37 protein-coding genes (2 of these 37 cut by a window edge) are annotated in these 57,671 nt (G+C 45.0%); 23 read left to right on the top strand and 14 right to left on the bottom strand.

Annotation, left to right across the window (positions count from 1 at the left end; genetic code table 11):
* On the bottom strand, positions 1-140 hold the 5' end (the start) of the coding sequence (locus OV592_RS17740; RefSeq protein WP_406609517.1) for a chloride channel protein. It extends 1,132 nt beyond the left edge of the window; only the first 140 of its 1,272 coding nucleotides appear in the window; the start codon lies at positions 138-140; its stop codon lies off the left edge, out of view.
* Positions 141-346: 206 nt separating this feature from the next.
* Between OV592_RS17740 and tkt the strand changes: the two genes are divergently transcribed.
* The 12 genes from tkt to OV592_RS17680 all read left to right on the top strand — a co-directional run bounded on the left by tkt (position 347) and on the right by OV592_RS17680 (position 21,474).
* A complete protein-coding gene (gene tkt, locus OV592_RS17735) occupies positions 347-2,341 on the top strand; it encodes a transketolase (protein ID WP_016400867.1) in 1,995 nt (664 codons plus the stop codon).
* Between the two features lie 85 nt (positions 2,342-2,426).
* Positions 2,427-3,452 (top strand): erythrose-4-phosphate dehydrogenase, encoded by a 1,026-nt coding sequence (gene epd, locus OV592_RS17730; protein ID WP_406609516.1) that lies wholly within the window; start codon positions 2,427-2,429, stop codon positions 3,450-3,452.
* A 55-nt stretch (positions 3,453-3,507) separates the two neighbouring features.
* On the top strand, positions 3,508-4,671 hold the full coding sequence (locus OV592_RS17725; protein ID WP_406609515.1) for a phosphoglycerate kinase: 1,164 nt from the start codon (positions 3,508-3,510) through the stop codon (positions 4,669-4,671).
* A gap of 98 nt (positions 4,672-4,769) precedes the next feature.
* Positions 4,770-5,846, top strand: a complete 1,077-nt coding sequence (gene fbaA / locus OV592_RS17720; RefSeq protein ID WP_016400870.1) for a class II fructose-bisphosphate aldolase — start codon at positions 4,770-4,772, stop codon at positions 5,844-5,846.
* 433 nt (positions 5,847-6,279) lie between these two features.
* Entirely contained in the window at positions 6,280-12,564 is a 6,285-nt protein-coding gene (locus OV592_RS17715) for a retention module-containing protein (RefSeq protein WP_406609514.1), read from the top strand.
* 82 nt (positions 12,565-12,646) lie between these two features.
* Positions 12,647-14,806 (top strand): type I secretion system permease/ATPase, encoded by a 2,160-nt coding sequence (locus OV592_RS17710; protein WP_406609513.1) that lies wholly within the window; start codon positions 12,647-12,649, stop codon positions 14,804-14,806.
* Positions 14,799-16,193 (top strand): HlyD family type I secretion periplasmic adaptor subunit, encoded by a 1,395-nt coding sequence (locus OV592_RS17705; protein WP_152780436.1) that lies wholly within the window; start codon positions 14,799-14,801, stop codon positions 16,191-16,193. Before OV592_RS17710 ends, OV592_RS17705 begins: the two co-directional genes overlap by 8 nt.
* Positions 16,194-16,241: 48 nt before the next feature.
* Positions 16,242-17,537, top strand: a complete 1,296-nt coding sequence (locus OV592_RS17700) for a TolC family outer membrane protein (protein ID WP_016403955.1) — start codon at positions 16,242-16,244, stop codon at positions 17,535-17,537.
* A complete protein-coding gene (locus OV592_RS17695) occupies positions 17,537-18,142 on the top strand; it encodes an OmpA family protein (RefSeq protein ID WP_016403954.1) in 606 nt (201 codons plus the stop codon). Before OV592_RS17700 ends, OV592_RS17695 begins: the two co-directional genes overlap by 1 nt.
* A 4-nt stretch (positions 18,143-18,146) precedes the next feature.
* A complete protein-coding gene (locus OV592_RS17690) occupies positions 18,147-18,818 on the top strand; it encodes a transglutaminase-like cysteine peptidase (protein WP_016403953.1) in 672 nt (223 codons plus the stop codon).
* A gap of 9 nt (positions 18,819-18,827) precedes the next feature.
* Complete coding sequence (locus OV592_RS17685; RefSeq protein WP_406609512.1) at positions 18,828-20,759, top strand: EAL domain-containing protein; 1,932 nt, start codon at positions 18,828-18,830, stop codon at positions 20,757-20,759.
* Positions 20,760-20,784: 25 nt separating this feature from the next.
* A complete protein-coding gene (locus OV592_RS17680; RefSeq protein ID WP_406609511.1) occupies positions 20,785-21,474 on the top strand; it encodes an SIMPL domain-containing protein in 690 nt (229 codons plus the stop codon).
* A 100-nt stretch (positions 21,475-21,574) separates the two neighbouring features.
* On the opposite strand, the gene OV592_RS17675 is transcribed toward OV592_RS17680, so the two are convergent.
* Genes OV592_RS17675 through OV592_RS17655 form a run of 5 tightly spaced genes read right to left on the bottom strand, consistent with a single transcriptional unit; the run spans position 21,575 to position 27,340 of the window.
* The gene (locus OV592_RS17675; protein WP_338622208.1) at positions 21,575-22,549 is read right to left on the bottom strand and encodes a substrate-binding domain-containing protein; all 975 of its coding nucleotides are present in this window, start codon (positions 22,547-22,549) and stop codon (positions 21,575-21,577) included.
* A gap of 36 nt (positions 22,550-22,585) precedes the next feature.
* Complete coding sequence (locus OV592_RS17670; protein WP_227981115.1) at positions 22,586-23,590, bottom strand: ABC transporter permease; 1,005 nt, start codon at positions 23,588-23,590, stop codon at positions 22,586-22,588.
* A complete protein-coding gene (locus OV592_RS17665) occupies positions 23,587-25,122 on the bottom strand; it encodes a sugar ABC transporter ATP-binding protein (protein ID WP_406609510.1) in 1,536 nt (511 codons plus the stop codon). The genes OV592_RS17670 and OV592_RS17665 overlap by 4 nt, the downstream gene beginning before the upstream one ends.
* Positions 25,109-26,278, bottom strand: coding sequence for a Gfo/Idh/MocA family protein (locus tag OV592_RS17660; protein WP_406609509.1), 1,170 nt, complete (start codon positions 26,276-26,278; stop codon positions 25,109-25,111). The genes OV592_RS17665 and OV592_RS17660 overlap by 14 nt, the downstream gene beginning before the upstream one ends.
* Positions 26,279-26,287: 9 nt before the next feature.
* The gene (locus tag OV592_RS17655; protein ID WP_406609508.1) at positions 26,288-27,340 is read right to left on the bottom strand and encodes a sugar phosphate isomerase/epimerase family protein; all 1,053 of its coding nucleotides are present in this window, start codon (positions 27,338-27,340) and stop codon (positions 26,288-26,290) included.
* A gap of 356 nt (positions 27,341-27,696) precedes the next feature.
* Here OV592_RS17655 and OV592_RS17650 point away from each other — a divergent pair, with 356 nt between their 5' ends.
* Positions 27,697-28,686 (top strand): LacI family DNA-binding transcriptional regulator, encoded by a 990-nt coding sequence (locus OV592_RS17650; protein WP_016403944.1) that lies wholly within the window; start codon positions 27,697-27,699, stop codon positions 28,684-28,686.
* A 91-nt stretch (positions 28,687-28,777) separates the two neighbouring features.
* On the opposite strand, the gene OV592_RS17645 is transcribed toward OV592_RS17650, so the two are convergent.
* Positions 28,778-30,139 carry an RICIN domain-containing protein gene (locus OV592_RS17645; RefSeq protein WP_406609507.1) on the bottom strand — a complete coding sequence of 454 codons (1,362 nt, stop codon included), beginning with the start codon at positions 30,137-30,139 and terminating at the stop codon, positions 28,778-28,780.
* A gap of 239 nt (positions 30,140-30,378) precedes the next feature.
* Complete coding sequence (gene aldA / locus OV592_RS17640; protein ID WP_152780398.1) at positions 30,379-31,827, bottom strand: aldehyde dehydrogenase; 1,449 nt, start codon at positions 31,825-31,827, stop codon at positions 30,379-30,381.
* 343 nt (positions 31,828-32,170) lie between these two features.
* On the opposite strand from aldA, the gene OV592_RS17635 reads away from it, so the two are divergent.
* Complete coding sequence (locus OV592_RS17635) at positions 32,171-32,950, top strand: FCD domain-containing protein (RefSeq protein WP_016403226.1); 780 nt, start codon at positions 32,171-32,173, stop codon at positions 32,948-32,950.
* A gap of 73 nt (positions 32,951-33,023) precedes the next feature.
* Here OV592_RS17635 and OV592_RS17630 read toward each other — a convergent pair whose 3' ends face one another.
* The 4 genes from OV592_RS17630 to OV592_RS17615 form a co-directional block, all read right to left on the bottom strand.
* On the bottom strand, positions 33,024-34,679 hold the full coding sequence (locus tag OV592_RS17630) for a sugar porter family MFS transporter (RefSeq protein WP_256471410.1): 1,656 nt from the start codon (positions 34,677-34,679) through the stop codon (positions 33,024-33,026).
* 217 nt (positions 34,680-34,896) lie between these two features.
* Positions 34,897-35,988, bottom strand: coding sequence for a mandelate racemase/muconate lactonizing enzyme family protein (locus OV592_RS17625; RefSeq protein ID WP_221074714.1), 1,092 nt, complete (start codon positions 35,986-35,988; stop codon positions 34,897-34,899).
* Between the two features lie 10 nt (positions 35,989-35,998).
* Complete coding sequence (locus OV592_RS17620; RefSeq protein ID WP_406609506.1) at positions 35,999-36,628, bottom strand: bifunctional 4-hydroxy-2-oxoglutarate aldolase/2-dehydro-3-deoxy-phosphogluconate aldolase; 630 nt, start codon at positions 36,626-36,628, stop codon at positions 35,999-36,001.
* 28 nt (positions 36,629-36,656) lie between these two features.
* Entirely contained in the window at positions 36,657-37,586 is a 930-nt protein-coding gene (locus OV592_RS17615) for a sugar kinase (RefSeq protein WP_406609505.1), read from the bottom strand.
* A gap of 341 nt (positions 37,587-37,927) precedes the next feature.
* On the opposite strand from OV592_RS17615, the gene OV592_RS17610 reads away from it, so the two are divergent.
* The 5 genes from OV592_RS17610 to OV592_RS17590 all read left to right on the top strand — a co-directional run bounded on the left by OV592_RS17610 (position 37,928) and on the right by OV592_RS17590 (position 45,767).
* Entirely contained in the window at positions 37,928-39,400 is a 1,473-nt protein-coding gene (locus OV592_RS17610) for a mannitol dehydrogenase family protein (RefSeq protein ID WP_016403221.1), read from the top strand.
* Between the two features lie 9 nt (positions 39,401-39,409).
* Positions 39,410-40,426, top strand: a complete 1,017-nt coding sequence (locus OV592_RS17605) for a zinc-binding alcohol dehydrogenase family protein (RefSeq protein ID WP_221074711.1) — start codon at positions 39,410-39,412, stop codon at positions 40,424-40,426.
* Between the two features lie 14 nt (positions 40,427-40,440).
* Positions 40,441-41,448 (top strand): Ldh family oxidoreductase, encoded by a 1,008-nt coding sequence (locus OV592_RS17600; RefSeq protein ID WP_016403219.1) that lies wholly within the window; start codon positions 40,441-40,443, stop codon positions 41,446-41,448.
* A gap of 312 nt (positions 41,449-41,760) precedes the next feature.
* A complete protein-coding gene (locus OV592_RS17595; protein WP_406609504.1) occupies positions 41,761-44,694 on the top strand; it encodes a beta-galactosidase in 2,934 nt (977 codons plus the stop codon).
* 95 nt (positions 44,695-44,789) lie between these two features.
* On the top strand, positions 44,790-45,767 hold the full coding sequence (locus OV592_RS17590; protein WP_406609503.1) for a LacI family DNA-binding transcriptional regulator: 978 nt from the start codon (positions 44,790-44,792) through the stop codon (positions 45,765-45,767).
* Between the two features lie 62 nt (positions 45,768-45,829).
* On the opposite strand, the gene OV592_RS17585 is transcribed toward OV592_RS17590, so the two are convergent.
* A complete protein-coding gene (locus tag OV592_RS17585) occupies positions 45,830-48,301 on the bottom strand; it encodes a sugar-binding domain-containing protein (protein ID WP_406609502.1) in 2,472 nt (823 codons plus the stop codon).
* 88 nt (positions 48,302-48,389) lie between these two features.
* Positions 48,390-49,472 carry a glycoside hydrolase family 117 protein gene (locus OV592_RS17580; protein ID WP_406609501.1) on the bottom strand — a complete coding sequence of 361 codons (1,083 nt, stop codon included), beginning with the start codon at positions 49,470-49,472 and terminating at the stop codon, positions 48,390-48,392.
* Between the two features lie 439 nt (positions 49,473-49,911).
* On the opposite strand from OV592_RS17580, the gene OV592_RS17575 reads away from it, so the two are divergent.
* The 4 genes from OV592_RS17575 to OV592_RS17560 all read left to right on the top strand — a co-directional run.
* A complete protein-coding gene (locus tag OV592_RS17575) occupies positions 49,912-51,180 on the top strand; it encodes an oligosaccharide MFS transporter (RefSeq protein ID WP_406609500.1) in 1,269 nt (422 codons plus the stop codon).
* Positions 51,181-51,223: 43 nt separating this feature from the next.
* Positions 51,224-52,633, top strand: a complete 1,410-nt coding sequence (locus OV592_RS17570; protein WP_406609499.1) for a carbohydrate porin — start codon at positions 51,224-51,226, stop codon at positions 52,631-52,633.
* Between the two features lie 80 nt (positions 52,634-52,713).
* Entirely contained in the window at positions 52,714-55,569 is a 2,856-nt protein-coding gene (locus OV592_RS17565) for a beta-galactosidase (RefSeq protein ID WP_406609498.1), read from the top strand.
* Between the two features lie 74 nt (positions 55,570-55,643).
* On the top strand, positions 55,644-57,671 hold the 5' portion of the coding sequence (locus OV592_RS17560) for a beta-agarase (protein WP_406609497.1). 960 nt of this gene lie beyond the right edge of the window; 2,028 of the gene's 2,988 nt are visible here — the first part of the coding sequence; its start codon is at positions 55,644-55,646; the stop codon falls past the right edge of the window.

The following is a 57,671-nucleotide window of genomic DNA, read 5'->3' as shown; positions in this document are numbered from 1 at the left end:
GCAGGTAAGGGCGAATCAAGAAACTGATTAGGATTTAGGTGGGCGAGATCACTAAACAATAATGCTAAGCCACTGGAGAACAAACCTATGAACAGGTAAACAAAAAAACTGCGGCTGCGAAAAGCAAAGTTGTTCGCCATTTTTTGTTTAACGTCCTTGTTTGGTTCTTATATCAAGACTTTATCACGAAGATTCAAACTGTAAATATGCGATTGCTTAAGCATTCAGCAGAAAAAATGCATAAAACTGGAGATTCTTTTTAGATAAATATTGAGTAACACCGTTGACTTTGTGACAATACGCGCCTCTCGATACCCAATAGCCCTAATATTTGCAGGAGAAATTCATGTCTTCTCGTCGTCAATACGCCAACGCTATTCGTGCTTTAAGCATGGATGCAGTTCAGCAAGCTAACTCTGGTCACCCTGGTGCACCAATGGGAATGGCAGACATTGCTGAAGTTCTATGGCGCGACTTTTTGAAACATAACCCAACTGACCCAAACTGGGCAGACCGTGACCGCTTTATTCTATCTAACGGCCATGGCTCAATGTTGCTGTATTCTCTACTGCACCTTTCTGGGTATCAGCTACCTATTGAAGAGCTTAAAAACTTCCGTCAGCTGCATTCTAAAACGCCTGGTCACCCAGAGTACGGATATGCACCTGGCGTAGAAACCACCACTGGCCCATTAGGCCAAGGTATTACCAACGCAGTTGGTATGGCGCTAGCCGAGAAAATCTTAGCGGCTCAATTTAACCGCGATGGCTTCCCAGTAGTTGATCACTACACTTACACTTTCCTTGGTGACGGTTGTTTGATGGAAGGTATCTCGCACGAAGCATGTTCTTTGGCGGGTACTCAAGGCTTAGGCAAACTTATCGCATTTTGGGATGACAACGGCATCTCGATTGATGGTGAAGTTGAAGGTTGGTTTACCGATGACACCGTTAAGCGTTTTGAATCCTACGGTTGGCACGTAATTGGTGGCGTAGATGGTCACGACAGTGAAGCTATTAGCGCTGCAATTAAAGCTGCTCAAGCTGAAACTACTCGCCCAACCATGATTTGTTGTAAAACTGTGATTGGTTTTGGTTCGCCAAACAAATCTGGTAGCCACGATTGTCACGGTGCTCCATTAGGCGCTGAAGAAATCGCAGCTGCCCGCGAATTCTTAAACTGGCCACACGCTGCTTTTGATATTCCACAAGATGTTTATCAAGCGTGGGATGCCAAACCTAATGGTGAGAAGGCGCAATCTGAATGGAATCAGTTATTTGCTGGTTATGAAGCTGCTCACCCAGCATTGGCTGCTGAATTTAAGCGTCGTGTTGATGGTCAACTACCTGCCGACTGGAAAGAATTTGCCGATAACTACATTAGCGAGTTGCAAGAAAGCCAAGCTAAAATTGCTACCCGCCAATCTTCACAAAAAACACTAGAAGCCTTTGGTCCTAAATTGCCAGAGCTACTAGGTGGTAGTGCTGACTTAGCGCCATCTAACCTTACTATGTGGTCTGGATCTGAAGCTGTTACTGCTGAAGATGCTTCAGGCAACTACATGCACTACGGTGTTCGTGAGTTTGGTATGTCGGCCATTATGAACGGCATTACTTTGCACGGCGGCCTAAAAGCTTACGGTGCAACTTTCTTAATGTTTATGGAATACGCGCGTAACGCTTTGCGTATGGCTGCATTAATGAAGCAACCTGCGATTTTTGTATACACGCACGATTCAATTGGTTTGGGCGAAGATGGCCCAACTCACCAAGCAGTAGAGCAAACTGCAAGCTTACGCTTAACGCCTAACATGAGCACCTGGCGCCCATGTGACTCGGTTGAGTCTGCAGTAGCTTGGCGTCATGCGGTAGAACGCAGCGACGGCCCAACCTCACTAATTTTCTCTCGCCAAGGTCTAGCGCCGCAAGCGCGTGATGCTCAGCAGTTAGCTGACGTAGCACGTGGTGGTTACGTGCTTAAAGACAGTGCAGGTACACCAGAGTTAATCTTAATTGCGACCGGTTCTGAAGTAGAACTAGCGGTTGCGGCTTACGAAGAGCTGACTGCTGCTGGTAAAGCGGTACGAGTAGTGTCTATGCCTGCTACCGATGTATTTGATGCGCAATCTGCTGAATACCGTGAATCTGTACTACCTAATGCTGTGCGCAAGCGTATTGCAGTAGAAGCCGGTATTGCTGACTTCTGGTACAAGTACGTTGGCTTCGACGGCAAAGTTCTAGGTATGACCACCTTTGGTGAATCAGCGCCTGCTGGTGAACTATTCAAGCTATTTGGCTTCACTAAAGAAAACTTAGTGAGCATGGCTAACGAACTACTATAAGCGCTAGCTTGGTGTAAGTTCAGTAAAAAATAGAACCCTCTGCTAAGAGGGTTCTTTGTTTCAGCGTTATCAAAAGGCGATATGTATGCCTAAGCAAGCTATTAGAGTAGCCATTAACGGGTTTGGTCGTATAGGCCGAAGTGTGGTTCGCGCTCTTTTTGAATCTCATCGTCAGCATCAAATCAAAATTGTCGCGATTAACGAATTGGCAAGCCCAGAAGCCATGGCTCACCTGCTTAAGTACGATTCTACTCACGGTACTTTTGCCGAAGATGTACTACTACAAGGCGAAACATTGCTGGTGGAAGGGCAAGTTATACAGCTGCTACATCAAAGCGATCCCAGCACACTACCTTGGCAAGATCTGGAAGTAGATATTGTGATGGAGTGTACTGGCCGTTTTAGCTCGGTAGCCGATGCGCAAATGCATATTGACGCGGGTGCTAAGAAAGTTTTGTTTTCTCATCCTGCCGATCCTTGCGTAGACCAAACAGTAGTCTATGGTGTAAATGACCAGCTATTAAGTGCAGTCGATAAAGTGGTGTCAAATGGCTCTTGTACCACCAATTGCATTGTGCCGGTGATACAGGTCTTAGATGAAGCCTTTGGGGTTGAATGTGGTACTATTACTACAATTCACTCGGCAATGAACGACCAACAAGTGATTGATGCCTACCATACAGACTTACGTAGAACACGTGCTGCAGGGCAATCAATTATCCCTGTTGATACTAAGCTAGCCAAAGGTGTAGAGCGGATCTTGCCTAAATTTGCAGGTAAATTTGAAGCAATTGCGGTAAGGGTGCCAACGCAGAACGTTACGGCGATGGACTTAAGTGTAACATTGTGTAAAAAAGTTACAGTTTCTGATATAAATCAAGCCATCCAAGCGGCAACTTGCGGTAAATTAAGCGGCATCTTGAGTTATACCGAAGAACCATTGGTGTCTATCGATTTTAATCACGATAGTCATTCAAGCATTATAGACGGTTCACAAACCCGGGTAAGCGGCGAACATTTAGTAAAAGTGTTGGCCTGGTGTGACAACGAGTGGGGCTTTGCCAACCGTATGTTAGACACCGCAGAGTTAATGAGTAACACGGAATTGTAGGTTTAGCCATGCTGGCTAAACTGTAAGTTTAAATTGAAACTATAGAGGACAGATAATGTCAATTATCAAAATGACCGACTTAGATCTTGCAGGCAAACGCGTATTTATCCGTGCTGATCTAAACGTTCCAGTAAAAGACGGAAAAGTAACTTCAGATGCGCGTATTCTTGCATCTCTTCCTACCATCAAGCGTTGTCTAGAAGCTGGCGCTAAAGTAATGGTTACTTCTCACCTAGGTCGTCCAACTGAAGGCGAATACGCAGAAGAGTTCTCTCTAGCTCCTGTAGTTAACTACTTAAACGACGCATTAGACTGTGACGTTAAATTAGCTAAAGATTACCTAAATGGCCTAGAGCTAAACACTGGTGAGTTGGTTGTTCTTGAGAACGTTCGCTTCAACAAAGGCGAAAAGAAAAACGAAGAAGAGCTATCTAAGAAGTATGCTGCATTGTGTGACATCTTCGTTATGGACGCATTTGGTACTGCTCACCGCGCCCAAGCTTCAACTCACGGTGTAGGTACTAACGCTCCTGTAGCATGTGCTGGTCCTCTTTTAGCTGCTGAGCTAGAAGCATTAGGTAAAGCGATGGACAACCCAGAGCGTCCATTAGTAGCAATTGTTGGTGGTTCTAAAGTTTCTACTAAACTAACCGTACTTGAGTCTTTATCTAAAATTGCTGACCAACTAGTAGTAGGTGGTGGTATTGCTAACACCTTTATCGCTGCTGACGGCCACAACGTAGGTAAGTCTTTATACGAAGCTGACCTAGTAGATACTGCTAAAAAGCTAATGAAAGAGTGTGCGATTCCAGTAGCTACTGATGTTGCATGTGCTAAAGCATTTGACGAAAACGCAGAAGCAGAAATTAAGCCAGTATCTGAAGTACAAGACGACGACATGATCTTCGACTTAGGTCCAGATTCTACAGCAGCACTAGCTGAAATTATTGGCAATGCTAAAACAATCCTTTGGAATGGCCCAGTTGGCGTATTCGAATTCAAAAACTTCGAAGCTGGTACTGCGGGTATTTCTAAAGCCATCGCAGAATCTGCGGGCTTCTCTGTAGCGGGCGGCGGTGATACACTAGCGGCCATCGACAAGTTTGGTATTAAAGCCGATGTTTCTTACATCTCTACTGGCGGCGGCGCTTTCCTAGAGTTTGTAGAAGGCAAAGTATTACCAGCTGTAGCCATGCTTGAAGAGCGTGCAAAAGGCTAATTACTTGATCGGGAGCTTCGGCTCCCGTTTTCTGTATTAGAATGTTCTATGCAGAAATGAATAATTTTTAATCAATAAGACTAAATGGAACCATTGCTATGTCTAAGATCTTTGACGCAGTTAAGCCAGGTGTAATCTCTGGTGATGACGTACAGAAAGTTTTCGAAATTGCTAAAGAAAACAAATTCGCTTTGCCAGCAGTTAACGTAGTTAACACTGACTCAATCAACGGTGTTCTAGAAGCTGCTGCTAAAGTTAAAGCTCCAGTTGTAGTTCAGTTCTCTAACGGCGGTGCAGGTTTCTTCGCTGGTAAAGGTCTGAAACTTGAAGGACAAGAAGTACAAATCAAAGGTGCTGTAGCTGGTGCTAAATACGTTCACGCAATTGCTGAATCTTACGGCGTTCCTGTGATTCTTCACACTGACCACGCTGCTAAGAAATTGCTACCTTGGATTGACGGCCTACTAGACGCTGGTGAAGAGTTCTTCGCACAAACTGGCAAGCCATTATTCTCTTCCCACATGATTGACTTAAGTGAAGAGTCTCTAGAAGAGAACATTGAGATCTGTGGTAAGTACCTAGAGCGCATGGCTAAAATGGACATGACGCTAGAAATTGAACTAGGTTGTACTGGTGGTGAAGAAGACGGCGTAGACAACTCTGATATGGACGCGTCTGAGCTTTACACTTCTCCAGAAGACGTAGCTTACGCTTACGAAAAACTTAACCCAATTAGCCCTCGTTTCACTATTGCGGCTTCTTTCGGTAACGTACACGGTGTTTACCAGGCGGGTAACGTTGTACTTACTCCTACTATTCTTCGTGATTCTCAAGCTTACTGTGCAGAGAAATTTGGTATTGCACCAAATGCACTTAACTTTGTTTTCCACGGTGGTTCAGGTTCTTCAGAAGCTGAAATCCAAGAGTCAATTGGTTACGGTGTTATCAAAATGAACATCGATACTGATACTCAGTGGGCAACTTGGAATGGTATCCGTGAATATGAAGCGGCTAACCGTGAATACTTGCAGGGTCAAATCGGTAACCCTAAAGGTGCTGACCAACCTAACAAGAAGTTCTACGACCCTCGTGTTTGGTTACGCGCTGGTCAATCAGGCATGGTTACTCGCCTAGAAAAAGCTTTTGCTGACCTAAATGCAGTAGACGTACTGTAATTTAGTCATCAAGACCTTATCAATTAAGGCTCACTTCGGTGGGCCTTAATTGTTTTTGGTCGCCCAGTAAATAGTTTAAAACTAATTAATAATCTAACACTTTTCTTTTTTGTAAACTTTTTTATACATTTTTTCTGGTTCTCAATTCTCCATTTCTAAACAATTTCAAGCATTTCATTTTTCTCGCTTTTAGTTCATGATTGTTTTACTTTAGCTTCATAAGATAATGAATTAACTCTATTTATTCTTGTTCGTTGTGAAAAATAACTATGTGATTCAAGCGTTTATGGTGCTTGTTAGAGCAAGATTAGAAAAATTCATTCGTTAAAACTAGCAGTATTGGCTAAAATTTATACTCTAAGTCCAATAAATTGGCGTGAGTCGCGGGCTGCGGACAGCAAGCGTATCGAAAAAGATTGAAAGGAATAATCAAATGGAACAGAGCATTGCAACTTCAAGTGCAACCATTGTATCTATTCAGGGTCAAGCGTTTGCCGTAGATGCCCAAGGCAACATTAGACCCCTCCAAGCGGGAGATACTATTGCGCCTGGAGAATTGATTATAACTTCTCAAGGCGCGCAACTTGGTTTTTATTATGGTGATGACCAATATGTGCTGGGCGATAATAGCGCTACTCAATTACCTGAATTTGATCCAAGCCAAACACTTTCGCAGTTAAATGCAGCCAATGACCTTGATGTAGAAGCGCTACAACAAGCCATTTTGGAAGGGGCCGACCCGACCGAACTATTTGAGGCCACTGCTGCAGGTGATGCTCCCGCAGGAGATGGCTCCTCGGCCGGTAATGGTGGATTTGTAACTATCGAAAGAATTGGCGTTGAGACCATCGCTCAAGCTGGTTTTGATACGCAACCTCCAGCTACCAGTTCTGAGCTCGCAGACACAGACAGCGAAGCTACAGAGCCCTTAGCAATAAATAACTCATCCAATGAGCCACCCCCTCCAGCACCAAGCCCTGATCAAGCGCCAACTATTAGCTTAAGCGTACAAGCTATTACCGAAGGGAGCGTTGATACTGATACTGTTGTGGCTACATTTAGCTCTAGCGATCCCGATGGTGATGAGATCACTCATAGCCTAGTTAATGATCCTCAAGGCTTTTTTGTCATCGATGGCAATGAGATAAAGCTAACTGAAGCGGGAGTGGCAGCAGTAAATGATGATCAGCTAAACCTGACGTCTCTAAACATTACAATACAAGCTGAAGCAAATGGTTTGACAGCAAGTGACAGCGCTGATGTAAGCATCGCTCGCACAGACGATGGAGTTACACCTCCGGTTGACCAAGGTCCAAGCATTAGTGTCGCTGCAGAAACGCTCACCGAAGAATCCGTTTCTACTGATACTGTAGTAGCTAACTTTACGTCTAGCGATCCAGAAGGTGATGCGCAGACCTACGCCTTGCTCAACAATAGCGATGGCTACTTGGTGCTTGATGGCAACCAAGTCAAACTGACCGATGCCGGTGTAGCCGCGGTTAACAATGACCAGCTGAACCTAACTGAACTTGATGTCAGTGTGGAGGTTACAGCAAACGGCCAAACGGCCAGCGATAGCGATACAGCCGCTATTACTCGCGTGGATGAAGGTCCAAGCATTAGCGTCACTGCAGAAGCACTCACTGAAGAATCCGTGTCTACCGACACTGTGGTAGCTAACTTTACCTCTAGCGATCCAGAAGGTGACGCGCAGACTTACGCCTTGCTCAACAATGGCGATGGCTACTTGGTACTTGATGGTAACCAAGTCAAACTGACCGATGCGGGTGTGGCCGCGATTAACAATGACCAGCTGAATTTGTCAGAGCTGAACGTTAGTGTAGAAGTGACCGCCAATGGCCAAACTGCCAGTGATAGCGATACAGCTGCCATTACTCGTGTGGATGAAGGTCCAAGCATTAGCGTGACCGCTGAAACGCTCACTGAAGAATCCGTTTCTACTGATACTGTAGTAGCTAACTTTACCTCTAGCGATCCAGAAGGTGATGTGCAGACCTACGCCTTGCTCAATAATGGCGATGGCTACTTGGTGCTCGATGGCAACCAAGTAAAACTCACCGATGCCGGTGTGGCCGCGGTTAACAATGACCAGCTGAATTTATCAGAGCTGAACGTTAGTGTAGAAGTGACCGCCAATGGTCAAACTGCCAGCGATAGCGATACAGCTGCCATTACTCGTGTGGATGAAGGTCCAAGCATTAGCGTTACCGCTGAAACGCTCACTGAAGAATCCGTTTCTACTGATACTGTAGTAGCTAACTTTACGTCTAGCGATCCAGAAGGTGATGCGCAGACCTACGCCTTGCTCAACAATGGCGATGGCTACTTGGTGCTTGATGGCAACCAAGTAAAACTCACCGATGCCGGTGTGGCCGCGGTTAACAATGACCAGCTGAATTTATCAGAACTTAACGTTAGTGTAGAAGTTACTGCCAATGGCAAGACTGCTTCTGCCAGCGATATGGCAGATGTTATTCGGGTGAACGATGCACCTACCACCAGTAATGTGGTTCTTGACCCAGTGGCGGAAGATGCTGAGGATGGCCGAGTGATCACCGAAGCCGAGCTCCTAGCTAATGCCGGTGATATCGATAATGACCTAGCGGATTTATCGGTGAGCAACCTAAGCCTTAATGGTAACGGCACGCTCACCAACAATAATGATGGCACTTGGACCTACACGCCAGCTAAAGACGATGATGGCAGCGTGAGCTTTAGCTACGACATTAGCGATGGTGACGCCACCATTAGCACAGGTACTGCCGACCTAGACATTACCCCCGTGAACGATGCACCTACCACCAGTAACGTAGTGTTAGACCCAGTGGCTGAAGATGCAGTGGGTGGGCGAGTGATCACCGAAGCCGAGCTCCTAGCTAATGCCGGTGATATTGATAATGACCTAGCGGATTTATCGGTGAGCAACCTAAGCCTTAATGGTAACGGCACGCTCACCAACAATAATGATGATGGCACTTGGACCTACACGCCTGCTAAAGACGATGATGGCAGCGTGAGCTTTAGCTACGACATTAGCGATGGTGAAGCGACCATCAGCACAGGCACTGCCGACCTAGACATTACGCCTGTGAACGATGCTCCTACCACCAGTAACGTAGTGTTAGACCCAGTGGCTGAAGATGCAGTGGGTGGGCGAGTGATCACCGAAGCCGAGCTCCTAGCTAATGCCGGTGATATTGATAATGACCTAGCGGATTTATCAGTGAGCAACCTAAGCCTTAATGGTAACGGCACGCTCACCAACAATAACGATGGCACTTGGACGTATACGCCAGCTAAAGACGATGATGGCAGCGTGAGCTTTAGCTACGACATTAGCGATGGTGACGCCACCATTAGCACAGGTACTGCCGACCTAGACATTACGCCTGTGAACGATGCACCTACCACCAGTAACGTAGTGTTAGACCCAGTGGCTGAAGATGCAGTGGGTGGTCGAGTGATCACCGAAGCGGAGCTCTTGGCTAATGCCGGTGATATCGATAATGACCTAGCGGATTTATCGGTGAGCAACCTAAGCCTTAATGGTAATGGCACGCTCACCAACAACAACGACGGTACTTGGACCTATACGCCAGCTGAGAACGATGATGGCAGCGTGAGCTTTAGCTACGACATTAGCGATGGTGACGCCACCATTAGCACAGGTACTGCCGATTTAGACATTACCCCTGTGAATGATGCGCCAGACGCACAAGATGATAGCTTCGCTAATATTGCATCATCAGAGACAGTTTTGCTTGACCTTGTTGCTAACGATAGCGACTTGGAAGGCGATGCAATCAGCGTTAAATCAATTCAGGGTACAGATCTAACTCCTGGTGTCGCTCAAAGTATCTCTGTACCAAATGGAGTGGTGAATGTAACTGCTGCTGGAGTTATCAGTTATACAGCCAGTGCAAATGGTAGTGGCTTAGTCGAGTTTTCATACGTATTACAAGATGAACATGGCGCGGAAAGCAGCGCTGATGTAAGCGGCAATGTCGTTAACTTGTCCAACGACAGCGCTCAAGTATATGAGTCTGGCTTGGTCAGTGGTTCTGCACCTAGTACTGAAACTAGCTCAGCCACAGGTAATTTGTTAGCAAATGATGATGGTTTAGTTGACGGTTTAGAGTTAAGCAGTGTGATTTATCAGGGTATTCCGCATACTGCTGACGCGAATGGCGTAATTACGATTGGTACTGCTCAAGGGCAGTTAAGCGTTTATACCCAAGACTACAATGGTTTTAGTAAAGGTGATTACGAGTATCAGCTAGAGAGTTCAAGTTTAGATGGTGATGGAGTAAGCGAAAGCTTTAACTATTTGGTGGCTAATCCAACTTCGGGCTTTGTTACTCAAGCAAGCTTAGAAATAAGTATTGAAGACGATGCTCCAATTGGCCACGACCTTTCTCATAGCTTAGAGTCAAGCCCATTATTGGTAACGACCAACCTTGTTCTGGTTTTAGATACTTCTGCCAGTATGACTAATGGTGAACACGGTGATGGCTTAAACTACCTAGAAATCGCCGTTAAAGCTTTGTCTAATTTAATAGAACAAGCTGATGCTGCAGGTAACGTCAATGTGCAAATTGTTGGCTTCTCTGATTCTGTAATAAGCAGCGGCTGGATCAGCGATAACGTTGAAGACGCTTTAAGCTATTTACAAGATTTGAGCTCAGGTGGTGGTACTCACTACGATATTGCGCTTAATGAGGTGATTTCAAGCAGTACCAGTGCTCAGCAGCCAGAAGCTGACAATACCTTGCTGTATTTTATCTCTGATGGTGAGCCAAACTTTGGTTACGGTATTGATGATACTGTTGAGTATAACGGCTCCAATGGCCTTGCAGCATGGGATGAGTTTGTTCAAGACAATATTGATACAAGCTACGGCATTGGCATTGGTCAGGCAGATTTAGATGTATTGAAGGATGTGGCTTCAGAATCTGCGACAGATGAATTTGCCTTCATCGTTGATGATGTAACAGACTTATCTTCCACACTTGTTGAAAGCTACCTTGAAGCTGAAGTTGATGCTTCACTTGGTTTACTGCAAACCGCCTCTACAGACGGCTTCATGGTTGGTGCTGATGATGGTTACGTAAGTGCCATTACAGTAGACGATGTAACGTATAGCTATGATCCTAGTGCAGTTCCAGAGCAAGAGAAAAACGTCAGTATTACTACTGCTTTAGGCGGAGTTCTGCTGCTTAACTTTGTAACCGGCGCATACTCTTATGAGCTTGATGTTGGTGGCGATGGATGGGGACAACAAGAAAACATTGCGGTAACCGTAACCGATTTTGATGGTGACACAAGCTCTATTAGTATCGAAATTAACACTGTATTTGAAGCAGTGGTTGATGCTAACCGCGATGTGATTATTACCAATCAAGATGGTAGCAGCACTATAAGCGTACCAAGCCTAGCACTACTCTGGAACGATACTGGCGACGACATCAGTTTTGATGGAGTAGGCAGTGCCGTTGGTGGTTCGGTAAGTGGTAGTGATGAAATCTTGTTTGATTCAGATGACGGAGTTGGCTTAGGTATTCACGATAGCAACTTTGAAATCGAAGAGTTATCGATTATCGCAACTGCTGAAGATGTGAGCTTTGTTGATTTTAATGGCCACGATGCGGTGGACTTAAGTGACCGTTCCCTATTTAGCCTAAATGACGGAAATATTCCTCAAATCGTATCGGGAGGTTATTCATTCACCTACCAAAGTGAGTTGGTAAATGATAACGACCCAGTAACAAATGCCGATGAAGATTGGATTAAAGTTACTTTAGCGGAAGGTGAAGTGCTGTGGGCAAATATGGCCACTATTTCTGGTCAAGAAAGGGTCAAAGTAGATGCCTTCATTTATGATGCAGAGGGAAATCTTTTAGTCACTGATAACGGTACTACCAAATTCGAAGAAGATTGGCAGGGACCTAGAGGTAGCTTTACTGCAACCGAAGAAGGTGAATATTACATACAAATCGTTGCCGATGATGACACCGATAGCGGTTTTTATCAGATGCATCTAACCATTGATGCTAGCAGTGCTGTTTATCAAAAATCAGCGCTTACCGATACCCAGGAGGAATTTGAATATAGCATCATAGGTGATGGTGGTGCCTTAGATACAACCACTGCAGAGCTTATTGGTGTTCAAGGTAGCTCAATTGATGGTGGCGAGGGTGATGAAGTACTTGTAGGCAATGAGGCGGCTAATGTTATTGATGGTGATGCCGGAGATGACGCCTTAGTTGGTTATGCGGGTGACGACCAACTTGATGGTGATGTTGGAGAAGACTTGCTGATAGGTGGCCAAGGTAATGATATTCTTACCGGTGGTGATGACAGTGACATGTTTGCTTGGTTAGATGGTGATGATCAATCTACCGGTAACGATACGGTAACTGATTTCACCTTAAAAGCTGATGGCGACGCCGATGTGCTTGATTTAAGTGATTTGCTGCAAGGTGAAACAGAGGCAAGCTTAGAATCGTATCTGTCTTTTGAAACGGTCAATAATGGCGGTAATGTTGAGACGATTATCTCAATCGATAAAGACGGCGCCAGTAATGGTGAAAGTGTTCATCAAACTATTACCCTTAAAGATGTAGACTTCTCAGGCATGAGCGATAGTGAGATTTTGAGCCAATTAATTGAAGATCAACAGCTTAATGTAGATAACTAGCCGCTTAAGGTTTGGGAAATTGTAGATTCAAGAGTAAGCTAAGGCTTACTCTTGATGTTTTTGTTTATGGAAAGGACGCTCGGTGCAGGACGCTAACCCACAGCAGCAATATCGCGATTTAGATTTAACCGCAGAAAGAACAGACCCTTTACTGAGTAGTTTAGTGTTTTTATCTAAGTATTACGGCAAACCTTTTTCTGCGCGCGCGCTATCTGCTGGCCTGCCTTTAGAGGAAGGCTTGCTTACACCAGCCTTATTGCCTCGTGCCGCTTTGCGTGCCGGTATGGACGCCTCTATCGTTAAAAAGCCAATTAACAAAATACCTGAATTGCTCTTACCTTGTATTTTGCTGCTAAAAGATGGTCGTTCTTGTGTGCTGCTTTCACGAACTGAAGAAGGCATAGAAGTCGCTTGGCCGGAGCTTCCCGATAGTCATGAACACATATCTTTAGATAAGCTTGAACCAGATTACACTGGCTTTTGCTGTTATGTTCGTAAGCGTTATCGCTTTGATGCTCGTTCTCCAGAGTCATTAAGCAATAAACAAGGCCATTGGTTTTGGAATACCCTGCGTCGCTCAGCGCCCATTTATCGTGATGCCTTGGTCGCTTCCTTGTTTCTTAATTTGTTTGCTATAGCCTCTCCGCTGTTTGTAATGAATGTTTATGATCGGGTGGTACCTAACTCGGCGATTGATACCTTATGGGTACTTACCGCAGGTATGGCCTTGGTGCTGGTGTTTGATTTCGCTCTCAAGCAAATGCGCGCTTACACCTTAGATTTAGCGGCGAAAAAATCTGATATTTTGCTCTCTGCGCGGATCTTCGAAAAGCTACTCAATATCAAAGCAGAAGTGCGGCCGCCTTCGGTAGGGGCTTTTGCTAAGAACGTACAAGAGTTTGATTCCATTAGGGAGTTTGTTACTTCGTCAACCATTGCTGCCCTGGTCGATGTACCGTTTTCCTTGCTGTTCCTATTGGTCATTGCCATGGTGGCTGGGCCATTAGCTCTGGTGCCCGCTGGTGCCGCTCTACTGATGCTACTTTACTCTTTTTACATTAAACGCAAAATGCATCAAGAAGTTGAGTTGGGTAGTCGCTTTGCCAGTCAAAAAAATGCCCATCTTATCGAAAGCTTAAACGGCATTGAATCCTTGAAATTGGCTGGGGCTGAGAGTCAGTTTCAACACAAGTGGGAAGAGTTAGTGGGTAACATTGCCACTTGGAACATGGCTATTCGCAAGCTAGCCACTTCGGTAGGTAACGTTAACGCCTTTGTCTCACAAAGTACCACGGTATTGATTGTGGTTGTTGGGGTATTCCAAATCTCTCAAGGTGAGTTATCGATGGGCGGCTTGGTTGCCGCTGTTATGCTCACTGGTCGCGCCTTAGTGCCATTCTCTCAAGTATCTTTACTCGCAACACGTTATAACCAAGCACAATCTGCATTGGAAAACCTCGAAGATATTATGCAATTGCCCGATGAGAACTTAGAGCGTTATATGCATCGTTCTCATTTTGACGGAGCAATCAGTTTTACGGATGTGAGCTTTACCTATCCTGGTAGCGATCAGCAAGTACTTAAGAATGTAAGCTTCTCTCTAAAAGCCAAAGAAAAAGTTGCGATTATTGGCAAAATTGGCGCTGGGAAAACCAGTTTAGAGAAAGTCTTATTGGGGTTCTATACGCCTCAGCATGGTGCTATTCGCCTCGATGGTGTAGATCTCAACCAAATTAGCCCAGCAGATATTCGACAAAAAATGGGCTGCTTACCGCAAGACATCAATCTGTTTTTTGGCTCTATTCGTGAAAACATCACCTTAGGCGTGCCGCATATTGAAGATGAGTTAATCTTCCGAGCCGCTGAATTGGCTGGTGTTACTCAATTTACCGATGTGGACCCAGAAGGCTTAGACAGACAAGTCGGCGAGCGTGGTCAATATCTATCGGGTGGGCAGCGCCAAGCTGTCGCTTTAGCACGAGCACTGTTGTTTAATCCGCCAGTATTGGTATTGGATGAACCAACCAGCAGCATGGATGCCTACTCAGAAAATCTCGTCAAAAAGCGTTTGAAGCAAGTCGCTGAAGATAAAACTTTTGTATTGATTACCCACAAGATGTCGATGTTGGATTTAGTTGATCGGATTATTGTACTCGAACGAGGCCAAGTGGTTGCCGATGGCAGCAAAGCAGAAGTACTAGAGTTGTTGCGTAGTGGCAAAGTGAGGGCGCCAAATGAGTAAGCGCAAGCAGGACCTCTCGGAAGCTGAGCTAAAGTTTGTTGACGATATTAATGCTGCTATTTTGATGAAAACGCCACGTCGTTCTAAGCGTTTGTTGTGGCTTATTTTTGTTTTGCTAGCTTGCGCACTGTATTGGGCTCACTGGGCCAAAGTTGATGAAGTTACAGTAGGCAGCGGTAAGGTCATTCCTTCGCAACAAATTCAAACCATTCAGAATCTAGAAGGCGGTATTCTCAAGCAGATTTTGGTTAAAGAAGGTGAGCAAGTTGAGCCAGCTCAACCCTTATTATTAATTGACGATACCCGCTTTCGTTCCGACTTTAGAGAACAACAACAACGAGTGATTAATCTAGAAGGCGACGTGGCTCGTCTTAAAAGTGAAATTGCCAGTATTCAATTAAACCCAGAATTACCAACGCAGCAGTGGCGTGATCAAGTGCAAGTTGTTGAAGTCGACATTGCCTTTGATGATGAGTTTAAACAGCAATACCCCTCAGAAGTCACTGGCCAGCAGCTGCAAAAGTCAGCACGTTTAAGCGCATTACAAAATCAGTTATCCATTACTGCTGGTCAAATAGAGCAAAAGCAGCAAGAGCTACTTGAGCTTAAGTCCAAAATTACCCATGTAAATACTAGTTACAATCTTGTCCTAGAAGAATTGCGAATTACCAAGCCTTTAGCCGAAGAAGGCATTGTCTCGCAAGTTGAGATATTAAAACTACGCCGCCAAGCCAACGATTTAAATGGTGAGCTGCAAAGCAGTAAGTTGCTAGAACCAAAGATCAACAGCGCCATCGGCGAAACCATTTATAAACGCCGAGATATCGCTCTTAACTTTCTTAGTGAGGCTCGCCGTGAGCTCAACCAAATTGAAGCAGAGCTACAACCTTTAAGCGAGGGGCAGGTTGGCTTGCGTGATAGGGTTGATAGAACCTCGGTGGTTTCTCCGGTAAAAGGCACGGTAAAGAAAATCTACATTAATACCGTTGGCGGCGTCGTCCAGCCAGGTATGAGCATCATGGAAATTGTCCCGATCGAAGATAACCTTTTAGTTGAGGCGAAAATTCAGCCAAAAGATATTGCATTTCTTCGGCCAGGGCTTAAAACTGTTGTTAAATTCAGTGCTTACGATTTTTCTATCTACGGTGGATTGGACGGCCAACTAGAACATATTAGTGCCGACACCATTTTGGATGAAGAAGGGAATAGTTATTATTTGGTCAGGGTACGAACCGATAAAAACTATTTAGGGAATGATGAAGCTCCATTGCCTATTATTCCCGGCATGCTATCTAGTGTAGATATCATCACTGGCAAGAAAAGTATTTTAGATTATTTGCTAAAACCAATAATTAAAGCGCAACAATCAGCGCTACGCGAACGATAAGAAAGTCTGTTTGCTAACCCTTTGGTTAGCCTACGACAAGGAGTGTTAATGAATAAGCTGACCTTAACCCTAGCGTCTGGTCTATTGATGTCTTGTAACTTGGCTTCAGCACAGTCATTGGAGCAAGCGGTAGCTAAAGTGCTTACCGAGCATCCACAGCTGCAGTCATCTTTTAATCAATTTAAGGCCAGCAGCGAGCAATACCAAAGTGCCAAAGGCGGTTACTACCCAACGGTAGATCTCACCGCTGGTGCAGGTTGGGGCCAACGGGAAACTGAAACTCTGGGCGTAAATAGTGCTAATCCCACAGAAATTGGCGTGAGTATTCGCCAGCTTCTATTTAGTGGTTTTGCTACGTCAGGAGAGGTTACTCGTACTGAAAACGAAACCTTGGCCGATCAATGGCTGTTATATAATGATGCTGAAAACATTGCCTTGCGGGTAGTTGATGTTTACCTAGAAGTAATAAAGCAGCAACAGTTATCGGAACTTGCCGAAAGTAATCTGCAAACTCACTTGGCCATTCAAAAAGACATTAAAAAACGCACCGATTCGGGCGTTGGTTCTAGTGCTGATCTAACCCAAGTAAATGGCCGTGTTGCCCGAGCAACCACCAACTCGTTATCGGCAAAAAATAACCTGATGGACGCGCAAACTCAGTTTTTGCGAGTGGTTAACGAGTTACCCAAAGATTTAGTGCAACCGGGGGCCGATGTCGCCTTGCTTCCTGCCGACCTTGATGCAGCGCTTGCCGCGGCTTTAGATGTTCACCCAACCCTTAAGTCGGCTCAATACGACGTTGCTGCCGCGAACGCACAAACTACCGTAGCTAAAGCTAACAACTATCCAGAAATTGCCTTGGAGTTAGATGGTAACTGGGATCGTAACCAAAATGGTTTGGATGATACTAAAGATTATGAGTTAGCCGCGATGCTCCGCCTGCGTTACAACTTGTTTAATGGTGGCAGTGATGCTGCTGAAATTCGCCGCAGTGCTTACGATGTTAATCGTGCAAAAGCCGTGGGCGAAGACGCACATCGCCAAGTTAGCGAGGGTACCCGTTTAGCTTGGAATGCTTGGGATGTATTGGTTCGTCAAAAATCCTTTCTGCAACAGCATGTTGAGGCGAGCTTTCAAACCGTTGAAGCCTACAAAAAGCAATTTAACTTAGGCAAACGTAGCCTGTTAGATGTACTGAATACCGAAAATGAACTATTTGAAGCGCAAAATGAGTTCATTAGTGCCGACATTGATGAACTTCGCGCGAAATACCGTTTACTCAATGCCACAGGCTTATTGCTTGAGGCTTTACGTGTTAATCGACCAGAGGACTGGACTTTTTAATGAAAAACAAGAGCTTAATTGTCGCAGCGGCTGTTTTGGCCTTAACTGCGTGTAGTCAAACTGCTGATACTTACCAGGCTGAGCCTGCTAACTACGACCGCCAAGACCAAGATGGTGATGGCGTTATCAATGAGCGCGATCTTTGCCCAGATACCGAAGCGGGTGCAGCGGTTGATAACGATGGCTGTTCAGAGTTCCAAAGCGTAGATGATGGTTATGAGTTGATGGTCTTTTTTGGCCACGACTCAAGCAAGCTAACTGATGAATATGCTCCGCAGCTTCAACAAGTTGCCGACTTTATGCAGAAGTATCCAGAGGTGAAAATCAGTGTTGAAGGCTACGCTAGCGCTAGTGGCAGTAAGTCTTACAACCTTAAGCTGTCTAAACGTCGTGCCGCAAGTGTACGCCAGCAATTAATCGACGATTACGCTGTGAGCGCAGAGCGCATTGAGCTAGAAGCAATTGGGGAAGAGGAGTTGTTGGCTGCTGGTGATTCAGAACAGGCAGAAGCAGCTAATCGCCGAGCTCGAATTTTTGTACAAGAACAATACCGCGAAGCGGTTCCTCGCTGGTCAATTTATACGCCGCACTTAAAGCAGCAATAGGCTAATGCGAGGGCTTTTAGCTAGGTGGTGGATAGCAGTATTGGCTTGGCCAATATTGTTATTTGCTACCGCTTACCAGCTAGAAGAACTCGCCAGCACAGTTCGTAATTTCTATGGTGAAAAAGCCGAACTTAGAGTTCGAGCTTGGCGCCAAACCATCAACGATGGTCATGACTTAAGCGAAGCAGACCAGCTTCGCTCCATTAATGATTTCTTCAATCAAATGCAATTTGTTGATGATATTGATGTGTGGGGGCAAGAAGACTACTGGGCTACTCCCGTCGAATTCTTGGGCGCCGCAGCCGGAGATTGTGACGACTTTAGCATTGCCAAATACTTCTCATTAATAGAACTGGGCGTGAGTGATGAAAAGATGCGCTTGGTTTATGTAAAGTCGCTTACTTACAACCAATTTCATATGGTGGTGGCATACTATGAAACGCCTTCATCAATACCGATTATTCTCGATAACATCAATCCAAATATATTGCCGGCGACGCAACGTGGCGATCTAGTACCTATATACAGTTTTAATGGTCAGCACTTGTGGTTGATGAAAGAAAAAGGCCGTGGTCAGTTAGCCGGCAAATCTAGTCGTCTTAAGCTTTGGACCGATCTCCAGCAACGCTGGCGACTAAATAAACTCAAAAAACCAGTAAAGAATTTCGATGCTTAGGGGAACACTATGACCTTATATCGCCAGTTGTTAATTGTGGTACTGCTTATCTACGGCGGCCTGCTGGCTGTGGTATTTAGTATCGAAATTGGCAATACCCGTAGCTACTTGTCTGAGCAGCAACTATCAGATGTAAACAATACAAGCACTTCTTTAGGTTTATCCCTAAGCCCCTATCTAGAAGATGAAGATGTAATAGGTGCCGAGTCGGTAATTAACGCCATGTTCGACAGTGGCTACTATCAGCAAATTAGTCTTAAGTTGTTTGCCGATGACAGCCTTATCGACCGCCAAAACTCTCGCTCTATCGATGGCGTGCCCGAGTGGTTTACTTCACTTGAACTATTTCAGCCCAGCGCTCAAGAGCAGGTATTAACCAGTGGTTGGATGCAGCTAGGCGAACTAAAAGTAGTTGGCCACCCTGGTTTTGCTTATTTGCAACTGTGGAACGCCATGGTTGATTTAGCAAAGCTATTTGTCGTGGGGTATTTAGCAACGGTGTTGCTATTAATGCGGGCGCTGCGTTATTTGTTAAAACCACTGGAGCAAATTCAACAGCAAGCTAAGTTAATTGAGCAGCGTAATTTTGGCCAAACAATTCCGTTGCCACATACTCAAGAGTTGCGCAGTGTAGTGGGTGCAATTAACCATATGTCGGATAACATTGCCCAGCAGTTTGAAAGCCAAGTACAAGAAGCTAGCGCTTTGCGCCAGCAAGCGTTTCAAGACTCGGTATCAGGCTTAGGTAATCGCGCTTACTTCATCAATCAAAGCAAATCTTGGTTAGCTGAGTCCGGAGTGGGTGGGGTTGCGTTATTGTCTCTCGATATTATTGAAGCCATTCACGTGCGCGATGGTTTTAGTGCTCGGGATGAGTTTATTCATTCTGTAGGGGAGCTGTTTACCGCTTATACCCAGCAACAGCAGCATTTGGTATTTGCCCGCATTAGCAATTTAGAATTTGCAGTATTAGCCGAGGGTTTCGATCAACAACAACTGTTGGATCTCGCTGAGCAAATTAATAAAGATTTATTGTCCCGCTTAGCCACGTGGAAGCAGTACATGCCTCGACCATTGGTGATGGGCTTAGTATTGCGCCAAAAAGATGAAAACATAGGCGAGCTATTAACCGCAGCCGATACCGCGTTACATAACGCTCGCGAGTTGCGCGAAGGCTTCTTTAGTTTGGCTGATGTTGAGCATACGCATATTCCGCGTAGCCAATGGAAGCAGCTACTTGAAAATACCATTAGTCGCCAAAGCTTGGCTTACAAGGCGCAAGTAGTTAACTTTATTCATAGTGACAAAGTATTGCACCACGAGTTGTTTACCACCATTGAAGTGGATGCTCAGCATTACGCTGCTGGTCAGTTTATGCCGGCGGTTGAGCAATTTAGGTTGGGCGCTCAGTTTGACCAAATGGTGGTTGAGCAAGCCGCGCGAGCTTTGCTGCAAGACAATAACTTAAGCTTGGCGATTAACTTAACGTTATCGGCCATTAGCGAAGCGAGCTTTTTAGCGTGGTTAGTAGAACTGGCACAGCAGTATCAAGCGGTGGCATCGCGAATGGCCTTTGAAATTCCAGAAACGGCTTTTTTGCAAGAGAATACCCAGTTAGAAGCCAGTTTAGACAGTTTAAGAGAGTTGGGTTTCCAAATTGGTATTGATCAATACGGGCGTAATCTAAACTCTCTAAACTACTTAAGTCGGGTTAAACCTAATTACGTTAAAATTGACTATGGTTATACAGCACAGGCCTTGGCCGAAGATGGCGATAGCCACTTCTTAAGTGCGATATGTAGAGCCGCACGCAACCTACAAATTATCACGGTGGCACAGCGAGTCGAAAATCAACAGCAAGTTGAACTGCTGTCGGCCTTGCCAGTAGACGCCTATCAAGGTTATGTTGCTCCTCCTCAGCGTTTTACGTTGAATGATTAAGTGCACTAATGAGCAGAGGTAAATAATGAACAAATTATTGTTAGTGGGCTTGGTTGCCTGCAGTGTTAGCATCTCTCCGGCATTTGCCGCTTTGCTGCATACTAGTGGCGAGGCTAAGTTAGTGGTAATTGCCGACCAAGTGCAGGTGGACTTACATGCTACTAGTCTGGCAAAAACGGCCAGTGATGCTAAACAGCAGGTAGATAAAATAGTTAAAGTTACTCAATCAAACCTCGCCAATTTATTAACTGACTCTGACCGCTTTGAAGCCAGCCAACTGCAAATTCAGGCTGAATACAAATACCAAGACAGAGAACGGGTGTTTGTGGGTTATCGCGCGCAGCGCAGTATTATTGTTGAGCTGGCCAACCTAGACGGGCTAACTCAAGTACTAGATGCAGCTATGTTGAGTGGGGTGAATGAAGTGCGTCAGCTACAATACAAAAGCTCACAAGAAGAACAGTACAAGCAACAAGTGCGCGCTATGGCTGTGAACGATTCTTATGTTAAGGCTAAGCAGTTGGCAGAAGGCTATGAAGGCCAGCTAGGACCGGTGGTTGAAGTTAACTACCGCAACCAATCGGCTATTCCAGTGATGAAGATAGAACGCGCTACTCTAGCAGCAACCGATGCTAACGCTGGCTCTTATCAGGCTGCTCAACTTATTTATAGAGACAGTGTTGATGTGAGCTTTGAATTGCTAACCGAAGAGTAGCTGCGCCAAACTAGTGATTTGGTTATTATTGCTATGTTAGTTAGCTGAATTAATAAAAGCCCAAACAATATTTGTTTGGGCTTTTGCTTCTTAGTTAAATTTAGTAAGCGGCGTCTGCTACCACAAATTCGCTAGCATTATTGGTGTCGATAAGCTCTGCCGCTAAGATAACTCGCGAAGGTGCACTGTGGTACATCTTGCCTAGCATTTCATGACGAGCGCCCGTAATCGCTAAAGCAATGCCAGAGGCAACCATGCTAGGTGGGTAGGTGACGGTAGCGCGAACTACCGGGTTACCATCTACCACCATTTTGATGATGTCTTGCGAACCCGCTCCACCTAATACGGTTTTAATGTCGGTTCGGCCAGATTCTTTAATCGCCTGCATCACGCCTTTTAGCATGTCATCATCTTGGCACCAAACCGCATCAATCTCTGGGTGTTTTTGTAAGTAGTTTTCCATTACGGCTAGTGCTTTCTGGGTAGACCAATCGGCTGGTTGGCTATCGAGAATGCTCATGCCTTTATGTTGAGCAATCACCTCGTTAAACGCGTCTACCCGTTGCTTGTTAATAGGAATAGACATGCCTTCAATCACTACTACCTTGCCTTTGCCATCCATTTCTTTAGCCAGCCATTCGCCACTTACGCTACCTAAACCCGCGTTGTCACCAGCAATAAATACATTTTGCGCTGGCGTTTCTAATTCGCGATCTACTACTACGGTGTAGATGCCACTGCCGTAGGCTTCTTCAATTACTTTTTGTAAGGTGGCGGGGTTGTGCGGCAAAATAACCAAGGCATCAATGCCCTTAATCATCAAATCTTCCACATCGCCAACTTGCTTTGAACCAGAGCTGGCAGCCACTACGTAAAACTCTATATCGTCTTCACTTTTCTTAAAGTCGTCGGCGGCCTTTTCTGCCCACCACAACAAGCCTGCGGTCCAACCGTGGTCTGCCGAGGGAACGGATACACCCACTTTTAAGGTTTTAGCTACTGCGGCGTTTAATCCCAGTGAGGCAATAAAAGTGGCGGCAAGTAGTAATTTTCCTATGTGTTGCAATAAACGCATGAGTTACTCTCCTTTGTATTAATGTACGGTGTTGGTTTAGCGGTCGCGTTTAAATTGCATGAGCACTGCAATCAAAATCACTAAGCCTTTTACCGTTCCTTGTAAGTAGGGGGACACCCCCATTAAATTCAGCATGTTGTTAATAATGCCTAATATGATGGCGCCGATAACGGTGCCCCATAAGGTGCCTTTGCCGCCAGACAGCGAAGTGCCGCCTATTACAACCGCTGCAATGGCGTCGAGTTCGTAAAACAAGCCCGCATCACCAGGGCTCACCGAATTTAGTCGTGATGACAGCATCACCGCAGACAAACCCACGGTGAAACCAACAATCACAAAAGTAAGAAAATAAACACGTTGTACATTAATCGCAGAATAGGTGGCCACTTTGGGGTTAGAGCCCACCGCACATACATGGCGGCCAAAAGCGGTATGCCGCAAGATAAGGTGGCCTAAAAATGCAAGGCCGATAAACAGCCAAACAGGAATAGGAATGCCCAGCCAGTAGCCACCGCCAATGTCGGGGTAGTGGTTATTTTGCGAGACCATTTCTCCGGCATCACTAATGTATAGGGTTAAGGAGCGGAATATAGACATGGTTGCCAAGGTGGCGACAAACGCGGTGATTTTCCCTTTGGTGGTGAGTAAACCATTTACCGCGCCAAAAGCTGCACCCATGGCCATCGCCGCAGCAATAGAAACGGTCACGGCCATCCAGCCGTCACCTAAATAGTTGAGCAACATAATCACCAGTACACCCACTAGGGCGACCATTGAACCCACCGATAAATCTATTCCGCCGGCAATAATCACAAAGGTCATTCCTAGGGCAATAATGCCGGTATAGGAGACTTGTCTAAGCACATTGGTAAGATTTCTTGGGATCAAAAAGTGGTCACTGGCCATGGCCGACAGCACCACCAAGATGAGTAATGCGACTAAAGGAGCCCAGTTAGATAGAGTAAATTTAGGCAGCTTATTTAACCAACTGGTATTTGGGCTTAGCCCAGATTTTTGATTCATTTTAGCAACCTCACTCATTGGGGGCTCTCCTGCATCGGCGTAGATACCGGCGTTGCCTGGCTTTGCAGACCTGCGGCCAAAAACATGATTTGTTGTTCGTTGATTTCTTGTTCACGCAGCTCTCCTTGAATTTGGCCTTCGCGCATCACCAAAACTCGGTGGGCAAGGCCAATGAGTTCTTCCATGTCTGATGAGATCACCACAACTGCTAAACCTTGCTCGGTCATGCTTTGGATAAAGTGGTAGATTTCTTTTTTGGTATTTACATCAACGCCCCGAGTGGGTTCGTCGAGAATCAGTATTTGCGGCTGGGTATCCATCCATTTTGATAAATACACCTTTTGTTGATTGCCTCCGCTTAAGTAAAGAAGTTCGGTATCTAAGGAGGCCGCTTTAATGTCGAATTTACGCACATAGTGCTGAGCTTGTTGGCGAGCCTTGCCGTGGTTAATTAAGCCTTTGCAATAGTTGCCTAGTGAAATAAGGCTAATGTTCTCGGGTAAATTAAAGCTCATGGTTAACCCGCAGCCTTGGCGATCTTCGCTTAGATAGGCCAAGCCATGTTTTACCGCATCTTTAATATTGTGAATGGTGACGGATTGTTGATGAATAAAGATCTTGCCGCTTTGGCGACGGCGTAGCCCCATTATCGCTTCTGCTGTTTCGGTGCGCCCGCTGCCAATTAAGCCGGCAAACCCCAATACTTCACCTTGGCGCACTTCAAAGCTAATTTGCTTAAGTAAGTTTTTAACATTCAAATCATCGACTTTAAGTGCCACTTTGCTTTGTACTTTAGAGCGCGGCGGAAAAACTTGGTTAAGCTCACGCCCAACCATTTTTTTCGCCATGTCTTGTTCGTCAATGTCACTCACTTGGTCAACCGAAATTAACGCGCCATCGCGCAAAATAATTAGGCGATCGCATAGCTGTTTCACTTCTTTAAGTTTGTGCGAGATAAACAAAATCGTTACGCCTTGCGCTTTTAGCTTATCGATAAGCTTGAATAGCACGGTAACTTCTTGGCTGGTTAATACCGTGGTGGGTTCATCCATAATCAGAATGCGCGCATCATTTACTAATGCTTTTGCTATCTCGACCATTTGTTTTTCGGCCACACTCAGTGCTTCAATTAGCGCATCTGGCGATAAGTCTGTTTCTAGTAAACTCAATAGTTGGAGGGTACGTTGGCGCATGGCTTTTTTGTTAAGAAACAAGCTGCCTTTTAACTCTTGGCCTAAAAAAATATTTTCAAACACACTTAGGCTGGCAATTAAGTTAAATTCTTGTGGAATCATCGCAATGCCCAAGGCTTTGGCGTTTGCTGGACTGTTTATCTCAACGGTTTTGCCATTAACTAGCACTTGGCCGCTACTGCGCTGATAAATGCCAGAGATAATTTTTAGCAAGGTAGATTTGCCCGCGCCATTTTCACCAAGAATGCCCATTACTTCGCCTGGTTGCACCTCAACGCTAATGCCGTGTAAAACTTGTACTCCAGAAAAGCTTTTAGTGATTTTATCCAAGCTAAGAATAGGTTTAGGCAAGCTCATGAACGTTCTCCAAAGCGGTCCATTTACCATTGTTTTGCGAGGAGTGGATCATGGCATTGATGAACTGTAAGCCTTCTACACCTTGTTTCACTCCTGGCAATAAACTATTAGCCAGAATGTCGGTGGCCGATGAGCCACTGCGTGCTGTACGAATAGCCTTGGCGGTTTCGGTGTAAATATTGGCAAAGCCTTCCAAATAGCCTTCGGGGTGGCCAGCTGGAGTTCTCACCAAATGTTCAGGCTCGGCGTTGTATCCATAACCTGCACGGCTAATAATTCGGCTAGGCTGGGAGAATGGGCTGTACAGTAGTTGGTTGGGCTGCTCTTGCGACCATTCAAGCCCTCCATCACTGCCATAAACCCTGATCCGCAGACCATTTTCATTACCTGGGGCCACCTGCGAGCTCCATAACATGCCGCGTACACCTTGCTCGAATCGCAGCATGGCATGCACGTTGTCGTCTAGTACTCTCCCATTTACAAAAGTAGACAGCTCTGCGCTTACTTGTTCTAGCTGTAAGCCACTTATAAAGGCCGCTAGATTAAAGGCATGAGTGCCTATATCTCCCAAGCAACCAGCAGGTCCCGAGCGCTTTGGATCGGTGCGCCATTCGGCTTGTTTATTGCCAGTATTTTCCGCTGCGGTAGTGAGCCAATCTTGCGCATACTCCACTTGAACCAAGCGCAGCTTGCCAAGCAAACCTTCCCCAACCATTTGTTGGGCTTGGCGCACCATGGGGTAAGCACTGTAGTTATGAGTGAGCACAAACAGCTTGCCGCTATTATTCGCCAGCTCTTTGAGCTCCATTGCTTCGTGAAGAGAGCAGGTCATGGGTTTGTCACAAATCACATGAATACCTGCGGCCAAAAATGCTTTAGCTATAGGGAAGTGCAAATGATTAGGCGTTACGATACTTACCGCTTCAATGCCATCAGGGCGAGCGGCTTCTGCCTCAGCCATATCTTGATAGCTTAGGTAGCAACGGTCGGCAGCAATGCCTAAATCCTTGGCTGATTGTTGCGCTCTGGCTGGATCGGCACTTAATGCGCCAGCAACTAATTCATATTGGTTATCTAAGCGCGCAGCAATACGGTGAATGGCACCAATAAACGCACCACTGCCACCGCCTACCATTCCTAGTTTAATTTTATCCATGAGTTACTCCTATAAACCCAGAATTCGCAGATTTGCTGCTTGGTCGATGGCGCTGTCGGCAAAATCATCAAAGGCTTTGTCGGTGACTTCAATGATGTGTTGCTCTACAAAGGCTGCACCTTCCAGCGCGCCAGCTTCAGGGTGTTTAAGGCAACATTCCCACTCAACCACCGCCCAGCCACTAAAGTTGTATTGGGCGAGTTTGGAAAAAATCCCTACAAAATCTACTTGGCCGTCGCCTAAAGAGCGGAATCGACCCGCACGTTCAGTCCAACTTTGGTAGCCGCCATATACGCCTTGTTGACCAGTGGGGTTAAATTCCGCGTCTTTTACGTGGAACATTTTGATGCGAGGGTGATAGCGGTCGATAAAGTCTAGATAATCCAGCTGCTGCAGCACAAAATGGCTAGGGTCATACAAGATATTGCAACGCGGATGCTGGTTAACTGCATCCAAGAACATTTCGAAGCTAACGCCGTCATGTAAATCTTCTCCTGGGTGAATTTCGTAACATACATCTACGCCAGCCGCGTCAAAGGCGTCTAGGATCGGTAACCAACGCTTAGCTAATTCCTCAAAGCCAGTTTCAACTAAGCCTTGAGGACGTTGTGGCCATGGATACATATATGGCCACAGCAGCGCGCCAGAGAAGGTAGCATGAGCACTTAAACCTAGGTTTTTAGAAGCCCTTGCCGCCAACATCATTTGGTTTACCGCCCATTCTTGACGGGCGCTTGGGTTAGCCCTTACGGATTCAGGAGCAAAGCCGTCAAACATTTCATCGTAGGCTGGGTGCACTGCAACAAGTTGGCCTTGCAGGTGCGTCGACAGCTCGGTGAGAGTGAGGCCATTGTCGGCAAGCAGGCTTAATATCTCTTGGCAATAGCTTAGATCTTCTGCAGCGCGCTCCAAATCAAACAAACGTTTATCCCAGCTGGGCATTTGCACTCCTTTGTAACCCACACTGGCTGCCCAAGCGGCAATTGAACTTAGTGAGTTAAAGGGCGCTTCGTCACTAGCAAACTGGGCGAGGAACAGCGCGGGTCCTTGTAGGGTTTTCATCGGCAATCCTTTTATCGAAGTTCAAACCAAATGTCGTATTTTGTTGAGACTAAATGTAATCGATTACATTTAGTCTCATAAAAAAACCATGCGCTGTTCAAAGCTGGAGGCGTATAAAGCCGCACTGCATGGCATTTATTTAGTAGTTGAATAAAACTTATACAATAAAATAGTGTTTATCTAGCGTATGTTGCGAAAATGTGATCAGTTTAAAAGTTTATTTTTTGTACAAATTGCTGATTGAGTTCTTAAGTGATTTAAAATAAAGTACTTTATGATAATTGATGTAATCCGTTACATTTGGGCTAAGCTTTCACTAAGGTTAGCCTTGCTTATTACCAATCTAAGGACAGTAAATGCCTACCATAAAAGATGTGGCCAAATTGGCAGGCGTATCTACCGCAACGGTATCTCGGGCGATGATGAGCCCAGAAAAAGTATCCGAGAAAACCCGTTTGAAAGTCGAGTTAGCGGTAGCCGAGTCGGGGTTCTCTCCCAATGTTATTGCCCGAAATTTAAGGCGTAGCGAATCGAAAACCATCGTGATTATTGTGCCAGATATTGCCAATATGTTTTTCGCCAGCATTGTGCGCGGGATCCAGCAGGTTGCCTTGCAAAATGGCTACAAGGTGTTGCTGGGGGACTCAATTCACACGGTTGAGCAAGCAAAAGTGTATATGGACTTGGTACGCAGCAAGCAAGCCGACGGCATTATTTCGCTTACCGCTGAGCTGCCTATGGAGATCCGCCAAGGCACCGAAATTCCAATGGTAATGGCATGTGAGTACTTTCCTGGTTTTCCTATTCCCACGGTGCGTATTGATAATCGCGGCTCGGCTAAGCGAGCAGTCGATTATTTATTAGATATTGGGCATAGCCAAATTGGCTGTATTACCGGCCCTATGGAAAACCCAATTTGTGTGGATCGTAAAGCCGGTTATCAAGACAGTCTGCAGCAGCTAAATATTGCCGTCGACGAAGCCGCTTTTGAAGACGGTGATTTTAGTTTTCAGTCGGGGTATAGCGCGTTCATGCGTCTACACGAACACTACTCAATGACAGCGTTATTTTGCTTTAACGATATGATGGCTCTAGGAGCAATGAAAGCGGCAACGCAACTGGGTATTAAGGTGCCGCAACAGTTATCAATAGTGGGCTTTGATGACCTGTTATTTGCCGAGTATACCAACCCAGAGCTCACCACCATTCGTCAGCCGCAAGAAGATATTGGTAAGACAGCAGCCAACACGCTAATGAAGATTCTGCAGGGCAGCAAAGCCAGCCAAGATACCATTGTGCCAACTCAGCTATTGGTTCGCTCTAGTTGCTGTTCGCCAAGTAAGTAACAATGTCGTTTGTCTAAGCATTGCTATCGGGAATGAAAAAAAGCCAGTGGTATTATCACCACTGGCCAAAGGAAGGAATTGCTAAAAAATACTACTGGAATTTAAAACGTTGGTTGGTACCTCCATCACATGACCATTGTCTAAGATCTGCGCCATTAGCGCCCGAATTATTGGCTATTTCTAAACACTTGCCGCTTTGTTTATTGCGGATTTCAAAGGTATTGCTGCCTTTATCTACAAGACTCCATACTTGGCTTGTATTGGCGTGGTTACAAACCCATTGTTGAACTTTAGCGCCGTCTGCAGAGCTGCCAGATGCTAGCTCCATACATAGTTGGCTTACTTTTGCGCTAATGCTGTATTCGTTATTGCCTAAAGCGGTAAATTGGAAACGCTGGTTATTGTTACCGGTGTTGCATGACCACTGTTGATAGGTGCTACCGTTCCATAATGCGCCGCTTTTCACATCTAGGCATAAGTTAGAGTGAGCCACTTGAAGGTTGGTATAACCGCTAGGTGGAGTAATGTCGCCTGTTGGCGGAGTAGTGCTGCCACCAGTAGGTTTGTAAACCCTAATCCAATCTACGTACATTTTGTTTTTATCGCCATCTGCTAGGTCTGCATCGGTGGCAATATGGCCTGCTTCAGAGCGCCAAGAATGGTCCTCGGTATCAAGAATAATGAACATTTCTTGATCCATGTTGTAACGGCTTTTATCTAGTATGGCACCGGTATAATCTTTATCTTTCATTACCACTTGGCTCCAAGCGCCTTTAGTGGTTTTTTGGCCATTAATGTAGAAGGTCACCTCAGTGGGGCTTTTCCAGTAAACGCCAAAACGGTGGAAGCCTTCACGCCAGTAATTGCCCCAAGTAGGGGTATTGTGTGTTTGGTCGTTAAAGTCACTGCTAATTGAGTTATCGTTGTTACGGAAGAATACGTGGAAGTTGGTTGACATGTTTTTGGCAAACCAGTCTTGGCGGGCTCCGCCATACACTTCCAGAACATCAATCTCGCGCTGGTCGTTTTCACTTAGTAACCAAAAGTTGGAAGAAAGCTCTAAATTGCTTACCTTAATGTTGGCTTCTAAGAAAATGGGGTATTTCACTTTGGTTTTAGAGGTGACAACACCAGCATTAACTTGGTTAGTGCCTTGGCGGCGAGATGCACTAATAATTAAGTTACCATCACCAACCCACGATTCATCGCTTGACCAGTAGGTGAGGCCAGGGCCTGTCCAGTTATGAAAGTAAGCGTCTTTCCATTTGCTAGTAAAGGAGCTTGGCTTACCCGAATAGTTAAAAGAGTCTGAATAGCTTTCTTGTAACTCCCAGCTTTGTCCTGGGTCTAGCTCTGCTGGAATTGGGATATTATCCCAGTCTGCCGCATAAGTACTGAGTGATAAACCTAAACCGCAGGCTAATAGTAGTGGGTGCTTAGTGAATCCTTTCATTGTTATCTCCCTGTTTAGTGTGATAACAAATATCGCACAGTTATTAACCTGTTTATGCGATCTGGTCGATCAATTTATGCTCATTGTTAACCTGTTGTAAGGTGTGTGATCAAGTTATTGTTTTTGTTTTGCAGAAGGGCGGTTTTGGTGAGCAAGATCTCGGAAGGGCAGATAAAAAAAGGCCTTGGTATGACTACCAAGGCAAAGTGCTAACAATTGTCAAAAGGAATTAAAAAAGATTACTGGTAGTTCAGGTAAATGGTTTTCTTCTGCAAGTATCCCTCCAAGCCGTATTTCCCATCTTCGCCGCCGATACCACTGCGTTTAAAGCCTGTATGGAAGCCATTTAACAGCTCACCATTAGGGCGATTAACATAGATTTCGCCGACCTCTAACTCGTTAACAACTTGCATTATTTTGCGCATGTCGTTGGTATATACGTAGCCAGACAAACCTAAGTCGATGTCGTTGGCATACTGTAATGCTTGCTCCAGGCTATCAATTGGCATTGCAGCTACAACTGGGCCAAACACTTCTTGTTTCATGATGTCCATTTGGTTGTTTACATCGGTAACCACGGTAGGTTCAAACCAGTAACCATTGGCAAACTCTTCGCCACTTGGTTTACCACCACCACAAGCGATGGTTGCACCTTCGGCCTTGGCTTTGCTGATCATCTCAACCAGTTTTTCTACTTCGCGAGCATTAACTTTAGGGCCAACATTAGTGCTAGCTAACATTGGGTCGCCTATCTTAAGTTGCTTCACTTTAGCGATGAACTTATCCATAAACTCTGCGTAAATCGCTTTGTGGATATACATGCGCTCGTTAGACGTACAAATTTGGCCGCAGTTGCCAAAGCCTGAGTTAACCGCGATCTCAACAACCTCGTCGATGTTGGCGTCATCTAACACGATAAACGGCGCTTTGCCGCCAAGCTCTAGGTTTAGTGCTGTGATGTTCTCTGATGCAGAGCGGTATAAAATAGAACCCACTTCCGAGCTGCCGGTTAGAGTCACAAGCTTAGTAATAGGGTTGCGCACTAGCTCGTCGCCTACCTCACCACCTAAACCTGAAACAATATTTACGACGCCTTTAGGGAAACCTACTTTAGCGATTAGTTTTGAGAACTCTAATACCGTGAGCGGAGTGTCTGCTGGTGGCATTACTACCATGGTATTGCCGGTGACTAAGGCGTTACCTAGTTTGCGTGCCGCTAGTGCTAGCGGGTAGTTCCAAGCTAGCAGGCCCACGGTTACGCCAAAAGGCACACGTTGGATCCAAATCTGCTCATCTTGATTTTCGCTGGTTACTATCTCGCCCTCGATGCGGCGAGCTGATTCAGCAGCGTAACGCAAAAATCCAACAGAACCGGCTACTTCGCCACGTGCATCGCTTAGCAGTTTGCCTTGTTCTTGGGTAATCATTTCAGCGTAACGCTCAGCGTCTGCTTCTAGTTCGTCTGCTAGTGCTGCTACTAGTTCTGCACGTTTTTGTGCCGGTAATTTAGCCCAGTCTTTTTGAGCCGCTTCTGATGAGCGTAAAGCATTAGCTGCTTCTTCACGGCTCGCTTGCGGAGCATAGCCAACCAACTGTTCGTTACTTGGATTTACAACTTCAATGGTGTTGCCGGTAGCTGATTCTAACCATTCACCATTGATAAACATTTTGTGAGTAACTGTGCTCATCTAACTTCCTTTAGATTCCCAGTGGAGATAAAACTAATTTGGTAAACCAATTTGTGCATTCTACGCCATAAAGGTTGACCTTTAAAGTGATGAGGTTCACAAGTTATTCTGTCAATTTTGTAGAAATTCATTTGGTAAATGAATATTTTCTAAATTTCATGTATTTAAGGCGTGATTTATTATTAGTCGTACAATTTAGATCAAAATGAGACATCGGTAGTTGTGGTTGACTACCGATACGCGCTAAAAGGCGTTACTATTCAGGCTTCGGTCTAGAACTTACTTGAATTGATTTACCAAAAGTTAGATAGTTTCTATATTTCCCCAAAGGTTAAATGACATTATGGCTAAGATGGATACCAAGCGGCGCTACTATGATATTGGCGTGCAAATCGAGGAATTGTTGTTTTCAGGCGTGTTTAAAGCGGGTGAACGACTGCCATCAGAGCGAGAGCTAAGTGAACGATTTGAAACCAGCCGTGCAACTATCCGAGAAGCTGTAATTATGCTTGAGTTGAAAGGCTTGGTCGTGGTTCGCCAAGGTGCTGGTATTTACTTCATTGATTCTCCTGAAAAAGTTAACAAGCGTACTATATTGCCAAAAAGTGATGTAGGACCTTTTGAGTTGCTCCAGGCGCGCCAGATTATCGAAAGCAGCATTGCCGGATTTGCCGCCACTCAAATTAAGTTTAACGAGCTACGTGAACTTAAAAAGGTACTGCAACTGCAAGAGAGTGAGATAAATGGCGACAGCGAGAAGTTTGAAGCACTGGATCAGCAATTCCATAGCTTAATTGCTGAGTCGACTCAAAACCGAGTGCTGATTAACCAAGCGGTTGACATGTGGAGCACGGTACGTACCACCAACCCGCTGTGGAATGAGCTTAATCATCAGTTTTTACACGAAGAGCGTTTACAGTCGATGTGGATTAATGACCACAAGCGCATTTTGTTAGCCTTGCAAAAACGCTCTCCAGAAGATGCTAAGCAGGCAGTGTGGCAACATATCGAGAACAGTAAGCAAGAGTTACTTAAGATAGCTAGCTCTGACAATAGCGATACTGATTTAGACGATTACTTCTTCGCAATGGAATTTGATAGCAACTTTACCGAAAGCCATTAATTACAATTGTTATAAGAAAAAGCCGCTAAATGAACATTTAGCGGCTTTTTTATTTGGTTTTAACAGCTAAACGTTATGCACTAGGTGCGTTACTGCCTACCGGGTTATCTGATACTTCTGCGCTGGTGGTTGGCTGGTTGCGCTTATTTACCAACGTATCTTCAATTTCCTCAATGGTTTTATTCTTAGTCTCTGGCAACAGTGGCCACAGCAGTAATAGGCCTATTAAGCCAAACACTGAGTACATTAAGAAGGTATTTGCTGCACCTAGGTTGGCTAGCTGCCAAGGGAAAAACTGCTGGATTAAGTAACTGGCAACACTGGTGACCAATGCAAACAATGGGATCGCAACGCTTCGTACCGAGTTAGGGAAAATCTCCGAAAACAGTACCCACATAATTGGCCCAATAGAAATGTGGAAAGCCGCGATAAAGGCCAAAATGCCCACTAAAATAACAATTGGGTTCACTGAAATAGCGGCTTCAATAATATGCCCTTCGCTTAGCCGCAGCGTATCGGCATCATAGTTAGTGGCTAGCATTTCCTTAAAGCTAACATCATCAGCATATTGGCTATTTAGCTGCGCTTTAAGTGGAGTAGTATCGATTACCTCTTCTAGTTTATCGATGGTTTGTTGATTAATGCTGTAGCTGGCGTTGCTAAAGCCGTACCAACAAGTTGCATGGCTTAGTACTACCGCTAATAGCCCAAAGATAAGCAGTGGTTTTCGGCCGACTTTATCAATGAAGAAAACAGCTAATACCGTGAATACCACACTCGTTATGCCAATGTAGATAGCTTGTTGGAACGAGGCATTTAAGCCAAAACCAATTTGTTCGAACACAGTGGGAGCATAAAACAGAATCGCGTTCATACCGGTAATGCCTTGTACAACCGCCATGATAAAACCAATCGCAAAAATGGTTTTCATTGGCGACGAGAACAACAGCTTAAGTTGTTCGGTAATGCTACTGGTGTCCTGATGTTCTTTTAGGTTCTGCTCAATCTCAGCCTGTACTTCTTCGGCGCGTTGCTCTGGCAATAGTTTTAGCAGTACTTCTTTAGCTTGTTCCTGTTTGTTTTTCATCATTAACCAGCGAGGGGATTCTGGCACTCGGCAAAGTAAGATCACCCAAAGCACCGCTGGAATAAGCTCCGAAGCTAACATGGTTCGCCACACGGTATCGGGGGCAAACAATAAGGAGTTCTCGCTTACATGCAGCACTAAATAGTAGTTAATGAAGTAAGCCGCTAATAAGCCAATCACGATGTTAAATTGATTTGCCGAGACGAGTTTGCCACGTTGTTTAGCTGGGGCTATTTCACCAATGTACATAGAGGCTAAAGAAAGCGAGCTAAAGGCTAGTCCGCCAATAAAGCGCGCCATGGTTAACATCATAAAGCTAGTTGCTAGAGCTGACAGCAAGGCTGAGACAACGTAAAGACCAGCAATGATTATGAGGGTTTTTTTACGGCCCAAGGCGTCGGCAGTTTTGCCGGCGACTAGCAAGGCCAAAATTGCACCTAAACTTGGCGCGCCTACTACAGTGCCAATTTGCAAATCAGTGAGGGAAAACTCCGACGCGATAAAGCGCACTGTGCCGGAAATAATGGCGGCATCTAAGCCAAATACAAAGCCGCCAATAGCCACAATTAACGCATACTTGTAAGCATTCCATGTTTTTATGTCCATCTTTGTTCCTCTTAGAAGGTTATTTTCGGAAGTTATTTAAGCATGTTTGGTTAGCCAATTTGTCGATCAAGATCGACATTGGTTGATCTTTTGTGTGTATTGGTTATCAATTGTGGTGTTTTATTGATTTTTTTGTTGTTAGTAGGGGAACAGAACAGAGCAGATCAGAAGAGAGTAAGCACTGAAGCGGGGGGAGCTATAAAACAAGTATAAAAAAACACCGCGCTAGGACGGTGTTTAAAGAAGGGGCGATTTACACTTCGAAAGGTTTAATCTTATCCCAGTCAAACTCGACACCCACGCCTGGGGTATCTGGTGCTACAGCACGATGATCTTTAACCACCAATGGACGCTTGGTGTATTCATCAATTGGGAAGCTATGTACTTCTAACCAGCCAGAATTTGGCTGAGAAGACACTAAGCTCACATGTAATTCTTGCATGCCATGAGAACATGCCGGAATGCCATGTTGGTCGGCTAAGCGGGCGGCTTTAAGCCAGCCAGTAATACCGCCACAGTTTGAAGCATCGGGTTGCACAAAAGAAAGTTTGGCGCGCTCAAAGGCATATTCAAATTCGTGAATGGTATGTAGGTTTTCACCCATAGCCAAAGGAATAGAAGTGGCATCGGCAATTTTGCCGTAACCTAGGTAGTCATCCGGAATGGTTGGCTCTTCAAACCAGGTAATATCGTATTGCTCTACGGCTTTAGATAAAGCAATGGCTTGCTCAACACTTAATGAGTAGTTGGCATCGATCATAAAGGTAACGTCTTTACCAATTAGCTCGCGCACCGCTTTAATACGAGCAATATCTTCATTGGCATCGGCGCGACCAATTTTGATTTTAACTGCGTTGTAGCCCTTATCTAAGTAACCTTGAATATTGGCCAATAGTTTTTCGGTGGTAAATTGTAAATCGATACCGCCGCAATACGCTTTACAGCTAGAGTTTTTAGCACCAGCCATTTTCCATAAAGGTTGATTTAAACGCTTACCTTTTAGATCCCAAAGGGCAATATCTACCGAAGATATGGCAAAAGAAGCGATACCACCACGGCCTACATAGTGAATATGCCACTCCATAAAGTCGTAAATTTCGTCGATTTGGCTGGCATCTTTACCGATAAGAGCTGGTGCTAAGTCGTGCTCAACCATTGCTTTAATGGCATAGCCGCCTTTACCGCCAGTATAGGTATAACCGGTACCTTCACTGCCATCTTCTAAAGTAATGGTGGTGGTCACTAACTCAAAGTGGTCGTGATCGCCGTGTTTGGCGTCCGATAAAATCTCCGCTAAAGGAATTTTAAACAAACGCGCTGTAACTGATTTAATTGCTGTATTCATGTTTGTTCTCTTACTCGGCAAGTTGCGCCACAATGTCTTTCACTAATTGACCGATGGTATCCCATTCGCCCTTATTAATAAGTGATTTATCTACCATCCAAGTGCCACCACAGGCTAAAACGCCGGGTAATGCCAAGTATTTTTCAATGTTGTTTTGATTGATGCCACCAGTAGGCATTACTTGAATGTTGGTATATGGACCAAGTAATGACTTAAGCATGGCAATGCCGCCAGAGGCTTCTGCTGGGAAGAACTTCACTGTGTCTAAACCTAGCTCTAGTGCTTGCTCTACCGTTGACGGATTATTAACGCCAGGAATAATAACAATGTTGTGCTTCTGACAGGCTTTAACGGTATTTGGGTTTAAACCTGGAGAAACAATAAAGCTAGCACCGGCCTCTTTAGCGGCTATTACTTGTTCTTCGTTTAAGATGGTTCCTGCACCAATTAGCATATCTGGCTGTGCTTCGCGAAGTAGGCGAATTGCCTCTGCTGCCGCGTCTGAGCGGAAAGTGATTTCGGCAACTGGCAAACCATTTTTACTTAACTGTTCGCCTAGTGGCACGATGTCGCTGGCTTTATCGATAGCAATTACTGGAATTACTTTAAATTGCTTCAGCAGAGAGTTTAAATTTTCCATGTTTTTGTCCGTAATATTAAAAGTAAAATTAACTAAGGCCGATACGTTGCTCTACTTGAGCAAGAGTAGGTAGCGGCGCTACAGCGCCATAGCCAGTGATGGTGATAGAAGCAGTAGCATTAGCGTATTTAAGGCATTCTTGTAGTTCTGCGCCGCGTACATAATGGGTACAGAATGAACCGGCAAATGAGTCACCCGCGGCTGTTGCGTCTACAGCGTTTACCTTGTGGGGTTTGATGCTAAATCGCTCGTGTTGGTTAGCCACTGTTGCGCCTTCAGAGCCCTGTTTTAGCACAACAATTTTGGCGCCTAACTGTAAGTAATGATCGATGATTTCATCGGCATGTGTAAGGCCGGTAAGCAGTTGTGCTTCATCAATGCTAGGGAAGCAAATGTCTACTTGGCTAATGGTTTCATTGATGATGGCTTTGGCACGATTAAGCGACCACAGTTTTAAGCGTAGGTTAGTATCGTAAGAGACCAAGGTATCGGTTTTACGCGCCAGCTCAATGGCGGCAAAAACTGCGTCACAGCTGGTGTCACTAATGGCTTGGGTAATTGCAGTAGTATGTAGCAGTTTAGCATTGGCTATCGCTTCAACAGGAAGTTGCTGCTTACTAATAAGGCTGGCTGCAGAGCCTTTTCTTAGGAATGAAAAGTGATGCCCTTCTTCATTATGAGTAATAAAATAGACGCCCGTGTGTGCACTCGCGTTACTTACTACTAAATCACTTGCTACAGATTCACGTTTCCACAGCGCTCTAAATTGCTCACCAAATTCGTCGTCCCCTAAATGGGTGATCATGCCTACGTTGGCGCCTTGACGTGCTGCTGCAATGGCGAAGTTAGAAACATCGCCACCAAAGCCGCTTAAAAAATCTGGCTCCATGGCTTTAGACTGCTTTATTTGGCTGAATTCATACATGGGTTCGCCAAAACTTAATATCTCGCTAAACATGACCTGTCCTATTTGATTGAATTAATAAGAAGGGTTAATCCCTTAATGATGTTGATGGTATGGGATGAATTTATTTTGGTCAACCAAAATGGTTTTTAGAGCCTCAACATGGATAAATTAAATCCAATCTTAACGGTCGTGTTTCAAGTTGTTGTTTTTATTGTGTTTTATGTCTTTTTGTTGATTGTTTTTATTGATCTTAAACAATATTGGACTGCTATTTACTGTATTATTGTTAGCCATTCATGCCGTATTGGTTTACCATTTTGTGATTATAGTCACGGCTATCTAACCGCTTTGTCGGTATAAATGCCGTATTGGTTGAACAATTGGGTGAGTGAATGGCAGCAAGTAATCAAATAAGCCAGTGTAAAGATCGGTTTAATGAAGCAACAACATACGACAGGGAACAGTTAAGCACTAAGATTGTTCACATAGGTTTTGGCGCGTTTCATCGCGGCCACCAAGCGGTATACAACGATTTAACTAACCAAGCATCTGGCGAGTTATGGGGCATTTGTGAAATTAACATGTTTGGTAGCGAAGACTTAGTTGCCAACTTAGTTGCTCAAGACTGTTTGTTTAGTGTTGTTGAAAAATCTAAAGACACTACGACTTCTCGCTTAGTTCGTACCGTTACCGAAGCTATTCATACGCCTGTAAGTGGTATTGCAACGGCCATTGCTAAAATAGCCGAACCACAAGTAGCGATAGTCTCGCTAACCATTACCGAAAAAGGTTACTGCGTTGACCCACAATCGGGTGAGCTTGATGAAGCAAACGCACTAATTAAACACGACTTAGCAAATCCGCAGCAGCCGCAATCAGCCTTAGGTTTAATTACCGAAGCGTTGCGAATTCGTCGTGACAATGGCTTAGCGCCAATTAGCGTATTGTCTTGTGACAACATTCCTGAAAATGGTCACCTAACCAAGAATGCTTTGTTGTCTTACGCTCGTAAGTTAGATAAAGAGCTGGCCAGCTGGATTGAGCAGAATGTTAGCTTCCCTAGCACTATGGTTGACCGAATTTGTCCAGCTATGACAGCTGAAGCCTTTGCCGCGATTGAAGCTGAAGTTGGTTATGCCGACCCGTGTGGCGTGGTGTGTGAAGATTTCCGTCAATGGGTAGTAGAAGACAACTTTGTAGCTGGTCGCCCAGATTGGGATTTAGCCGGTGCAATGTTTGTTGCTGATGTATTGCCTTACGAAGAAATGAAACTGCGCATGTTAAATGGTAGTCACTCTTTCTTAGCATATAACGGCGCGCTTGCAGGATACGAGTACATATACCAATGCATGCAAGATCCTGCGTTTAAAGCGGCAACGCTAAAACTGATGACTCAAGAGCAAGCTAAGTCATTAAGCCCAAGCCTTAACGTTGATTTACCAGAATACGCCGATCTATTGATAGCGCGTTTTAGTAACGCCAACGTAAAACACAAAACTGCACAGATCGCGATGGACGGCTCTCAAAAGCTTCCACAACGCGCGGTTGATCCCTTATTACACCTACAAAACGCCGGCTTAAAAGTCACTTGTTTGCCAATTCTTATTGCAGGTTGGATGCATTCAGTTATTCGCGCTGTAAAAGCGGGTGAGCAAATTGTTGACCCATTAGCCGACGAGTTTAAACAGATTGTAGAAAGCAACGGCGAAGCGCTAGACCAAGCGAAAGCCTTGTTAGCAATTAACAAAATATTTGGAACGCTTGCTAAAGATAACGCCAAGTTTAGCCAACAGGTGGTATCAGCATTTGCCTCTATCGAAGAATACGGCATTGAGTCAGTTGTAGACTCCATTGCAGCGAATTAGGAAATATCAATGAAAACATTAGTTTGTAACGAACCATTCTCAATTGAGTATGTAGAGCGAGAGAAACCGTCTTTTGCCGAAAACGAAGTACTACTGAAAGTTAAAGCAGTAGGTATTTGTGGCACCGACATTCATGCCTTTGCTGGCCGTCAGCCATTTTTTAGCTACCCGCGGGTACTTGGCCACGAAATTAGTGGTGTAGTTGAAGCCACCGGCAGTGCTTGTAGCACCGCTAAAGTGGGCGAGCGTTTCTCGGTTATTCCGTGTATTCCTTGTGGCGAATGTTCTGCTTGTGCAGAAGGTAAAACCAACTGCTGTGAGAATGTTTCTTTATATGGCGTACACCAAGATGGCGGCTTTACAGAGTACCTAAGCGTACTTGAAAGCAACCTAGTTAAATTGCCAGAAACCGTTAGCGATAGCCAAGGTGCATTAATCGAATGTTTCGCTATTAGTGCTCATGCGGTGCGTCGCGCCGAAGTTAAAGCTGGCCAACGAGTGCTGCAAGTTGGTGCTGGCCCAATCGGTTTAGCGGCAGCTGCTATTGCTAAAGCCAATGGCGCAGAAGTGGTAGTTGCAGACGTAAGTGATGAGCGCCGCGCACATGTAGAAAAAGCCTTGGGCATTAAAACCTTAAATCCTCTTGCTGAAAATTATGTTGATGACTTAAAAGCAGCCTTTGGCGGCAACTTGGCATGCACCTTATTAGACGCTACTGGGAACAAAGGCTCTATGAGCCGCAGTGTTGAGCTAATTCGCCATGGCGGCAAGATTGTATTCATCGGTTTGTACATCGGTGACTTGGTGCTAGACGACCCAACATTCCACAAAAAAGAAACCACATTATTAAGCAGTCGCAACGCCACTCGTGAAGATTTTGAGCGCGTGATTGAGTTAATGAGCAAAGGCGAAATCGACGAGAACATCATGAAAAACCGTGATTATGACTTTGACACAGTTGGTCTTTCTTACCAACAAGATGTAGTGAACAACGCAACGCTGATTAAGGGCGTTATTAATTTTTAGTCGCGCAGGTAAATATGACAACAGTACACGTAAAGGAAGCCGAGTTAAAAGGACTTGCGCTTAACAAACTTATTGCCGCTGGCCTTGATGAAAACACGGCCAAGGAAGTAACCGAAGTATTAATACACGCGGATGCTACCGGTGTTCATTCACACGGTGTTATGCGCGTAGAGCATTACTGTGAGCGTTTAGCCAAGGGGGGCTTAAACGCTAAAGCAACATTTTCAGTAGAGCAAGTATCGCCTTCGGTAGCGGTATTAGACTCTGATGACGGCATGGGCCACTCGGCGCTTATTGCTGCCACCAAACACGGCATAAACCTAGCTTCTGATACCGGCTTAGGTTTTGTAAGTGTCAAGAATACCTCGCATTGTGGGGCGCTTTCATACTTCATGGAGCAAGCCACAAATGCGGGTATGATTGCCATTGGTATGACTCAAACCGATACCTGTGTAGCACCCCATGGTGGCGCAGCAAAGTTTTTGGGAACCAACCCAATTGCCTTTGGTTTTCCGGTTGAAGGCTCAACGCCAATGATTATTGACATGGCTACCAGTGCAACCGCATACGGCAAGTTACTGCACGCCAAAGAAACCGGTAAGTCTATTGGCAAAGGTTTAGCTATTGATGCAGAGGGTAACGAAACCACCGATCCGCATAAAGTGGCTAATTTACTGCCCTTTGGTGGACATAAAGGTTCAGGCATTGCGTTAGCGATTGATGCGCTAACGGGCATTTTGATGGGCGCTAATTTCGGTAACCACATTGTGAAAATGTATGGTGACTACGAAAAAATGCGTAAGTTGGCGAGCTTAGTGATAGTGATTGATCCTAAGAAACTCGGTAACCCTATGTTTGCAGTAATGATGGCTGCAATGGTGAAAGAACTACACGAAGTTCCACCGGTTCCGGGTGTTGATAAAGTGCTTGCGCCAAATGACCTTCAAGTGGCTTATCGTGCCGAGTGCGACCTTAATGGCATTCCGGTTGCGCAAGGTGTTTACGACTACCTAGTGAGCTAAGTGTTTTAAAAAAGGTAGCAATATGGTGTCGCTCTGTGTTGCTACTAGCCTAGGTGCTCTCCTGCAATGGTTCCGCGGGCACCTAGGTTTCTCCTCTTTTTATCTGTGACTAGCCCTTAGTTACGGCGCCTTTCTTATTGGTATTACTTATTGTTTTTAATGACTTTTTTATTGGTATTGAGTTTTCCAAATATCGCTTTGGCTCACATTAGAACTTGAATTGGTGTGCTAATTTTGTAATCTGGTTATCCAATATTGCTTAGTGGTTGTCCAAATATTGGTTTTGGTTATCCTTTTAAGGGAGGAAATATTGTGTTGTTTAAAAAGAGCAACTTAGCAATCCTAGTATCAGTTGTATTAGCTGGGGTATCTACATCAAACGTCATTGCAGATGACACTAAGCAGTCTAGTGAAAATGCAGCCACTTCGGGTGATATGACCAGCGCGGCAACGCCGCTTGATTTCACCGAGCCAGCAGTATTAGAAAAAATTACCAATAGTCATAGTCAGTTCTCGGTGCTTAAGAAAACCGCAGAGCAAAGTAAAGATGGCTTAAAGATGAATTTTGATGCGATCTCTGAAGCCGAGGCGCAATCTAAATGGCCAAACGTAAAAATCCACTCTAAGGCAGGCCCTTGGGATTGGAATACCAAAGGCGGCTTAAAGGTAGCCCTAGAAAATCCAGGCAGTGAAGACGTTCGCATCGAAATGAAAGTGAGCGATAACATTGGCATTATGGGGTCGGCCGACAACCAAGTTGATTTACCAATTATTTTGCCAGCGGGCAAAACTACCACCGTAGACTTTTTGTTTAACGGTACACAAATGAATATCGACGGCTACCGCGGTGGTGCTAAGTTAAACCTAAAAAGCATTGCCGAAATCCAATTCTATTCAGTGGGGCCTATTGCTGCGCAAGAAGTGGTAATTCGTGACATTAACTTTATTGAACGTACCGGTGATTTTGTAAAATCGGAAGCGCGTGAAGCGGAAGTTATTGCTGCACCCATTCCAACTCTTTTAGCGTTGTCTGATTTTGATGATGGCTCAAAAGGCATTGTTAGCAAAACTCATGGCACAACCATCACCTCAGTAAAGCGTGATGAGGGTAAAGGCCTTAAAATTGATTACTCCGCAGACGCGTCTTACCCCAGCGTAACTTTTAGTGCCGATAAACCTTGGAACTGGTCAGAATACGGTGACTTTACCTTAGCCCTTGATATTGAAAATATTGGTGATGCCGGCGCACAACTGTTTATTCGCGTAGACGATGACGTAAATGAGAAGCAAGGGGGTAGCGCAAATGGTGTTATCCATAGTCGTACTGGTTATGTTCAGTTGCCAGCAGGCGAAGCGGGTACTTACTACTTCACTTTAGAAGAGCTAGCTAAAACGCTTGATTCTGGAATGCGAGGCGAGCCACCGAAGAAGTCTTATCAGGCGCAAGCAATCAACTTTGGTTGGGGTGAGCAGAAGCTAGATCTAAGCAATATTGTTAGCTTCCAACTCTATATGCAAGATCTGCAAAAAGACCTGAGTTTAGTTATCGACAACATTCGCTTAGTGCCTAACTTGAGCGCCGATACCAGCCGCTATGAAGGTTTGCTGGATGAATTTGGTCAGTTTACCAATGAAGACTGGGCAGAAAAAATTCACTCAGCTGAAGAGCTGCAGGCGCATGCAAAAGCCGATGTTAAGTTGATTGATTCGGCCAAACCTATGGACGACCGTACGCCATATGGTGGTTGGAAAAATGGACCTAAACTAGAAGCGACGGGTTACTTTAGAACTGAGAAAGTAGATGGGAAATGGTCTTTAGTTGACCCAAGCGGTTACCTGTATTTTGCCACAGGTTTAGACAACATTCGCATGGATGATACCTACACCACCACCGGCGTTGGCTTTACCGATTTGGTGTTGTCGGAAGATCTTAGCTTGCGTCCTAGCCAGATTTCTCAAGACAGCTATGTAGATAATCAAGATGCTCGTTCAGTGGCTTCGCAGTTACGTAACAGCATGTTTACTTGGTTACCTAGCTATCAAGATGCCTTGGCGCAAAACTATCAATATTCCACCATGATTCACACCGGCCCGCTTGAGCATGGCGAGGTTTATAGCTTTTACAGTGCTAACTTGCAGCGTAAATATGCGCCTGACTCTCGCGATGAAGCGATTGCGGTTTGGCGCGACGTAACGCTGGCTCGTATGTTGGATTGGGGTTTTACCTCGTTAGGTAACTGGGCCGATCCAAGTTTTTACGGTAATCAAAAAGTTGCGTACGTAGCAAACGGTTGGATTGTGGGCGATCACCAACGCATTAATACCGGTAACGATTACTGGGGGCCAATGCACGATCCTTACGACCCAGAATTTGTAGAGTCGGTGAAAACTATGGCTAAGCAAGTTGCCGCAGAAGTAGAGCAAGACCCTTGGTGTATAGGCACCTTTGTGGATAACGAAATGAGCTGGGGTAACACCGAGTTTGACGCTAACCACTATGCCTTAGCGATTGCCGCTTTACGTGCTGATGCTAAAGATAGCTTTGCTAAAGCTGCGTTTGTTGGCTTGTTAGAAGCGAAATATGCGCAAGATATCCAGGCGCTGAACAAGGCATGGGGAAGTGAACTTAAATCATGGGATGAACTGGCTAAAGGCTATGTGCATCAAGGTGATTTGAACGACGCTCTTAAAGCCGATTACAGCATGTTCTTGGCTGACCACTCTGATCGTTACTTTGCGATTGTACAGCAACAGATGAAGCAGGTATTACCTAACCATCTTTACCTAGGTGCGCGTTTTACCGAGTGGGGGATCACTCCTGAAGCTGCGAATAGTGCTGCCCAATATGTAGATGTAATGAGCTACAACCTCTACGGCAACGACATGTCGAAGGGCGATTGGAGCCACCTTGCTGAGTTGGATATGCCAAGCATTATTGGTGAGTTCCACTTTGGTGCTACCGACAGCGGTATGTTCCACCCTGGTCTAGTGGCTGCCGATACCCAACAAGGGCGTGCCGAGAAGTATGCCCACTATATGGATAGTGTTATTGCTAATCCTTACTTTGTTGGTGCGCATTGGTTCCAGTACCTAGATTCGCCAACTACTGGTCGAGCTTGGGACGGAGAAAACTACAACAATGGTTTTGTCACTGTAGCTGACTCGCCCTATGAAAAACTGGTAGCAGGAGCAGCAGAAGTTAACCGTAAGCTGTATCCACAGCGTTACCCAGAGCTGGTGAAGTAGGCTCTGCTTATAGCCAAAAGACGAGCCTAGCTCGTCTTTTGTTTTATCTAAATCACTATAAAAATCATTACACTAAACGCGTAGTAAGGAAACATATGCCCACTATCATAGACGTAGCAAAAAAAGCTGGCGTGTCTGTTGCCACGGTATCGCGAATAATTAATCAAACCACTTTTGTTAGTGAAGCCAAGGTGGAAAAAGTAAATCAGGCGATAAAAGCATTAAATTTTATTCCAAATTATCATGCGCAAAATCTCACCAATAATCCCAAAATTGGTCCAGCGATGATTGTGCAATCGATACAAGATCCGCTTACCGCAACCTTGCTAAAGGCTTTGTCGGCAGAAGCGTCCAGTAACTCAATGCCGCTACACTTGGTTTCTGGTGCGCATTCAGAAGCACAAGAAATTGAGATGTTAGAAAACTACTTAAGCCTTGGAGTGCAGTCCTTATATTTTGAAAGCGTGTATATGGAAGAAGCGAGACTGGGCGAATTTATGCGTTTACATCCCGGTTTATTGGTCGCTAAACGTTACTTACCAAGCTATGCCAAACAGTGTTTGCACCTAGACATTGTTACCAGCCTTTGGCTGGCAGTAAAGCTGTTGGTAGAGCACGGTCACAAGCATATTACGGTAATGTGCGAAGCGCAGCAGTACTTCGCTATTGAGCAAGGCTTAAGCCATATCGATAGCCCATTTAAGCAAGCTAACATTACTCTTAGTCGCTTATCCCATGATCCCAACGACTGCTTGAGTAGTGATGCTTTATCGTCGCCTGCTTCGGCTTTTGTTTGTTTGTCTGCTCGTTTGAGCTGGCCGGTATGGCAACAGCTAAAAGAGCGGTTGGGCTGCACTAATCCTTTTGAATTTATTGGCTCATCCAATAATGCAGCAGATAGCAAAGCCAGCTATAGCACTCTCTATTACCCGGTGCAGGCTATGGCGCAGCAAGCCTTAAACTTCTTAAGTAGCCAACAGCAGGCTATTCCCAAAGTGTTTATGGCGCAGCTTCAAGAGCGTTACTCAGACCAAGAATTGGGTTATTTAAGTGATTTAGGAGCAACCGCTTAATGCTAGAATAGCAAGCTAGTTAGGCTAGCTTGCTGTTATTTATCGCCTATTATCGCCTAGGCTTACTCAAGTATAAAGCGTTGTACTTTAAAGAAGCCCTCGGGCGTAGTAATTCTCACTAGAATATTTTCTTTTTCTCCAGTGTATTTTATTAAGGCTAGGGCCCGACCTTGATGGGTGTCTATGTGGCTTGCGTTAAAGGCTTGCACGCTGGCTGGGTGGCCATTATCTAGCCCTACTAACTCGGCTGGACCGGTTAGCTCAAAACTTAGTTGGGTGTTTTGATGGCTAACCCATTTTCCTTCACTATCTGCAAGTTGTACCACCAAGTGTTGGTAACCCGGTTGGCCCTTCTGTAAAGGAGCGCCTTCAACAGTCACCACTAAGTCACTGGCGGCTTGAGTGGTGCTAAGGCGGTGGGTTGCCAACACCTTGCCACTGTTTTTAGCTAGAGCGACTAGCTCGCCTGGTTGAAACGGCAAGGCCCAGCGAAACATTCTATCGGCTTGGTCAGCAAGTTGCTTACTGCCAATTGTTCGCCCGTTGAGTTGCAGCTCTACCTCTTGGCAATTGCTGATGACTTCAATGGCGATTAATTGGTTGCTGCTAAAATTCCAATGTTGTTGTTGCTCTGGCCAAATCCACAGTTTTTTCTTCCAAGCTTGTGGGTCTCGCTCTTCCAGGCTCAAACTATCGGTTTTGTATACAAAGCGTTCTTCATCAAATACCTGATTATGAATTTGCACCATGGGCGTGGTGGTCCACAGTGATTGAAACAGATAGTAGGGTGCTTTTTCAAAGCCAGCTGTATCGAGCAAGCCTGCGGCCAGCGCTTTAGTTGGCCACTGCTGATGCACTTCACCTAAATAATCAATACCGGTCCATAGGAATAAACCCGCAACATGTGAGCGCTCACTTACCGCATTCCACTCGTGCCATTGGGGCAATGCCTCGTTACTTATAATAGGAAGTTGGGGATGATGCTGATGGCCATAATCGTAAAGTACTTGTCGGTAACTAAAGCCAATTACATCTAAGGATTTTGCATAGCCATTTAAATAGCTTACCGAGGGCAATATACAGTTGGCGGTAACGGGCCTTGATACATCTTCTTCGCGCACCCATTGCGCTAATTGATGGGCTGTTTTGCCTATGTCGTAGTTATGATGAGGCAGGGTCTTGAGTTTATTGCTGATTTGTTGGGGAGAGTTTGGCGGTAAGTTCCAAAAGTAATTGCCATTCCAGTTGGCATCGAAAAAGCCGGTTGCTTCTACATTTCTTGGGTAGGTCCATTCTATCTCGTTGCCGATGCTCCACATGAATATGCATGGGTGGTTGATGTGAGCTCTTAAGGCATTTTTGAGGTCTTGTTTGGCGTGAGTTTGAAAATGCTCCGCATAACCTCGCGAGGCTGCATCATTATGCTGCTCATTCATGTTAAGGCGTTTATCTTTGGGGAAGTCCCATTCATCAAAAAACTCGTCTTGAACCAAAAAGCCTAAACGGTCACACAGTGATAGAAGCACCTCAGATGAGGGATTATGTGCCATTCTAATCGCATTTACGCCAGCTTCTTTTAGCCTAGTGAGTCGACGTTCCCACACCGCTTCTGGCACAGCTGCGCCGACTAAGCCACCATCGTGATGTAAACAAACACCTTTAATTTTGGTGGCTTGCCCATTCAAGAAGAAGCCCTGTTGGCTGTTAAAATGAAAATCTCTAAGGCCAAAGCGTGTAGTGATGCAATCTAACTCTTTAGAGCCAGCAGTTAGCTTAGTGGTCATTTGATAGAGGGTTGGGGAATCGGGAGACCACAGTTTGGGTTGCAATATGTCACAGCTAAAGGCAAAAGCTTGTTCTTTGTTGCTTAGTGTTGCTTGATGTTGATAACTGGCGACTGGGCGCTCGGTGTCTAACTCAACAATATGACTATCTATTTGAATACGTTGATTTAGCTGCTCACTAACTACTTTAAACTTGTGCAGTATTTGAGCGAAGCCTTGATTTATTTCTATGCTATCAACAACGCTACTCCAAATGGGAATATGCACAGGGTTTACGGTTATTAGTTTTACTTCTCGATAAATGCCTGCTCCGGGATACCAACGGCTGTCGGCTATCCGACTGCGGTCTACTTTTATCTTCAGCAGATTATCGCTCGCTTTTAAATACTGGCTTATCTCGAAGTAAAATGGTGAGTAACCATAGTGCTGTTTACCTAGTAATTGCTTGTTTAGCCAAAGGCTAGCGTTGTTGTAGATCCCGTCAAACAAGATAAACACCCGCTGGCCTTTTTTTAGCTCTTTCATATCAAAGCTTTTTTGGTACCAGCCTATACCGCCTGGCAAGTAGGCCGTTGCACCTTCCAGTTCAGATGAAAATGGCTGCTCAATGCTCCAGTCGTGGGGCAGGGTAACGCTACGCCAGTCTGCTTCAGTTGTTGTTTGGTTAGCTGTTTGTAATTGGAACTGCCAATCAGTATTAAAATCGATAGTTTGGCGTGATGCTTTAGGCGTATTGCTGGAAATAGACATGAAATCTCGACGTACAAAAAATAGGGAGTGATAGCTGCTGAGCTAAGGGGAAATAGTTAGCCCACCGGGCGGTGGGCTAACAGCTTACTTAATTTGAATTTTGATAAGTTGAAGCATCAAGGACTTGTTTCTTCACCCGGTAGCGACAAATAAAGTTCCAGTTCCACGAGGCGTCATACTTGTGGCACAAGCCCCACTCAAGGCCTGGTGACTCGATGGCTGTCTGTTGATTTGGGCGGAATATGCCCAGCGCTTCTGGCGCGCCTTTAATATAAGACATAATTTCGAAGTTAATCCCATCGGCTGCCCACTGCACGGTATTCTTCTCTGGACCGTCTGTGGTGATTAGCGAGGCTATCCCGCCATCTTTGTGCCAAACCGCAACTTCGTGGCCGCTGTTTGAAATTGGGTTGTACTCCGATTTCACATACGGGCCAAGAATGTCTTTTGCTATCGCCACGCCATGTTTAATTTCGCGGCCGCCCATGTTCATTTCTTCGCCCATGGTTTCACCTTTATAGTAAAGGTAGAACTCACCCTTGAAGAACATTAGGCAGGGATCGTGCACTTTATGGCTGTCGAAACTGCCTTTCGAATTGACCAAAAATCGATTGTCTTCTTCGGTGCGCCATTCGCCATCTTTAGCTGGGCTTACAATTGGAGCTGGTGATTTGGTCCATGGGCCAAATGGGCTATCGGCCCAAGCAATGGCAATCTCTTCAAATTGTCGGTTGGTGTAAGGCGCCTGAACAGTTTGGTAAACCAAGTAGTATTTGCCGTCGTGGGCTAAAACTTCTGGGGTGAATACGGCGCGGTCGTCGTAGGCTCCTGCTTCACCTGGGGCAATAGCACAACCGTGCTCTTTCCAAGTAATGCCATCTTCAGAACTGGCATGCCAAACTTCGGTAAGATCCCAAGGAAAAACCTTATCTTGAGGGTTGCCAGTAAAGCCGAGAGTTTCGCCTTCACCTTTGGTATACCAGCAGTGGTAAACACCCTCTACCTCTATTACTGCGGTGGGGTCACGACGAATCACACCCTCTTCAAAAGCAAAGTCACCTTGTAAGCTTTGCTCTTCAAACTCAACCATCCACTCAGGCCCTTTTTTATCGTAACCACGCTCAATAGCGCGTTTACTGGCCAAGCTTAGCTTGCTACCTGTCCCTGACATATCTACCTCTATTTGTCGAAAATCTAAATTGCTTAATAACTACTGGCTACAAAGGTAAACCAATTTCGAGCAATGGTACATTAACTTACTCTGAAGCAGCTATTGAGATGAAAGAAAAGTGACCAATGACACACTTTTGTAACTTAATTTTTAGCTTTCATAACCCACTTGTTTAATTTGACAATCTTTTTGTATGACAAGCTTTCCGGCCGCAAACCCCCGTGAATAAAGGCTTAGCGAATGTTAACGCTTATTAACTCATCAACCAATTGGCTGTAGGGCCTAGCATTTTGCCAACCAATAGCCGTATTTATGTCGAAATGTTAGCGGTGTCACTTTAAATTGGTTGATCATTATGTACGATGAAGCAAGTTATTTAGATATTGGTTTACCAGTGTGCTAGGCATTGAGTAGCTATCGCAAAATTAATGGAGTAATCATGAAAACCGATTCTAACCGAGTCGCCATGGGCAAAGTTTGCCTTATGTACTTTTTTTACAACTTCTTCTGGTCGTTAAGCTCAGGTTCCTTATTTGCTGTATGGCTAAACGACAAGGTTGGCATTGATGGCTCTCAGATTGGCGTATTATTTGGCTTGCAAACCGGTATTGCGGTTTTGTTTAAACCTGCTTTTGGCTATATTCTCGATAAGCTTGGTCTTAAAAAACACCTTATATACTTCATCTCTTTCTTAAGCTTGTTAATTGGTCCTTTCTACATTTATGTTTACGGCCCACTACTGGGTAACGATTCAACATTTGTATTGGGTATTGTGGCTGGTTCTGTGTACTTGGGTATGTTGTTCCAAGCGGGCAGTGGTGTTATTGCTTCTTATAGTGACCGTTTTGCGCGTTGCCATGATAACGATTTCGGATTGGTTAACGGCTTTGGTATCGCCGCTTGGGGTGTATCGGCAGTATTGGCTGGTTACTTGTATAACATCAACCCAGACTTCATTTTCTACGCCTGTAGTATTGCTGCTTTCTTAATGCTGTTGTGTGCTTGGTTGCTTAAAGTAAGCCACTTAGAAAATGTTGATAACGAAGTTATCTCGCAGGACAAAATTCAAAAAGAAGATGTTATTCGCCTATTGAAGAACCCTAAAATGTGGGCCTTCATGACCTACGCGGGCACTATTTCGGTGGTGTTCTGGACTTCAATGAGCCAGTTTACTCGCTACTTTATTAGTTTCTTTCCTACCCAAGAAGAAGGTATTTCTTTTAGCTCTAACATGGACGGGCTTACCGCTATCTTCCTGTTCTTTGTGAGTGCTGGTGTGCCTTTTATTATTCGTAAAATTGGTGCTAAAGGCAGCCTTATTCTTACCGCTGTTGGTATCACCTCTTTCTTGCTAATGATTGGTTTTGCAGGCTTAGGTGAGAAAAACCTCTACTTAGCCATTGTTGCTAAATTGCTGTTCGGCATCGTTAATCCGCTGTTGATTGTGTCGGTATTTGCTTACACCGCCGAGCAGTTTGATAAGAAAGTAAATTCCTTCACTTACATGTTTGGATTCCAAGTGGTTAATAACCTGATGACGGCCGTTGCTGCGCCAGTTATGGGTGTGATGTACGACCAACATGGATTCCCACATAGCTATATCTATTTTGGTGTGTTCGCTGCTGTTGCCACGGTATTAGCGATGTTCACACTAAGTTCCAAGAAGACGCTGACTACAACAGATCAACAAGAAACCGTAGCAGCTTAAACAATCGAAACACTATTTTTAAATAAGGATGTTAGGTAAACGTATGAAAACACGTATTTTTGCACTATCCGCTTTAGCGCTATCTTGCAGCATGGCTCATGCTCAAGAAGCTGCTTTAGATTACTTAGGAGCACAAGTAGTAGAAGGTGCTCGCTTCTGGGGCTATGGCCGCGGCGGTACAGGTACCTCTACTGACAAAGTAATGGGCTTACGTTCAGATTTAGCCAACAACGGCTTTAACATTATCGAAACTGCAGGTAACCCACATGCTCAAACGGGTCGTTTGGGTAACGAAGGTAACTTTGCTGAATTCCATGTTGATTACGGTTTAGTTCTTAACGACATGAACTGGGTAATCAAAACCAACATCGCTACAGATATGGAGAAATTCAATCTGGATGAGTGGTGGGTAGCAGGCCAAGGCGTATTCAAATCTAATCCTGGTGCGGTAATTTGGGTTGGTAAGCGTTACTACCAACGTTACAAAGCTGAAATCCTCGATTACCACATGCTGCAAAATGATGGCGTAGGTGCCGGTATCGATGATTGGGACTTTGGTTTTGCTAAGTTTAACCTAGGTATTACCAAGCAAGAGAATGGCGATAGCTACGGTCAAGATTTCTGTTCAATCAATGATCCAACTTATGCTTGTGACAGCAGCGGTCGTTCTGGTTACCGCGGTGGTTACCACTCGGTAAATACTCGCTTACATGGTATGAAAATTACCGACAACATTGCTGCGGGCTTGTTCTTTAACTATGGCTTCTACGCAGGCTCTGATACTAGCTTGAGCGAAAATGGCAGCATGACTGCCAAAGATATGAACCCAAATAGCTACCAGGCTGGTTTCCAAATTAAGCAAGGCCAATGGGCTGACTTTAATGAATTTGTCGTTCGTTACAGCAGCGACATTGGTAAGTCGATGACTCAAGATTGGTTAGATACTCCATCAACTCAGATTGGTGCGTTCTTCCAAGGTATGCAAGAGCTAGGTGACTCATTCCGACTTCAATACGCATTGGTATATGAAGGACAGAAGTTTGATGACGAAGCACTAAAACGCAACTTAGTATCTATTGATAAGTCTGATTGGGGCAACATTACTATTCGTCCTACTTACATCTGGGATGATCGCTTCTCTACGGATTTAGAACTGAGCTACGACCAAATCAAGCTAAATGCTCGTGAAGGTTACGGCGAGAGCGGTACTAACTCATCTTACAAAGTTACTCTGTCGCAAAACGTACACATTGGTGGCACCTTCTGGGATCGTCCAGTACTACGTTTCTTCGTGACTTACGGTCAATCTGATACTCAAACCACGGTTTACAACAACCGCCATGGTGAAGGTGTAGAGAACCCAAGTTGGGAATGGCGTCACAACCCTTACGTAACAGAGAAGGGTAAAAACTCTGCTACTACAGTTGGCGCACAATTCGAAACGTGGTGGTAGGCCGCCCATAGTTATACCCACTTAGCACTAGAGCCCGTAAGCCACGGCTTACGGGCCTCCCACTCGTAATGGTAGAAGTTATGAAATTTACAAAAAATAAAATTGCTGCGCTGTTATCGCTCACTTTGTTGGGTGTTTACGGATGTGGCTCAACTCCTAGCTCGAGCGACGCCGAAGGCGCTGTTGAAGATGTAGGCGGAACGATTCCAGATTTTGAATCTGCCGCTTTTTTCAAAAAAGTTAAAAAAGACCATGCTAAAGCCGAAGTGGTTAGCGACCAAGGTGTTACTAGCGGAAGTAGTGCGCTAAAAGTAAACTTTGATTCGGTATCCGAGGCTAACAAATTTAAGTACTGGCCAAATGTTAAAGTACACCCAGATTCTGGCTTTTGGAACTGGAATGCGAAAGGCAGCTTAAGCTTAGACATTACCAACCCAACTGATAGCCCAGCAAACATCATTCTAAAATTGGCTGACAACGTGGGCGTAATGGGCTCTGGTGACAACCAATTAAACTACGCGGTTAATGTACCCGCTGGCGAAACAGTGCCAGTTGAGATGTTATTTAACGGCACTAAACGTAAGTTAGATGGCTACTGGGGTGGCGAGAAAATCAACTTACGTAACATTGTAGAATTCCAAATCTTTGTGCAAGGTCCAATGGATGCACAAACTGTCATTATCGATAACTTTAACTTAGTGGATGCTACCGGTGACTTTATTGAAGCCTCTGGCCAAGAAGTTAAAGTAAGTGGTCCAATTCCAACAGTTGCTTCAATTACTAGCTTTGATGAAGGCCAACCTACCTTTGTTGCTTTTGACCGCAGTGCAGCAGCAACGGTAACCGAGTTAAAAACCGACATGGGCGGTTTGCTAGCTGTTAAATTAGCAGCGACTAACGCCTACCCTAATATCACTTTTAAAGCGCCACAACCATGGGATTGGAGCGAGTACGGTGATTTTAGTTTAGCGTTTGATCTAGAAAGTAAAACAGACGAACCTTTACAGTTATTTGTTCGCGTGGATGACGCAGAAAATGAAAACTGGGGCGGCACTGCAAACGGCGTAGTCGACAGTATGTCTAGCTACGTAACGCTAGCTCCTGGTGACGACGGTACCTTCTACTTGCCACTAGGCCAAACCGGCAGCCAAATCGTTTCTGGTATGCGTGCCGAGCCACCTAAAAAGTCTTACAACGCGCAAGCGATTAGTTATGGCTGGGGTGAAAAGAGCTTAGATACGTCAAACATTGTATCTTTCCAGCTATACCTGCAAAACCCAACTAAAGATGCAGAGTTCAATATTAAGAGTGTTCGACTTATTCCAAATATTGATGCAGATGCAACCCGTTATGAAGGTTTGATTGACCAATATGGTCAGTTTACTGGTTCTGAATGGCCTAAGAAAATTACCGAAGACGAAGAACTAGAAACCATGGGTAAGCTGGCAAAAATGTCGCTTAAATCAACCAGCCAAATGCCAGGTCGAAGCATCTATGGTGGCTGGGCCGATGGTCCTAAGCTGAAAGGCACAGGTTTCTTCCGTACTGAAAAAGTAGACGGTAAGTGGTCGTTAGTAGACCCACAAGGCAACTTGTTCTTCGCAACCGGTGTCGACAACATTCGTATGGACGACACAGTAACCATTACTGGCCACGACTTTGCCGACAAAGACAAACGTAGCGGTAAAGAAGTGGCTTCTGAAGTTCGCCGTTCAATGTTTACTTGGTTACCAGAAGATGACGATGTATTAGCCGAGAACTATGACTACGCAAATTGGGTGCATTCAGGGGCACTTAAGAAAGGCGAAGTATTTAGTTTCTATGGCGCTAACTTGCAACGTAAATATGGCGGTACTTTCTCAGAAGCTGAAAAAGTGTGGAAAGACATCACCATAGATCGCATGGTTGATTGGGGCTTCACAACCCTAGGTAACTGGGCTGACCCAATGTTCTACGACAACAAAAAAGTTGCTTACGTAGCAAACGGTTGGATTTTTGGAGACCACGCACGCATTAGCACTGGTAACGACTACTGGGGTCCTATTCACGATCCGTTTGACCCAGAGTTTGTAAACAGCGTTAAGGCGATGACTAAAAAGCTAATGACAGAAGTAGACAAAAATGACCCATGGATGATGGGGGTGTTTGTCGACAACGAGATTAGCTGGGGTAACACCAAAAACGACGCAAACCACTACGGTTTGGTGGTTAATGCGCTTAGCTATGACATGAAGAAGAGCCCGGCTAAAGCAGCCTTTACCGAGCACTTAAAAGAGAAGTACTGGGCCATTGAAGATCTAAACACTAGCTGGGGCGTGAAAGTTGCGTCATGGGCAGAGTTTGAGAAGTCATTTGATCACCGCTCTCGCTTAAGCAAGAACATGAAGAAAGATTATGCCGAAATGCTAGAAATGCTTTCTGCTAAATACTTCTCAACGGTTCGTGCTGAGCTTAAGAAAGTACTGCCTAATCACCTATATCTAGGCGCACGCTTTGCAGACTGGGGTGTTACGCCAGAGATTGCCAAAGGTGCTGCACCTTACGTAGACGTGATGAGCTACAACTTGTACGCCGAAGACCTTAACTCAAAGGGTGATTGGAGCAAGTTAGCAGAGCTAGATAAGCCAAGCATTATTGGTGAGTTCCACTTCGGTTCAACTGACTCAGGCTTATTCCACGGCGGTATCGTGTCGGCAGCTAGCCAGCAAGATCGCGCTAAGAAATACACCAATTACATGAACAGTATTGCCGACAACCCTTACTTCGTAGGTGCTCACTGGTTCCAATACATTGACTCTCCAACAACGGGTCGTGCTTGGGATGGTGAAAACTACAACGTAGGTTTTGTTTCAATCACTGATACACCATACGTTCCACTGGTTGAAGCCGCTAAGAAATTCAACCAAGACGTTTACATGCTTCGTTACAAAAAATAATCGCAACAACGATTTAGCACTCCTCAGTTAGGTGGGGAGTGCAATCTGCTAGGTACAAGGAATGGGCAGGAAATATGAAGATTAAATTTTTATCTGCAGCAATTGCTGCAAGCTTAGCATTGCCATTAAGTGCTGCTACTTTAGTCACCTCTTTTGAGGAAGCCGACTACAGCAGCTCTGAAAACAATGCTGAATTTTTGGAAGTGTCTGGAGATGCCACTTCTGAAGTTTCAACAGAACAAGCTACTGATGGTAATCAATCGATTAAAGCGTCTTTTGACGCGGCTTTCAAACCAATGGTTGTTTGGAACTGGGGAAGTTGGAACTGGGGCGCTGAAGATGTTATGTCAGTAGATGTTGTTAACCCTAACGACACTGACGTTACCTTTGCTATTAAGCTAATCGATAGTGATATTCTTCCTGATTGGGTAGATGAGTCTCAAACCTCATTGGACTACTTTACGGTTTCAGCTAATACCACGCAGACCTTTAGCTTTAACTTAAATGGCGGGAACGAGTTCCAAACTCATGGCGAAAACTTTAGTAAAGATAAAGTTATCGGTGTGCAGTTCATGCTCTCTGAAAACGATCCTCAAGTGTTGTACTTTGACAACATTATGGTTGATGGCGAAACAGTCACTCCGCCACCAAGTGATGGTGCAGTGAATACACAAACCGCGCCTGTAGCCACCTTAGCGCAAATCGAAGACTTTGAAACCATTCCAGATTACTTACGACCTGATGGTGGGGTAAACGTTTCAACTACTACTGAGATTGTGACTAAAGGCGCTGCAGCAATGGCTGCTGAGTTTACTGCAGGTTGGAACGGTTTAGTGTTTGCAGGTACTTGGAATTGGGCAGAACTAGGTGAACACACCGCAGTCGCCGTTGACGTTTCAAATACTAGCGATAGCAATATCTGGTTGTACTCACGTATCGAAGACGTAAATAGCCAGGGCGAAACTGCGACTCGCGGCGTATTGGTTAAAGCTGGCGAATCGAAAACCATTTACACCAGCTTAAATGATAATCCTTCATTGCTTACTCAAGATGAGCGTGTGTCAGCTTTAGGTTTACGTGATATTCCAGCTGACCCAATGAGCGCTCAAAATGGCTGGGGTGATTTTGTTGCTTTAGACAAATCTCAAATTACCGCTATTCGTTACTTCATTGGCGAATTAGCCAGTGGTGAGACTAGCCAAACACTTGTGTTTGATAACATGCGCGTGATTAAAGACCTTAACCACGAATCAGCCTATGCAGAAATGGCCGATGCTATGGGGCAAAACAATTTAGTCACTTATGCAGGTAAAGTTGCCAGCAAAGAAGAGTTAGCTAAGTTAAGTGATCCAGAAATGGCTGCTTTGGGTGAGTTAACCAATCGCAATATGTACGGTGGTAACCCAGATTCGTCGCCAGCTACAGACTGTGTGCTAGCTACGCCTGCCTCGTTTAACGCTTGTAAAGACGCTGATGGTAATTGGCAATTGGTCGACCCTGCTGGTAATGCGTTCTTCTCAACCGGTGTTGATAACATTCGTTTGCAAGATACTTACACCATGACCGGCGTGTCGAGTGACGCCGAATCTGAGTCTGCACTTCGCCAGTCAATGTTTACAGAAATTCCAAGTGATTATGTAAATGAAAACTATGGCCCTGTGCATAGTGGACCTGTTTCTCAAGGCCAAGCTGTAAGTTTTTACGCTAATAACTTAATTACCCGCCACGCTAGCGAAGACGTATGGCGAGACATTACTGTTAAGCGCATGAAAGACTGGGGCTTTAACACCTTAGGTAACTGGACCGATCCTGCGTTGTATGCAAACGGTGACGTTCCTTACGTGGCAAATGGTTGGTCAACCTCTGGTGCCGATCGTCTTCCCGTTAAACAAATTGGCAGCGGCTACTGGGGACCACTTCCTGATCCGTGGGATGCTAACTTTGCTACCAATGCCGCCACAATGGCTGCAGAGATCAAAGCTCAGGTTGAAGGCAACGAAGAGTACTTAGTGGGTATTTTTGTTGATAACGAAATGAGCTGGGGCAATGTCACTGATGTTGAAGGCTCTCGTTATGCGCAAACGCTAGCGGTGTTCAATACC

It is taken from the genome of Agarivorans sp. JK6 (genome assembly GCF_045277145.1).
Lineage (GTDB): Bacteria > Pseudomonadota > Gammaproteobacteria > Enterobacterales > Celerinatantimonadaceae > Agarivorans > Agarivorans albus.
The sequence above is the reverse complement of the archived record's forward strand: the minus strand, read 5'-3'. Positions and strand labels throughout refer to the sequence as shown.

What these genes read in the sequence shown, in the direction of transcription:
- tkt (WP_016400867.1), top strand. Translation starts at nt 347, where the DNA reads ATGTCTTCTCGTCGTCAATACGCCAACGCTATTCGTGCTTTAAGCATG.
- epd (WP_406609516.1), top strand. Translation starts at nt 2,427, where the DNA reads ATGCCTAAGCAAGCTATTAGAGTAGCCATTAACGGGTTTGGTCGTATA.
- OV592_RS17725 (WP_406609515.1), top strand. Translation starts at nt 3,508, where the DNA reads ATGTCAATTATCAAAATGACCGACTTAGATCTTGCAGGCAAACGCGTA.
- fbaA (WP_016400870.1), top strand. Translation starts at nt 4,770, where the DNA reads ATGTCTAAGATCTTTGACGCAGTTAAGCCAGGTGTAATCTCTGGTGAT.
- OV592_RS17715 (WP_406609514.1), top strand. Translation starts at nt 6,280, where the DNA reads ATGGAACAGAGCATTGCAACTTCAAGTGCAACCATTGTATCTATTCAG.
- OV592_RS17705 (WP_152780436.1), top strand. Translation starts at nt 14,799, where the DNA reads ATGAGTAAGCGCAAGCAGGACCTCTCGGAAGCTGAGCTAAAGTTTGTT.
- OV592_RS17700 (WP_016403955.1), top strand. Translation starts at nt 16,242, where the DNA reads ATGAATAAGCTGACCTTAACCCTAGCGTCTGGTCTATTGATGTCTTGT.
- OV592_RS17695 (WP_016403954.1), top strand. Translation starts at nt 17,537, where the DNA reads ATGAAAAACAAGAGCTTAATTGTCGCAGCGGCTGTTTTGGCCTTAACT.
- OV592_RS17690 (WP_016403953.1), top strand. Translation starts at nt 18,147, where the DNA reads ATGCGAGGGCTTTTAGCTAGGTGGTGGATAGCAGTATTGGCTTGGCCA.
- OV592_RS17685 (WP_406609512.1), top strand. Translation starts at nt 18,828, where the DNA reads ATGACCTTATATCGCCAGTTGTTAATTGTGGTACTGCTTATCTACGGC.
- OV592_RS17680 (WP_406609511.1), top strand. Translation starts at nt 20,785, where the DNA reads ATGAACAAATTATTGTTAGTGGGCTTGGTTGCCTGCAGTGTTAGCATC.
- OV592_RS17675 (WP_338622208.1), bottom strand. Translation starts at nt 22,549, where the DNA reads ATGCGTTTATTGCAACACATAGGAAAATTACTACTTGCCGCCACTTTT.
- OV592_RS17670 (WP_227981115.1), bottom strand. Translation starts at nt 23,590, where the DNA reads ATGAGTGAGGTTGCTAAAATGAATCAAAAATCTGGGCTAAGCCCAAAT.
- OV592_RS17665 (WP_406609510.1), bottom strand. Translation starts at nt 25,122, where the DNA reads ATGAGCTTGCCTAAACCTATTCTTAGCTTGGATAAAATCACTAAAAGC.
- OV592_RS17660 (WP_406609509.1), bottom strand. Translation starts at nt 26,278, where the DNA reads ATGGATAAAATTAAACTAGGAATGGTAGGCGGTGGCAGTGGTGCGTTT.
- OV592_RS17655 (WP_406609508.1), bottom strand. Translation starts at nt 27,340, where the DNA reads ATGAAAACCCTACAAGGACCCGCGCTGTTCCTCGCCCAGTTTGCTAGT.
- OV592_RS17650 (WP_016403944.1), top strand. Translation starts at nt 27,697, where the DNA reads ATGCCTACCATAAAAGATGTGGCCAAATTGGCAGGCGTATCTACCGCA.
- OV592_RS17645 (WP_406609507.1), bottom strand. Translation starts at nt 30,139, where the DNA reads ATGAAAGGATTCACTAAGCACCCACTACTATTAGCCTGCGGTTTAGGT.
- aldA (WP_152780398.1), bottom strand. Translation starts at nt 31,827, where the DNA reads ATGAGCACAGTTACTCACAAAATGTTTATCAATGGTGAATGGTTAGAA.
- OV592_RS17635 (WP_016403226.1), top strand. Translation starts at nt 32,171, where the DNA reads ATGGCTAAGATGGATACCAAGCGGCGCTACTATGATATTGGCGTGCAA.
- OV592_RS17625 (WP_221074714.1), bottom strand. Translation starts at nt 35,988, where the DNA reads ATGAATACAGCAATTAAATCAGTTACAGCGCGTTTGTTTAAAATTCCT.
- OV592_RS17620 (WP_406609506.1), bottom strand. Translation starts at nt 36,628, where the DNA reads ATGGAAAATTTAAACTCTCTGCTGAAGCAATTTAAAGTAATTCCAGTA.
- OV592_RS17615 (WP_406609505.1), bottom strand. Translation starts at nt 37,586, where the DNA reads ATGTTTAGCGAGATATTAAGTTTTGGCGAACCCATGTATGAATTCAGC.
- OV592_RS17610 (WP_016403221.1), top strand. Translation starts at nt 37,928, where the DNA reads ATGGCAGCAAGTAATCAAATAAGCCAGTGTAAAGATCGGTTTAATGAA.
- OV592_RS17605 (WP_221074711.1), top strand. Translation starts at nt 39,410, where the DNA reads ATGAAAACATTAGTTTGTAACGAACCATTCTCAATTGAGTATGTAGAG.
- OV592_RS17600 (WP_016403219.1), top strand. Translation starts at nt 40,441, where the DNA reads ATGACAACAGTACACGTAAAGGAAGCCGAGTTAAAAGGACTTGCGCTT.
- OV592_RS17590 (WP_406609503.1), top strand. Translation starts at nt 44,790, where the DNA reads ATGCCCACTATCATAGACGTAGCAAAAAAAGCTGGCGTGTCTGTTGCC.
- OV592_RS17585 (WP_406609502.1), bottom strand. Translation starts at nt 48,301, where the DNA reads ATGTCTATTTCCAGCAATACGCCTAAAGCATCACGCCAAACTATCGAT.
- OV592_RS17580 (WP_406609501.1), bottom strand. Translation starts at nt 49,472, where the DNA reads ATGTCAGGGACAGGTAGCAAGCTAAGCTTGGCCAGTAAACGCGCTATT.
- OV592_RS17575 (WP_406609500.1), top strand. Translation starts at nt 49,912, where the DNA reads ATGAAAACCGATTCTAACCGAGTCGCCATGGGCAAAGTTTGCCTTATG.
- OV592_RS17570 (WP_406609499.1), top strand. Translation starts at nt 51,224, where the DNA reads ATGAAAACACGTATTTTTGCACTATCCGCTTTAGCGCTATCTTGCAGC.
- OV592_RS17565 (WP_406609498.1), top strand. Translation starts at nt 52,714, where the DNA reads ATGAAATTTACAAAAAATAAAATTGCTGCGCTGTTATCGCTCACTTTG.